At 40.5% G+C, this 57671-nt stretch carries 52 protein-coding genes, 1 other RNA gene and 1 pseudogene (1 of these 54 running past the window's edge); 46 read left to right on the top strand and 8 right to left on the bottom strand.

From position 1 onward, the window contains the following. From HMPREF3108_RS07465 to HMPREF3108_RS07430, 8 genes are all read left to right on the top strand, one after another. On the top strand, positions 1-1861 hold the 3' portion of the coding sequence (locus tag HMPREF3108_RS07465; RefSeq protein ID WP_070494134.1) for an AAA family ATPase. It extends 5 nt beyond the left edge of the window; only the last 1861 of its 1866 coding nucleotides appear in the window; the start codon falls outside the window, past its left edge; its stop codon occupies positions 1859-1861. A gap of 233 nt (positions 1862-2094) precedes the next feature. Next, positions 2095-2460 carry a type II toxin-antitoxin system RelE/ParE family toxin gene (locus HMPREF3108_RS07460; protein WP_070494132.1) on the top strand — a complete coding sequence of 122 codons (366 nt, stop codon included), beginning with the start codon at positions 2095-2097 and terminating at the stop codon, positions 2458-2460. After that, positions 2450-2743, top strand: a complete 294-nt coding sequence (locus HMPREF3108_RS07455) for a helix-turn-helix domain-containing protein (RefSeq protein ID WP_048778802.1) — start codon at positions 2450-2452, stop codon at positions 2741-2743. Before HMPREF3108_RS07460 ends, HMPREF3108_RS07455 begins: the two co-directional genes overlap by 11 nt. A gap of 21 nt (positions 2744-2764) precedes the next feature. Then, positions 2765-4366 (top strand): type I restriction-modification system subunit M, encoded by a 1602-nt coding sequence (locus HMPREF3108_RS07450; RefSeq protein ID WP_070494131.1) that lies wholly within the window; start codon positions 2765-2767, stop codon positions 4364-4366. Between the two features lie 130 nt (positions 4367-4496). Continuing rightward, a complete protein-coding gene (locus tag HMPREF3108_RS07445) occupies positions 4497-4835 on the top strand; it encodes a type II toxin-antitoxin system RelE/ParE family toxin (protein ID WP_070494130.1) in 339 nt (112 codons plus the stop codon). Then, entirely contained in the window at positions 4828-5913 is a 1086-nt protein-coding gene (locus HMPREF3108_RS07440) for a HigA family addiction module antitoxin (protein WP_070494129.1), read from the top strand. The genes HMPREF3108_RS07445 and HMPREF3108_RS07440 overlap by 8 nt, the downstream gene beginning before the upstream one ends. 49 nt (positions 5914-5962) lie before the next feature. Beyond that, positions 5963-6178: a hypothetical protein gene (locus HMPREF3108_RS07435; RefSeq protein WP_070494127.1), complete on the top strand. Its 216-nt coding sequence runs from the start codon at positions 5963-5965 to the stop codon at positions 6176-6178. Beyond that, entirely contained in the window at positions 6162-6527 is a 366-nt protein-coding gene (locus tag HMPREF3108_RS07430; RefSeq protein ID WP_061594850.1) for a TIGR02328 family protein, read from the top strand. The genes HMPREF3108_RS07435 and HMPREF3108_RS07430 overlap by 17 nt, the downstream gene beginning before the upstream one ends. A gap of 292 nt (positions 6528-6819) precedes the next feature. Here the strand turns inward: HMPREF3108_RS07430 and adhP are convergent, their stop codons facing one another. Continuing rightward, positions 6820-7842: an alcohol dehydrogenase AdhP gene (gene adhP / locus HMPREF3108_RS07425; RefSeq protein WP_048778796.1), complete on the bottom strand. Its 1023-nt coding sequence runs from the start codon at positions 7840-7842 to the stop codon at positions 6820-6822. A 322-nt stretch (positions 7843-8164) separates the two neighbouring features. On the opposite strand from adhP, the gene HMPREF3108_RS07420 reads away from it, so the two are divergent. The 4 genes from HMPREF3108_RS07420 (at position 8165) to HMPREF3108_RS07405 (ending at position 16305) form a co-directional block, all read left to right on the top strand. Beyond that, the gene (locus HMPREF3108_RS07420) at positions 8165-12706 is read left to right on the top strand and encodes a S8 family serine peptidase challisin (RefSeq protein ID WP_070494125.1); all 4542 of its coding nucleotides are present in this window, start codon (positions 8165-8167) and stop codon (positions 12704-12706) included. Positions 12707-13065: 359 nt separating this feature from the next. Next, complete coding sequence (gene glyQ / locus HMPREF3108_RS07415; protein WP_002911276.1) at positions 13066-13983, top strand: glycine--tRNA ligase subunit alpha; 918 nt, start codon at positions 13066-13068, stop codon at positions 13981-13983. Between the two features lie 2 nt (positions 13984-13985). Beyond that, positions 13986-16025, top strand: coding sequence for a glycine--tRNA ligase subunit beta (gene glyS, locus HMPREF3108_RS07410; RefSeq protein ID WP_070494122.1), 2040 nt, complete (start codon positions 13986-13988; stop codon positions 16023-16025). Between the two features lie 22 nt (positions 16026-16047). Further along, positions 16048-16305, top strand: coding sequence for a DUF896 family protein (locus tag HMPREF3108_RS07405; protein WP_008808564.1), 258 nt, complete (start codon positions 16048-16050; stop codon positions 16303-16305). Positions 16306-16520: 215 nt separating this feature from the next. On the opposite strand, the gene HMPREF3108_RS07400 is transcribed toward HMPREF3108_RS07405, so the two are convergent. Continuing rightward, the gene (locus HMPREF3108_RS07400; protein ID WP_048778778.1) at positions 16521-17060 is read right to left on the bottom strand and encodes a DUF3278 domain-containing protein; all 540 of its coding nucleotides are present in this window, start codon (positions 17058-17060) and stop codon (positions 16521-16523) included. Positions 17061-17107: 47 nt separating this feature from the next. Further along, positions 17108-17323: a helix-turn-helix transcriptional regulator gene (locus tag HMPREF3108_RS07395; RefSeq protein WP_048778776.1), complete on the bottom strand. Its 216-nt coding sequence runs from the start codon at positions 17321-17323 to the stop codon at positions 17108-17110. 184 nt (positions 17324-17507) lie between these two features. Here HMPREF3108_RS07395 and rsmH point away from each other — a divergent pair, with 184 nt between their 5' ends. The 13 genes from rsmH (at position 17508) to pepC (ending at position 31017) form a co-directional block, all read left to right on the top strand. Continuing rightward, a complete protein-coding gene (gene rsmH, locus HMPREF3108_RS07390) occupies positions 17508-18458 on the top strand; it encodes a 16S rRNA (cytosine(1402)-N(4))-methyltransferase RsmH (protein ID WP_048778775.1) in 951 nt (316 codons plus the stop codon). 8 nt (positions 18459-18466) lie between these two features. Continuing rightward, complete coding sequence (gene ftsL, locus HMPREF3108_RS07385) at positions 18467-18787, top strand: cell division protein FtsL (protein ID WP_012000070.1); 321 nt, start codon at positions 18467-18469, stop codon at positions 18785-18787. 3 nt (positions 18788-18790) lie between these two features. Then, a complete protein-coding gene (gene pbp2X, locus HMPREF3108_RS07380; RefSeq protein ID WP_048778774.1) occupies positions 18791-21046 on the top strand; it encodes a penicillin-binding protein PBP2X in 2256 nt (751 codons plus the stop codon). 1 nt (position 21047) lies between these two features. After that, the gene (gene mraY / locus HMPREF3108_RS07375; RefSeq protein WP_045634202.1) at positions 21048-22031 is read left to right on the top strand and encodes a phospho-N-acetylmuramoyl-pentapeptide-transferase; all 984 of its coding nucleotides are present in this window, start codon (positions 21048-21050) and stop codon (positions 22029-22031) included. A 99-nt stretch (positions 22032-22130) separates the two neighbouring features. After that, positions 22131-23474: a DEAD/DEAH box helicase gene (locus HMPREF3108_RS07370; RefSeq protein WP_070494120.1), complete on the top strand. Its 1344-nt coding sequence runs from the start codon at positions 22131-22133 to the stop codon at positions 23472-23474. Positions 23475-23643: 169 nt separating this feature from the next. Continuing rightward, a complete protein-coding gene (locus tag HMPREF3108_RS07365) occupies positions 23644-24453 on the top strand; it encodes an amino acid ABC transporter permease (RefSeq protein ID WP_048778768.1) in 810 nt (269 codons plus the stop codon). After that, positions 24453-25196 carry an amino acid ABC transporter ATP-binding protein gene (locus tag HMPREF3108_RS07360; protein ID WP_048778765.1) on the top strand — a complete coding sequence of 248 codons (744 nt, stop codon included), beginning with the start codon at positions 24453-24455 and terminating at the stop codon, positions 25194-25196. Before HMPREF3108_RS07365 ends, HMPREF3108_RS07360 begins: the two co-directional genes overlap by 1 nt. 105 nt (positions 25197-25301) lie before the next feature. Beyond that, positions 25302-25526 carry a DUF4059 family protein gene (locus HMPREF3108_RS07355; RefSeq protein WP_045772959.1) on the top strand — a complete coding sequence of 75 codons (225 nt, stop codon included), beginning with the start codon at positions 25302-25304 and terminating at the stop codon, positions 25524-25526. 63 nt (positions 25527-25589) lie between these two features. Continuing rightward, positions 25590-26504: a thioredoxin-disulfide reductase gene (gene trxB / locus HMPREF3108_RS07350; protein ID WP_048778762.1), complete on the top strand. Its 915-nt coding sequence runs from the start codon at positions 25590-25592 to the stop codon at positions 26502-26504. A gap of 210 nt (positions 26505-26714) precedes the next feature. Continuing rightward, positions 26715-28175 carry a nicotinate phosphoribosyltransferase gene (locus HMPREF3108_RS07345; RefSeq protein ID WP_070494118.1) on the top strand — a complete coding sequence of 487 codons (1461 nt, stop codon included), beginning with the start codon at positions 26715-26717 and terminating at the stop codon, positions 28173-28175. After that, positions 28172-28996 carry an ammonia-dependent NAD(+) synthetase gene (gene nadE, locus HMPREF3108_RS07340; RefSeq protein ID WP_045772961.1) on the top strand — a complete coding sequence of 275 codons (825 nt, stop codon included), beginning with the start codon at positions 28172-28174 and terminating at the stop codon, positions 28994-28996. Before HMPREF3108_RS07345 ends, nadE begins: the two co-directional genes overlap by 4 nt. A gap of 47 nt (positions 28997-29043) precedes the next feature. Further along, complete coding sequence (locus tag HMPREF3108_RS07335) at positions 29044-29604, top strand: GNAT family N-acetyltransferase (protein WP_070494116.1); 561 nt, start codon at positions 29044-29046, stop codon at positions 29602-29604. Between the two features lie 78 nt (positions 29605-29682). Beyond that, positions 29683-31017 carry an aminopeptidase C gene (gene pepC / locus HMPREF3108_RS07330; protein ID WP_070494114.1) on the top strand — a complete coding sequence of 445 codons (1335 nt, stop codon included), beginning with the start codon at positions 29683-29685 and terminating at the stop codon, positions 31015-31017. Positions 31018-31128: 111 nt separating this feature from the next. Here pepC and pbp1a read toward each other — a convergent pair whose 3' ends face one another. Continuing rightward, positions 31129-33267: a penicillin-binding protein PBP1A gene (pbp1a, locus tag HMPREF3108_RS07325; protein ID WP_070494111.1), complete on the bottom strand. Its 2139-nt coding sequence runs from the start codon at positions 33265-33267 to the stop codon at positions 31129-31131. Then, a complete protein-coding gene (gene recU, locus HMPREF3108_RS07320; RefSeq protein WP_045505953.1) occupies positions 33260-33862 on the bottom strand; it encodes a Holliday junction resolvase RecU in 603 nt (200 codons plus the stop codon). Before recU ends, pbp1a begins: the two co-directional genes overlap by 8 nt. A gap of 65 nt (positions 33863-33927) precedes the next feature. On the opposite strand from recU, the gene HMPREF3108_RS07315 reads away from it, so the two are divergent. From HMPREF3108_RS07315 to HMPREF3108_RS07295, 5 genes are all read left to right on the top strand, one after another. After that, positions 33928-34455, top strand: coding sequence for an SLOG family protein (locus HMPREF3108_RS07315; RefSeq protein ID WP_070494109.1), 528 nt, complete (start codon positions 33928-33930; stop codon positions 34453-34455). 69 nt (positions 34456-34524) lie between these two features. Further along, positions 34525-34875, top strand: a complete 351-nt coding sequence (gpsB, locus tag HMPREF3108_RS07310; RefSeq protein ID WP_012000085.1) for a cell division regulator GpsB — start codon at positions 34525-34527, stop codon at positions 34873-34875. Positions 34876-34889: 14 nt separating this feature from the next. After that, an RNA gene (gene rnpB, locus HMPREF3108_RS07305) (RNase P RNA component class B) lies at positions 34890-35255 on the top strand. A gap of 160 nt (positions 35256-35415) precedes the next feature. Beyond that, positions 35416-36573 (top strand): THUMP domain-containing class I SAM-dependent RNA methyltransferase, encoded by a 1158-nt coding sequence (locus HMPREF3108_RS07300; RefSeq protein WP_060970917.1) that lies wholly within the window; start codon positions 35416-35418, stop codon positions 36571-36573. Positions 36574-36584: 11 nt separating this feature from the next. After that, the gene (locus tag HMPREF3108_RS07295) at positions 36585-37991 is read left to right on the top strand and encodes a cell division site-positioning protein MapZ family protein (RefSeq protein WP_138109262.1); all 1407 of its coding nucleotides are present in this window, start codon (positions 36585-36587) and stop codon (positions 37989-37991) included. A gap of 56 nt (positions 37992-38047) precedes the next feature. Here the strand turns inward: HMPREF3108_RS07295 and HMPREF3108_RS07290 are convergent, their stop codons facing one another. Beyond that, complete coding sequence (locus tag HMPREF3108_RS07290) at positions 38048-38530, bottom strand: S-ribosylhomocysteine lyase (RefSeq protein WP_008808586.1); 483 nt, start codon at positions 38528-38530, stop codon at positions 38048-38050. 230 nt (positions 38531-38760) lie between these two features. Here HMPREF3108_RS07290 and HMPREF3108_RS07285 point away from each other — a divergent pair, with 230 nt between their 5' ends. The 13 genes from HMPREF3108_RS07285 (at position 38761) to HMPREF3108_RS07225 (ending at position 53182) form a co-directional block, all read left to right on the top strand. After that, complete coding sequence (locus HMPREF3108_RS07285; RefSeq protein ID WP_045772969.1) at positions 38761-40368, top strand: ribonuclease Y; 1608 nt, start codon at positions 38761-38763, stop codon at positions 40366-40368. Between the two features lie 113 nt (positions 40369-40481). Beyond that, positions 40482-41108, top strand: a complete 627-nt coding sequence (gmk, locus tag HMPREF3108_RS07280; protein ID WP_008808588.1) for a guanylate kinase — start codon at positions 40482-40484, stop codon at positions 41106-41108. 24 nt (positions 41109-41132) lie between these two features. Next, a complete protein-coding gene (gene rpoZ / locus HMPREF3108_RS07275; protein WP_008808589.1) occupies positions 41133-41447 on the top strand; it encodes a DNA-directed RNA polymerase subunit omega in 315 nt (104 codons plus the stop codon). Positions 41448-41567: 120 nt separating this feature from the next. Beyond that, the gene (locus HMPREF3108_RS07270) at positions 41568-43949 is read left to right on the top strand and encodes a primosomal protein N' (protein WP_048778741.1); all 2382 of its coding nucleotides are present in this window, start codon (positions 41568-41570) and stop codon (positions 43947-43949) included. A gap of 12 nt (positions 43950-43961) precedes the next feature. After that, positions 43962-44897, top strand: a complete 936-nt coding sequence (fmt, locus tag HMPREF3108_RS07265; RefSeq protein ID WP_070494107.1) for a methionyl-tRNA formyltransferase — start codon at positions 43962-43964, stop codon at positions 44895-44897. Beyond that, a complete protein-coding gene (rsmB, locus tag HMPREF3108_RS07260; RefSeq protein ID WP_048778738.1) occupies positions 44887-46200 on the top strand; it encodes a 16S rRNA (cytosine(967)-C(5))-methyltransferase RsmB in 1314 nt (437 codons plus the stop codon). Before fmt ends, rsmB begins: the two co-directional genes overlap by 11 nt. 20 nt (positions 46201-46220) lie before the next feature. Beyond that, positions 46221-46961, top strand: coding sequence for a Stp1/IreP family PP2C-type Ser/Thr phosphatase (locus HMPREF3108_RS07255; protein WP_070494441.1), 741 nt, complete (start codon positions 46221-46223; stop codon positions 46959-46961). Beyond that, complete coding sequence (pknB, locus tag HMPREF3108_RS07250; protein WP_070494104.1) at positions 46958-48811, top strand: Stk1 family PASTA domain-containing Ser/Thr kinase; 1854 nt, start codon at positions 46958-46960, stop codon at positions 48809-48811. Before HMPREF3108_RS07255 ends, pknB begins: the two co-directional genes overlap by 4 nt. Before the next feature lie 166 nt (positions 48812-48977). Next, positions 48978-49676: a cell wall-active antibiotics response protein LiaF gene (liaF, locus tag HMPREF3108_RS07245; protein ID WP_045506061.1), complete on the top strand. Its 699-nt coding sequence runs from the start codon at positions 48978-48980 to the stop codon at positions 49674-49676. Then, entirely contained in the window at positions 49673-50674 is a 1002-nt protein-coding gene (locus HMPREF3108_RS07240) for an envelope stress sensor histidine kinase LiaS (RefSeq protein ID WP_070494102.1), read from the top strand. Before liaF ends, HMPREF3108_RS07240 begins: the two co-directional genes overlap by 4 nt. 1 nt (position 50675) lies before the next feature. Beyond that, on the top strand, positions 50676-51308 hold the full coding sequence (locus HMPREF3108_RS07235; protein WP_070494100.1) for a response regulator transcription factor: 633 nt from the start codon (positions 50676-50678) through the stop codon (positions 51306-51308). An 87-nt stretch (positions 51309-51395) separates the two neighbouring features. Continuing rightward, positions 51396-52799: a bifunctional Cof-type HAD-IIB family hydrolase/peptidylprolyl isomerase gene (locus tag HMPREF3108_RS07230; protein WP_070494098.1), complete on the top strand. Its 1404-nt coding sequence runs from the start codon at positions 51396-51398 to the stop codon at positions 52797-52799. Continuing rightward, a complete protein-coding gene (locus HMPREF3108_RS07225; RefSeq protein ID WP_012000099.1) occupies positions 52796-53182 on the top strand; it encodes a S1 RNA-binding domain-containing protein in 387 nt (128 codons plus the stop codon). The genes HMPREF3108_RS07230 and HMPREF3108_RS07225 overlap by 4 nt, the downstream gene beginning before the upstream one ends. Positions 53183-53215: 33 nt before the next feature. Here HMPREF3108_RS07225 and cysK read toward each other — a convergent pair whose 3' ends face one another. After that, complete coding sequence (cysK, locus tag HMPREF3108_RS07220; RefSeq protein WP_048778723.1) at positions 53216-54145, bottom strand: cysteine synthase A; 930 nt, start codon at positions 54143-54145, stop codon at positions 53216-53218. A gap of 97 nt (positions 54146-54242) precedes the next feature. Further along, positions 54243-54875: a YigZ family protein gene (locus HMPREF3108_RS07215; RefSeq protein WP_045772978.1), complete on the bottom strand. Its 633-nt coding sequence runs from the start codon at positions 54873-54875 to the stop codon at positions 54243-54245. A gap of 55 nt (positions 54876-54930) precedes the next feature. Between HMPREF3108_RS07215 and HMPREF3108_RS07210 the strand changes: the two are divergent. The 3 genes and pseudogenes from HMPREF3108_RS07210 (at position 54931) to hpf (ending at position 57522) form a co-directional block, all read left to right on the top strand. Then, positions 54931-56233: pseudogene (locus HMPREF3108_RS07210) on the top strand (DEAD/DEAH box helicase). Beyond that, positions 56230-56895, top strand: coding sequence for a ComF family protein (locus HMPREF3108_RS07205; RefSeq protein WP_048778718.1), 666 nt, complete (start codon positions 56230-56232; stop codon positions 56893-56895). Before HMPREF3108_RS07210 ends, HMPREF3108_RS07205 begins: the two are co-directional and overlap by 4 nt. A gap of 84 nt (positions 56896-56979) precedes the next feature. Beyond that, complete coding sequence (gene hpf, locus HMPREF3108_RS07200) at positions 56980-57522, top strand: ribosome hibernation-promoting factor, HPF/YfiA family (protein WP_012000104.1); 543 nt, start codon at positions 56980-56982, stop codon at positions 57520-57522. The last annotated feature ends 149 nt before the right edge of the window (positions 57523-57671 follow it).

The following is a 57671-nucleotide window of genomic DNA, read 5'->3' as shown; positions in this document are numbered from 1 at the left end:
TTGCTCTGTTAAAGAATTAATTGAAAAGTTAGAATCAGAAAAGAAAAGACTTCAAGATAACTTTAGTCAATTGGCTGATTATGAAAAAGAAATGTATGAGTCTCAATATCATCAAGTAGATGATTATTTTTCAACCCTTATTGATTTGATTAATAACGAACTAAATGATGATTTTTTATCTGATGGTGTAACAGAAAAGTATAAAAATCTACGTAATACTTGGTTAGAAAGCCTATCGAGTTGTTATGGTAGTGATGTTTATATGTATGGAACAACCTTTCCACAAATTTTAGAGAATTTTAAAGTAACTAAACTATTCTCTTTTATTTCGAAACTGGATTCTACAACAGTTATTATAGGAGCTAATGGAGCAGGGAAATCGAGCCTTATTAATGAATTACGGAAGAATAGTATAGATACGATGTATGTTTTACCTGCGCAGAAACTACTGTATTTTGTGTCTAATATTTTTAGTCGTGATAGTATCAATAAAGACAAATATATAGCAAATTTGAAAAACGTAGAAATTAAATATGACACGATTGAAATACAGACTCACCAGATTAAAGATGATTTTTCGGGCGCGTTTACTAAACTGATAACACTGTGGGTAAAAGATTTTGCAAAGGTAGCGACTGATAATTCTAGGGGAGTAGGAGGGGTGTCCATTGCTTTATTGGACAGAGTGGAACAAATATGGACTCAAATTTTCCCAGAAATAACATTTTATCCTGAACCTAATGACAGAGTTTTAGAGGTTATAAGAAATGGGGATAAATATAGTATAAATGGCCTTAGTGATGGAGAACGCTGTGTATTATTTTATATTGGTAACGTTCTTCTTGCTCCAGAAAATAGCTATATTGTCGTTGATGAACCTGAAACATTTCTAAACGCAGCTGTCTATAATGAATTATGGGATTTGCTAATATCAGAGCGACATGATTGTCAATTTATTTTTGCTTCGCATAATATGGATTTTGTCCAATCAAGAACAAATGCTACTTATATATGGTGTAAGAAATTTGAAGCACCTTATGATTTGGATTATGAGATATTAGAAGAATCACAAGAAATGCCTTTACCATTATTAACAGAAGTATGTGGTACAAAGAAGCCAATCTTATTTTGTGAGGGAACCAAAACAAGTATAGACTATAAAATCTATTCCAAATTATTCAGTGAATTTTGTTTTGTAAAATCTGTAGAGGGACATAAACAGGTCATCCAGCATACAAAAGCTTATAATAATTTAAACAAAATGCATAGAAATAAAGCATATGGCATTATTGATTATGATTGGATGGAGAAGACACGAATTGAAAAATTAAAAAAGAATAATATTTTTGTTCTCCCTTTCAATGAGATAGAGATGCTTCTAGTAGATGAAGCAATAGTGAAGTCGGTTTTGGCGTCTGATGATCAGGATAAAGAGCAAAAATTTAATAAATTCCAAGAAGCTATTATGAGTTCGTGTCTAAAAAATAAAGATAAGATAATAAGTATCGCCTTGAAAAAGAAACTTGATGAATTTATGGAAGGTCATTTTATAGAGAACAATAAACCAACTGAAGATGATGCCCAAGAATTTTTAGAAGGTTTAGTAACTAGATTCAATGCAACTTCAAAAGTTGAAACTATAACTTCTATTGTTGAGAAAGCTATAGTTTCATCAGATTTCTCATCAATTTTAAAGATTTGTAACCTAAAAAAAGAAATAATCAATCAACTAGGAGATACTGTAATCGCTCGCGATTTTAAAAATAAGGCATTAAGTAGGATTGCAACAGATTCTGAGTTACAAAATATATTGAGAACTAAATATTTTAGTGAACTTGTAACTCTACTCAGTCATAAATAAATAGGATTTATTTGTATTATTCTCCAGCTTTAATACTAAAGAAATTCTTGCAGGATATGTTTATCTAACCTTCAATAATGATCCTCAACAGCACCCATAAATGCAGCATTTTTCGAATGGTATAAGTGAGCCCCTTTGATTCTTTCAAAGGGTGCTCCTTAGTATTTAATAACTTAAAAGTATTTACTTTTAATAACTTTAGAGTTATAATAAATTCGAAAAGGGGTTGCTTTGTGCACGCTATTTATTTTTATAAGGACAAACATGGAAATCAGCCCGTCTTGGACTACATGAGAGAGCTAGTTCGTCGCGATAGCAAGGACAGCCGAATCAAACTCAACAAGCTCAATGACTATATCGAGCTTTTAAGCCAGCATGGAACGCGTGCTGGTGAACCCTATATCAAGCATCTGGATGCGGAGATTTGGGAGTTGAGACCTTTGCGGGATCGGATTTTATTCGTGGCTTGGCTGGATGGAAGCTTCGTCTTACTGCATCATTTTGTCAAAAAGACGCAAAAGACACCTAGACGAGAGATCGAGAAAGCCAAGCGAGCGTTGCAAGATTTGAAGGAAAGTGGGCTAAGAGATGAAGAATAGTGCCATCGGTAGCAATTGGAAAGATGTGAGAGCAGAGCTCTTCACCAAGGAAGAAATCCTGGAAAGTGATTTGCGGGTCGCAATCATGACAGAGTTGATCGAAGCCCGGCATGAAAAGGGCATTAGCCAAAAGAAACTAGAAGAACTCAGTGGTGTCAGTCAACCGGTCATTGCTCGGATGGAGACAGGAAAGACCAGCCCTCAATTGGACACGGTCTTGAAAGTCTTAGCCAGTCTGGGCAAGACTCTCGCTGTCGTCCCACTGGAACAAGAAAACATCTAAAAGAAATCAGAAAGAATTATTATGGAAACAACACAAACATCCCAGTCGCTCTACCAAGCCTTGTGGAACTCGGCGGATGTGCTCCGCTCTAAGATGGATGCCAATGACTATAAGTCTTACCTTTTAGGGATGATCTTTTATAAATACCTCTCAGATAAGTTGCTTTTCTTTGTGGCAGAGACCATGGAGGAGGAGACAGAGAGTTTGGATGAAGCCCTGGCTCTTTACCGATCTTACTATGAGGATCCAGACTCTCAAGAGGACTTGATCTCAGTCATCAAGGATGAGCTCAACTATGTTATCAAGCCAGACTTGACCTTTACGGCCTTGGTGGATCGGGTCAATGAAGGCACCTTCCAGCTGGAAGATCTAGCTCAGGGCTTCCGAGATATTGAGCAATGTGATGAACTCTATGAAAACCTCTTTGAGGACATTGATCTCTATTCCAAGAAACTAGGGGCAACTCCTCAAAAAGCAAATTCTGTAGTCGGTGCAGTTATGAAAGAGCTAGCAGTACTGGATGTGGCAGGTCATGCAGGTGATATGCTGGGCGATGCCTATGAGTATCTGATCGGTCAGTTTGCGACCGACTCTGGAAAGAAGGCAGGAGAGTTCTATACTCCGCAACCTGTGGCCAAGCTCATGACCCAGATTGCCTTTTTAGGGCGTGAAGACGAGCAGGGCTTTACCATCTACGATGCCACCATGGGATCAGGATCGCTCTTGCTTAATGCTAAGAAGTTTTCTCATCAACCTCAAACCGTCCAGTACTTTGGTCAGGAGCTCAATACCTCGACCTACAACCTGGCTCGGATGAACATGATCCTCCATGGGGTCCCTGTTGAAAACCAGTTCTTGCACAATGCCGATACGCTGGATGAAGACTGGCCGACACAAGAGCCGACCAACTTTGACGGTGTTCTCATGAATCCTCCATACTCTGCCAAGTGGTCTGCAAGCTCTGGATTCCTGAATGATCCTCGTTTCTCTCCTTTTGGGAAACTGGCACCCCAGTCCAAGGCTGACTTTGCCTTTCTCTTGCATGGTTACTACCACCTCAAGCAGGATAATGGGGTTATGGCTATCGTCCTTCCCCACGGGGTCCTTTTCCGTGGTAATGCCGAAGGAACCATTCGTAAGGCCTTGCTGGAAGAAGGGGCCATTGACACGGTTATCGGTCTACCTGCTAATATCTTCTTTAATACCAGCATTCCGACCACGGTTATCATTCTTAAAAAGAACCGCATCAATCGGGACGTTTACTTTATCGATGCTTCTAAGGAGTTTGATAAGGGTAAAAACCAGAATATCATGACGGATGCTCATATTGAAAAGATTCTGAAAGCCTATAAGTCTCGTGAGGAGATTGACAAGTTTGCCCATCTAGCAAGCTATGAAGAAATTGTCGAAAATGACTACAACCTCAATATTCCTCGCTATGTAGATACCTTTGAGGAGGAAGAAGTAGAGCCACTGACAGATATCGTCAGCAAGATTAATGATACAAATAAAGCAATCGAAAGCCAAACAGCTTCGCTACTCGAAATGCTTAATCAACTCCACGGAACCACACCAGAAGCAGATGATGAGCTCAAACAGTTTTTGAAGGAGTTTAAAGGGTGATGGGGAAGTAGTTTGATACGTCAACCCGATTTAAAATCCCAGCCAAATTAACTTTTGGTTGGTTTTTATTGTCTAAAGATGATATAATTAAATTACCTAAAAGGTAATTTAATTTAACGAAAAGGAACATATGAAGCTCATCTATACAAACAAAACTGTTGAAAAGCAGTGCACAGAGCTGAGGCAAGCGAAAAAGGATTTTTCGGATAAGGTTGCGGTAAAGTTGCATCAGTTGATCAACTTTTTAGAAGCAGCGGATTCTTTGGTTAGTGTGACGGCTTTTCCTAAATATCACTTTCACCAACTCAAGGGAAAGAGACAGGGGCAGTTTGCTTTGGATATAGATGGTCGAAAGAGTTCCTATCGGTTGATTGTAGAATTTCGTGAGGAGGATCTTGAAAAGGTGTTTCCAAGTCCCGTTGAAATCGAAATTCTAAAAATAGAGGAGGTCGGCGATCACTATGTCTAACAAAGTCGTTGAATATAAAGGCTTGATTGCTTTTCATCCAGGTCAGTATGTTGAGGAGTTGATTGAAGAGTATAATGTAACGCAAAAGGAATTTGCGGAGCGTTTAGGAGTTTCAGCAAAGACTGTCAGTAAGCTGGTCAATGCTGAGGAGTCTATTAGTAAGGATACGGCTCATAAGTTAGCCAAGCTAAGCGGAGTTTCCATGCAAACCTGGCTCAATCTTCAAAATACTTACGATGTAAAAGTGGCAGAGATTGCAGAACAAAGAGAGCTAGAAGAAGGCAGCGAGAAAAAAATCTGCGAGATGATTGACTTCAAGTATTTTAAGGAAGAAGGCTACGTTCCAGACAAACGCTATACTTTGAAAGAAAAGATTGTCGAGCTTCGCAAGGTTCTAGGTGTGGCGAATTTAAAAAAACTCACGACTTTCAACCATCTAGTGAGCTATCGGAATACACGTGAGTTTACGCCTAAAAGCATAGTGAACTCCAATATCATGCTGGAGTTAGCATCTAAAAAAGCGCGTGATAAAACGACTACCAAGCTCAATCGCAGAAAGTTAGAGAGAAGTCTACCTGCTTTGAGAAAGTTGACCAGACAAAGTCCAGAAGTTTTTCCTCAACGCTTGTCTGATATCTTGCTAGACTGTGGTGTTGTCCTAGTCGGTCTACCAGCTTTGCCAAATGCCAATCTAAATGGTGCTACGAAAAAATTTGGAAATGGCAGTGCCATGCTATTACTCACAGATCGAAACAAAGCATCAGATATTTTCTGGTTCTCCCTTTTCCATGAGGTTGGGCATATTTTGGAGAATGATTTTTCATCAGATGATGGAAATAGTGAATCCTACCAACGTTCTGAGGAAGAGGCAGATCAGTTTGCAAAAGATTTCTTGATTAGCCCTGAAGACTATCAAGCTTTTGTAGAGAAAGGAAACTTTGATAAGTCGGATATCCTACACTTTGCTGAGGAGATAGATATTCATCCTAGTGTCGTCTTAGGAAGATTACAAAATGAGGGCATTCTCAGTTTTGACCGATTCCGAGAATTAAAAGAAAACTATTACTTTGTTTCTTGAAACATTGGGAACACGTAGAAGATGAAAAAAGCTTCATACGGTCAGTAAATTGAGTCATTCTAGCAATATTTACAATGAAATTCGCCAGTATCTCAAGCAAGAAGTGGTGGAGCTGAGTCAGGTTCAACTCATGATTGACCGTGCCTGCCCAATTCCTGAACATAAGGGGGAGGTCTGTAAAGAAGATTTGCTTGCCCTTTATCTAAATGCTTACTTACAAAAATTAACTTTACTGAAAGGAGACTTCTATGAGACTTTGGCATGAGGCATTGATTCCTCAACTTCCCCGACCTCAGCTTTTGGGACAACATCGGGAATGCTGCGCCCTGCGCGGCAATGGCTGGGGCAGAAAGCATGCGACGGTGGACTATGTCTTTACCCACTCGCCCTATCGTCTCTATGCCTATCATCGTTTGATCATGGAGGAGATGGCTAGTCGTGGCTATCGGGTCAGCCCAGAGTGGCTGGACAAGAACTACCGTGGTAAGACCTGCCCTTCTTATGAAGACTTGCCTGAGGAGAAGCTAGGCAATCCTATCTATAGTGAGCATAATGACGCCTACTATGAGGAGTGCTTAGATAATCTCCGTGAGAAGGGGATAGAGCTGGAGTAACGGCGTGAAAGGCTTGCGATGCAAAATTCTTCTTTGTATTTTTGAGTCATAAAGATGAGACCTAAGGATTATTCCCTAGGTTTTATGTTTTAGTATTATGATGTATTTTCAGTTATAAAGTGATGAAAAAGAGCTTGTTGCACACTATTTTATAAACAGGGTGATAGATCTTTCTTCTTAAATGGTGAGATCTTTTTTGCAACAAGCCTTAAGAACCCTATACCGTAAAAGCATCAATAAAAAAACGAACTATTCTAGGGATAGTTCGTTTTTTGTTTAATAGAAAGAGGCATTAGTGAGTGAAGTCAAGTACCATACGTCCTTGGATAGTACCAGCTTCCATTTCATCAAAGACATCTACGGCATCTTCAACAGGGCGTTTTTCAACGACTGGAACAACTAAGCCTTCAGCACCAAATTGGAAGGCTTCTTCCAAGTCTTTACGAGTACCTACAAGAGAACCTATGACTTGGATACCGTCTAGAACAGTCTTGACAATGCTGAGGTCCATCATTTCAGATGGCAAACCAACAGCTACTACACGACCACCTGCACGTACAGAATCAACAGCTTGGTTGAAGGCCACTTTAGAAACGGCTGTTACGACTGCAGAATGAGCACCGCCGTTTGTCTTTTCTTTGATGAGGCCAGGAACATCATCAACTTCACGTCCATTGATGACAATATCAGCACCAACTTCTTTGGCTAAGGCAAGTTTGTCATTGTTGATGTCGACTGCGATAACATGGGCATTGAAAACTTTCTTAGCATATTGAACAGCTAGGTTACCCAAACCACCTGCACCATAAAGGACGATCCATTGGCCTGGTTGGAGTTGAGCTTCTTTGATGGCTTTGTAAGTAGTTACACCGGCACAAGTGATAGAAGAAGCTTGTGCAGGATCAAGACCTTCAGGAACTTTGACAGCATAGTCAGCTGTTACGATACATTGTTCAGCCATACCACCGTCAACAGAATAACCAGCATTTTTTACTGTACGGCAAAGAGTTTCACGTCCTGTAGTACAGTATTCACATGTGCCACAACCTTCAAAGAACCAAGCGACACTGACACGGTCACCGACTTTCAAGTTCTTCACATCAGGAGCCAATTCTTTGACGATACCGATCCCTTCGTGACCAAGGATACGGCCTGGGACCTTGCCGAAGTCACCATGTGCAACGTGCAAGTCAGTGTGGCAGACACCACAGTATTCAATTTCTACAAGAGCTTCACCTGTTTCAAGCGGACGGAGTTCTTTGTTTTGGATAATTTCCACACCAGTGCTTTCTGGATTAACAACAACTGCTTTCATAAGTAGTTCCTCCTGTTTAGTTATTATTATTAATATGTTAATTATATCACAAAGTTTTTAGGTAGGCAAGCGTTTTCAGCAAAGAGTAATTCCCTGCTAGATTGCTAGGAGGACTATTTTTCACGACAAAGGTGGTAAAAACCGTATATTATTCTAATTTTGTTCTATATTTCAAACAAATTGACTCATCAAACTTTATAAAATAGGTATTAAGTAGAAAAACATTCGGGAATATTACATTTTCGTTACATTTTATAACAAAGTATGAATTTTCAGACAATTTTTATTATAATATGATTTAAAAAATATTGAGGAGTTTTGTATGAAAAGACAACAACGTTTTTCACTTCGGAAGTTCAAATTTGGTTTGGCTTCGGCTTTGTTGGGAACTGTTTTGATTTTTGGTTCAGGCCAAGTCAATGCGGACGAACAGACAGCCGTTAGCATAGCAGAAGCGAGTCAGCAGCCGAGTTTAGTTGCAACAGCTGATTCGTCAGAGCAGGGGTCTCTTTCTGCGGATAAGGCGACAGTAAAAGAGGACAAGTCGCAAACTTCTGAAGAAGTAGACAAATCCTCAAGTTCAGAGCCAGCAAATGCTCAAGCTCCATCAGCAGGAGAAACTAAGGAAGAAAAGCAAGTAGCTAGCGAAACAACTGTAGCTATAGAGCCAAAACAGACTGTTTCGACAGCAGAGGGAACAAGCCCTTCATCTGAGAAGAAAGATGATAAGCAGGAGGTTAGGACTGAAAATCCTGAAAGAAAGCCAGCGACTACAGAAGCTGTAGCGTCAGAAAATACAGGTCAGCCAGTTGCTACTGCGACTTCTGCAGAAGAAGATAAAGTCAGCAAGGACGAGCAACCAACTAGCATCAGTAGTAATGAAATCATCAAGGTTCCTCAAACTTGGTCTCAAGGTTATAAAGGGGAAGGTCGCTTGGTTGCTGTTATCGACTCTGGTTTAGACGTCCACCATGAAGTCTTGCGTATTTCAGATCCTTCAAAGGCCAAATACCAAACGGAAGCTGCTCTTGAAGAGGCAAAGAAGAAGGCCGGAATTGATTATGGTAAATGGTATAACAGCAAGGTTGTTTATGCTTATAACTATATTGATGGCGATGATAGCATCAAGGAAAAAGATAGCTATTCTCACGGGATGCACGTTACTGGTATCACGGCTGGAAATCCAGACAAGAAGGATAGCAATGGAGAATACATCTATGGGGTTGCTCCTGAAGCTCAAGTGATGTTCATGCGGGTCTTCTCAGACCGTCAAAAAACTACGAGTGACGCCATTTATATCAAGGCCATTGAAGATGCAGTAGCCTTGGGGGCAGATTCCATCAATATGAGTTTGGGTTCAGCAACAGGATCAGTCGTAAACATGAGTCCTAGTCTCTCTGCAGCGATTGAACGAGCTCGAGCTAAAGGAGTCAGTGTCGTAATTGCGGCTGGTAACGAAAATACTTTCGGAAGTGGCCATTCCAAACCTCTAGCTGAAAATCCAGACTATGGTTTAGTCGGAAATCCTTCAACTGCAGAAGGAGCTATTTCTGTTGCCTCTGTTGATAATACGGTAGTGACTGAAGAAGTCATGGAAGTTCGTGGTCTAGAAAACAATGCTGAATTAAGCAACGGGAAATTCACATTTGCTAAAGCAGATAGCAAGGCTGACTTTGAAAAGGGCAAGGAATATGAGTATGTCAATGCTGGTCAAGGTCGTGAGGAAGATTTTAATGGCCTAGACTTGACAGGGAAGTTGGCCCTTATTCAGCGTGGTTCGATTACATTCTCTGAGAAGATTAAAAATGCGATCCAACATGGTGCAGCTGGTGCCCTCATCTACAACAATGTTGAAGGTGCTAATATCCAAATGGCCTTGGATAAGGATTCAGAATCAGCTCCATCAGCCTTTATCAGCAAACAGTATGGTGAAGCCTTAGCTGCTGGTAATTATAAGATTGCCTTCAACGGATTGAAAGATAATCGTCCAAATCCAACAGCTAAAGAACTATCTGACTTCTCTAGCTGGGGTGTTACTACTGATGGTCAGCTGAAGCCGGATGTATCAGCTCCAGGTGGATCTATCTATTCTTCACTCAATGACAATACCTATGGTAGCATGAACGGAACCAGTATGGCGTCTCCTCATGTGGCTGGTGTTGCAGCCTTGGTGAAAGAATACCTACTCAAACATTATCCAAACCTGACTCCAGCTCAGAATTCTGAATTGGTCAAGGCTTTGATCATGTCAACTGCGAAGTTGCATATTGATAAAGAAACAGGCGCTTATACCTCTCCGCGTCAGCAAGGTGCAGGAATCGTTGATACAGCTGCCGCAGTGTCTACTGGACTTTATGTTACTGGGGAAAACCAATACCCAAGCGTATCCTTAGGCAATGTCGAAGATAGCTTTACGTTTGACGTGACGGTTCATAATATTACTGATACTGACCGAACCCTGAAAATGATTGTCAATACCAATACAGATACGGTTAAGGATGGTCAATTCGATCTGACACCTCGTAAATTGACTGAGACAGTCTGGCCAGAAGTTACGGTCAAGGCTCATAGCAGTCAGACTGTAACTGTAAAGGTTAATGTGGCTAAATTTGCAGAAGAGCTGACCAAGTTAATGCCAAATGGCTACTTCTTGGAAGGTTTTGTTCGCTTTGTTGATCCAGCAGATGATGGAGACGTAGTGAGTCTGCCATTTATGGGCTTCCGTGGTCAATTCCAAAATCTGCCAGCTGCCGAAAAACCAATTTATAAATTAGTTCGCGATGGCAAATCAGGTTTCTATTATCAGGTACCAGAGGATAAAAGTATTGATTCTAAAAGCAATGTGACGAGCCTCGTAACAACGTCTAAAGATACCCTTTATTCGACTGGTAAAACTGTAGACCGCAGTTCAGTTGTATTAGGAACAGCAGAAAATGCCGATGGGAAACATATCTTGCAGCTGGATGCTGATGGCAATATTCGTTTAGCCTTCTCACCAAATGGCGATGGAAATAAAGATGTAATCCAGTACCGCTCTGTCTTCTACCGGAACGTGAACAATCTGACAGCTAGTGTGTATACAACAGATGATACTGACTACCGCTTCCCAATCTGGCAAAGTAGCAATGCTTGGGATGGCCGTAAGAATTTCTATAGCGGTGATGCGAGAAAACCGAAGTCTTATCTTTTGACAAATACTGTTTGGGATGGTCGCGATAGCAAGGGCAACCCGTTAGAAGATGGCCGCTATACCTATGTCGTTCGCTACACACCTGATGTGCCTGGTGCAGAAGAGCAAACTGTAAGCTTCGATCTTCAAATTGATACCCAAAAACCTCAGATTACTTCAGGTTATATCACGAATAAAGACGGTGTTGAGACTTTAACAGTCCGTAAGCCAAAGGATGTAGGAAACGGTGGTATCCTGCGCGAACAAGTCTTCTACTTGAAGGCAGACGAAGAAGGTTCAATCACTTATAAGGACGTGGATTCCTATGGGAAAGAACGGGAATACGAGCATAGAGTTTATCTTTCAGCCAATGAAGATGGTACTTACACTTTGCCAGAAGGAGTGGACAAGTCCCAGATTTTCTATGCGGTAGAAGATTATGCAGGCAACAAAGATGTTCTTGCCTTGTCTGAATTTGTCAGCTCTGAAAATTCAGGCCGGATTCGAGTTTCCATGGTGGATGCAACTACACATAAAGATGTCGACACGACCTTTGTCTATCGAATCAAGGACGACAAAGGAAAATACGTTGATTTGGACAAAGGAAAAGATATCAACTTCTTGCCGTTCGGTCGTTATACAGTAGAAGTCTTCACCTATGATAGGGATGAAATCAAGTTTTACGGTTCCAAGACACAGGAATTTGAATTGACAGCACAAGATAGCTTCAAGACAATCGAGTTCCTTGTTAAGGAAGTTGTCTTTGCGCCAGTCAGTGTTGCTTTTGATCAGCCTGTACCAAAGAATACTCAAGTACTTCTCAAGAACAACAATGGCGATGTATATACTTTGCCTGCTACTAAATTTGGCAAGAATTCCTTTGGACGATCAGTAGGGGCAGGATTCTACTCTGTCTTTGTCAATCTCCCAACTGGTTATGAGCTTGTGGAAACAGATCCAACTGTTGAGGTTCTTGAAGGTAAGAACAATCTTCTTAAACTAGGAGTTGTTGTTAAAACCCTTCTTATGGCTGCGGTTAATCAGCAATCAAATCTAGTAACGACAGTTCAATATTACAATGCCTCTACCGCAAAACGTCTGGCTTATGATCAAGCTTATCAATCTGCTAAAGATGCTTTAGCTGGTAAATTGACGCAGGCAGAAGTGGATGCTGTTGTTGCTAAATTGCAAGCTGCAACAACTGATCTTGACGGTAAAGAATCTGATGTGGCAGCTGTTAAAGCGGCAGTAGAAGCTTATGCTGCAACAACGAAGACAGGTGCTTATGCTAATGCTAAGGATAGAAACCGCCGTGCCTATGACCAAGCCTTCCAAGAAGTTACTCTTCTTTTACTCCAAGAGAAGGTGACCCAGGAGCAAATCGATACGGCACTGGCTAAACTGGCGGCAGCTGAGAAAAAATTAGATGGTAAGCCAACGAACTTTACTGATTTACAAAAATTAGTAGAATACGACATGCACTATCAAGCAATCAGCAATAAGTTTATCTATGCTAGCGAGAATGTTAAAGCAGCATATTTAGAAGCGTACGCTCAAGCTAAGGCAGTTCTGGACGATCCGGGAGCTGGCCAAGCAGAAGTTAAGGAAGCTATTGCGAATTTGAAGGTGGCTAGGAGAAAACTTGATGGTAGAAAACCAAGAGTTGTGAAGCCAAGAAAACCAAGACAAGCTTAAATATTTCAAGCTTACTTTAGAATTAGAATCCCTGAGGTTTATACCTGAGGGATTTCTTTTATTAAGGGTGTATAAGTGTTTTACAATAGTTAGGATTTCTGCTATAATCTTTTTTAGAAAGAAATCTCTTTGTCTACTTTTTAGCGAGTCTGGGATAGTGTGAGCCAGATAGGGAAGCAGAGCAGATGGCGCTTTTGGTTAACATTTTTAAACGTAATGAAGTAATAAATTAGGGTGGAACCGCGTTTTTGACGCCCCTAGGTCGCAATAGCCTAGGACTGTCGGATGTGGTTCTTTTGTTTGTTCAAACGGAGCGAAAGATGGTCCCTGAGCTAAAATAAAAACAAAAGGAGTAACTAATGTCCAAGAAACTTACCTTTCAGGAAATAATTTTGACTTTACAGCAATTCTGGAATGATCAGGGTTGTATGCTTATGCAGGCTTATGATAATGAGAAGGGGGCGGGAACCATGAGTCCTTATACCTTCCTGCGAGCTATTGGGCCAGAGCCTTGGAACGCGGCCTATGTCGAGCCGTCTCGTCGCCCAGCAGATGGACGATATGGGGAAAACCCTAACCGTCTTTATCAGCACCACCAATTTCAGGTGGTTATGAAGCCTTCTCCGAGCAATATCCAAGAACTTTATTTGCAGTCTTTGGAGCTCTTGGGTATCAATCCGCTGGAGCATGACATCCGTTTTGTTGAGGATAACTGGGAAAACCCGTCAACTGGGTCAGCTGGTCTAGGCTGGGAAGTCTGGCTGGATGGTATGGAAATCACTCAGTTTACCTACTTCCAGCAGGTCGGAGGTCTGCCAACTCAACCGGTGACAGCTGAGGTGACTTATGGTCTGGAGCGTCTGGCTTCTTATATCCAAGAAGTGGACTCAGTCTATGATATTGAGTGGGCTGATGGTGTTAAGTACGGCGAAATTTTCACTCATCCTGAGTATGAGCATTCCAAGTACAGCTTTGAGGTTAGTGACCAAGACTTGCTCTTGGGGAATTTTGAGAGGTTTGAAGCAGAAGCTAAGCGCTGTCTGGACGAGCATCTGGTGCACCCAGCTTATGACTATGTTCTCAAATGCTCGCATACCTTTAACCTCTTGGATGCGCGTGGAGCTGTATCCGTGACAGAGCGAGCAGGCTATATCGCTCGCATTCGTAATCTGGCGCGTGTCGTGGCCAAGACCTTTGTGGCTGAGCGCAAGCGTCTGGGCTATCCGCTTTTGGATGCTGAGACTCGCGAGAAACTCTTGGCAGAGGAGGGAGAATAATCATGGTAAAAAACTTATTAGTTGAATTAGGCTTGGAGGAAATGCCAGCCTATGTCGTGACACCGAGCATGAAGCAGCTGCGCGACAAGATGGGAGACTTCCTGACAGACCATCGTCTGACCTTTGAGAAAATTGAAATGTTCTCTACGCCTCGCCGTTTGGCGGTGCGCGTGGTTGGCTTGGCGGACAAGCAGTCTGATCTGACAGAAGATTTCAAAGGCCCTTCTAAGAAAATTGCTCTGGACGCAGATGGGAACTTCACCAAGGCTGCCGAAGGCTTTGTCCGTGGCAAGGGTTTGACGGTTGAGGACATTACTTTCCGTGAAATCAAGGGGGAAGAATACGTCTATGTGACCAAGGAAGAAATCGGTCGCCCTGTAGAGGAGATCATCCCAGCAGTGACGGAAGTTCTGCAAGCTTTGACCTTTCCTGTCAGCATGCACTGGGCCAACAACACCTTTGAATATATCCGTCCGGTCCACACCTTAACTGTACTCTTAGATGAGCAGGCCTTTGATTTGGATTTCTTGGACATCAAGAGCGGTCGTACTAGCCGTGGACACCGTTTCTTAGGTCAAGAAACGGAGATTGCTTCAGCAGATTCCTATGAAGATGACCTACGGGCTCAGTTTGTCATTGCCAGTCCTCTTGAGCGGGGAGATATGATTGTCGAGCAGATTCGAGCACTGGAAGAGGAGCACGGGGTTTCTATCGAAATTGACGAAGACCTGCTCAATGAAGTGTTGAATCTGGTAGAATATCCAACTGCTTTCCTAGGTAATTTTGATGCCAAATACTTAGAAGTGCCTGAGGAAGTCTTGGTCACTTCCATGAAAGAGCACCAGCGTTACTTTGTTGTGCGTGATAGTGAAGGCAAGCTTTTGCCACACTTCATTTCTGTCCGCAACGGAAATGCAGAGCATTTGGAAAATGTCATCAAGGGAAATGAAAAAGTCTTGGTGGCTCGTCTGGAAGATGGAGAATTCTTCTGGCGGGAAGACCAAAAGCTGGCTATTGCCGACTTGGTTGAAAAGCTGAACAATGTGACCTTCCACGAAAAGATTGGCTCTCTAGCAGAGCACATGGAGCGGACTGGCAAGATTGCTGCTCTCTTGGCGCAAGAAGCAGGATTGGATGCTGATGAGACAGCCGACTTGGCTCGTGCAGCAGCTATTTATAAGTTTGACCTGCTGACTGGCATGGTTGGGGAATTTGATGAGCTGCAAGGTATCATGGGTGAGAAGTATGCTCTTCTGGCTGGTGAGAATGCTGCGGTAGCAGCTGCTATTCGGGAGCATTATATGCCGACTTCAGCCGATGGCGAATTGCCTGACACCAAGGTCGGTGCGGTCTTGGCTCTGGCTGATAAGCTGGATACCATTCTGTCCTTCTTCTCTGTTGGACTGATTCCAAGCGGATCTAATGACCCTTATGCACTACGCCGTGCGACTCAGGGTGTTGTGCGTATCTTGGACAAGTTTGGCTGGAACATTGACTTGGCTCAGCTGGTTAGCCGACTTTACGAACTCAAGTTTGACAGTCTAAGTTATGACAATCAAGAGGCCGTGCTGGACTTCTTCCGTGCCCGAGTTGAGAAAATGATGGATCGCAGCATTCCAAAAGACATCGTGACAGCTGTTCTTCAAAGCACTCACTTCGTTGTACGCGATTTAGTAGAAACTGCTGCGCTTTTAGCAGAAAAAGCTCAGGAAGACAACTTTAAGTCAGCAGTCGAAAGCCTGTCTCGGGTCTTTAATCTAGCTGAGAAAGCCCAAGGGCAAACCGCTGTCAATCCAGCACTCTTTGAAAATCAAGAGGAAAAAGACTTGGCAGTGGCCATTGAAAAAGTCGAGCTGACATCTGACTTAGCTGCCAATTTGGACCAACTCTTTGCTCTCAGTCCAGTTATCGATGCTTTCTTTGACCATATCATGGTCATGGCTGAAGATGAGGCTGTGCGTAACAATCGCCTAGCTCTCCTGTCTTCTTTGACAGCCAAGGCGGGACAAATGGCGCAGTTTAATCAGATTAATACCAAATAAAAGGTAAGAGAGAGGTAGAATCATGGATCCTAAAAAAATTGCCCGTATTAATGAACTGGCTAAAAAGAAAAAAACAGAAGGCTTAACTGCTGAGGAAAAAGTGGAACAAGCCAAGCTTCGTGAAGAGTATATCGAGGGCTACCGTCGCTCTGTTCGTCATCACATTGAAGGCATCAAGATTGTCGATGAAGATGGCAATGATGTGACACCTGAGAAGTTGCGTCAAGTTCAACGCGAGAAAGGTCTTCATGGCCGCAGTCTGGATGATCCAAATTCATAAAAAAATAGTTGTCATTTCAGTGCATAAGCTGAAATGACAACTATTTTATTTTTTCTTCCTTTTTAAGAGTTTATAGCTGATGTAGAGAATGGCGACGCAAGTGAAGGTTAGAATCCAAAAAAGAACGGGATCTGTTGTGGTCCTCAGAAAGAAGAAGCAGACTAGAAAAATAGCAAATAATAGAATTAAGATAGTATTTCTATAAGATTGAAGGTTCATTCTTCTTCCTCCCTTTTTTGTGCTTGACGAATCTTTCCTTTGGAAATAAAATGCATAATCAGTCCAAATCCAAGACCAGCAGCTAATCCAGCTATAATAAGTTTTGGCTGAAGCAAAACTTGTAGGATATCTTTCTTTTCCATGACAGCTATCATGATGCTGAAGAGAGGGTAAAAGAGCAGCCAATAAGAGAAGCCTGCTTTGAGACCAGCATGTTTCATAGCTTTTTCTTCTTTTTCATCCTGAAGTCCTAGCTCTAGATTATCAATTCCTTTGCGCCGTGCTTGAATGACTATATAGACACAGAATCCGAGGATAAGGATTTCCAGCAGGATAGGATAGGTAACAGCAATAATTTTAGGCCATCGAAAAGCCAGTGGAAAGACGATGGCATTGCCAAAAATCAGAATAAAGAAAAGCCAGATAAAGCCTTTATTTCCTAGATGCTCAGCCTGTTGTCGCTTTTGCTCGTCCAAGGGTCCAGTAATGCCATAAAATCGTTTGATCATCTTGTCTGAGAATGTTTCTTTTTTCATGTTTGCTTCCTTTCTTTAGGTATGAATGTTGCTGCAAGGAAAAATTCTTAGTCCTCAGAATCTTCATCAGTCAGCTGGGAATCCCAAAAGAGGGCGTTGAGGTCAGTATCCAGTGTTTTTGCTAGATTGATGCAGAGCTCGAGGGTGGGGTTGTATTTGTTGTTTTCAATCATATTGATAGTTTGCCGCGATACCCCGATGGACTTGGCCAACTCTAGCTGAGACATCTTTTTTTCTTTTCGAAATTCTTTGACACGATTCATTACACCCTTCCTTTCTATTTTTTATCACCAATCAAATATCGTGTATATTTGACTTTTAAAATAGTATAATCTTTTTTGGAGATTATGTCAAGTATATACGACAAAAACTTAGGATTATTTTTCCTGGTCCTACTTTTTCTTTAAAATTTTTTTTTGCTTTTGATTATGGTATAATAGATAAGATATGACAAATGAATTTCATCATGTAACCGTTCTTCTTCATGAAACTATTGATTATTTAGATGTTAAACCTGATGGGGTGTATGTTGATGCGACCTTAGGTGGGGCAGGCCATAGTGAATATTTACTAAGTAAGTTAAGTCCCAAGGGCCATCTCTATGCTTTTGATCAGGATGCGACAGCTATTGAACATGCCAAAAAACGTTTAGCACCATACATCGAAAAAGGCATGGTTACTTTTGTGCAGGATAATTTCCGCCATCTCAAACTACAGTTAGAAAAACTTGGTGTAGATGAGATTGATGGTATTTGTTATGATTTAGGGGTCTCAAGTCCCCAATTAGATGAGCGAGAACGTGGTTTTTCTTATAAACAAGATGCACCATTGGATATGCGTATGAATCGTCATGCGGATTTTAACGCTTATCAAGTAGTCAATGACTACGATTATCATGATTTAGTGCGTATTTTCTTTAAATACGGTGAAGATAAATTTTCAAAGCAAATTGCTCGTAAAATTGAGCAAGCTAGGCAGATCAAGCCGATTGAGACGACAACGGAGCTTGCAGAGATTATCAAATCTGCCAAGCCCGCCAAGGAATTAAAGAAAAAAGGGCATCCAGCCAAGCAGATTTTTCAAGCCATTCGGATTGAGGTCAATGATGAGCTGGGCGCAGCTGATGAGTCTATTCAGCAAGCAATTGATTTATTGGCGGTAGATGGTCGGATTTCAGTCATCACCTTCCATTCTTTGGAAGATCGCTTGACCAAGCAACTTTTTAAAGAGGCTTCGACAGTAGACGTGCCAAAGGGCTTGCCTTTTATTCCAGATGACTTGAAACCTAAACTGGAATTAATCAGTCGCAAGCCAATTTTGCCGAGTGCAGAAGAGCTTGAGCTGAATAATCGAGCACATTCAGCCAAATTGCGCGTGGCGAAAAAAGTACACAAGTGAGGGAATAAATGCCAAATAACAGCCAAGAAACGAGAGGACAGCAGCTCCAATCACGGATTAAAAAGTTCACTCGTATCGAGAAAGCATTTTATGCTTCGATTATCTTGACAGCGATTATTATTGCCGTTAGTGTTGTCTTTATGCAGACAAAACTCTTGCAAGTTCAGCATGATTTGACGGACTTGAATGTCCAAGTCAGCACTAAGCAGGTTGAAATTAATAACGCCAAGCAAGAGATTAATGATTTAACGCGTAAGGAAAGACTGTCTGGACTAGCTAGTTCTCAGGAAATGACCTTACAGAATGCAATCGTAAAAACGGCGGAATAAAGCATGAAGAATAAGATTTTAAGGTATGCTTTAAAAAATCGAAAAACAGCTAATATGAATCGAAAACAAGTGGGGAAAAATCTGAGTATCCTGACTGTTTTTCTTTTCTTTGTTTTTTTGATTAACTTTGCTATCTTGATTGGGTCTGGTCGAAAATTTGGAGTGGACCTGGTGGCAGAGGCTAAAAAAGTTTACCAGATTCAAAAAACAGTACAGGCTAAGCGGGGAACGATTTATGATCGGAACGGCAATGCCATTGCAGAAGATTCAACGACTTATAATCTCTATGCCATTATTGATAAAAAGTATAAGTCAGCTACAGGAGAGATTCTCTATGTAGAGCCCTCTCAGTATGAGACGGTTGCTCAAATTCTACACGATAAGTTAGACATTGAGACTGATTATGCCAAGAGCCAGCTATCACAGGAAAAATTGACTCAGGTCTATTTTGGTGCTAAAGGAAATAATATTCCTTACGCAACGATGACAGATATTAAGAAGTCCATGGAAGATGCTGGCGTTAAAGGAATCAGTTTTGATACCAGTCCTAGTCGAAGCTATCCAAATGAAACCTTTGCCTCTCAGTTTGTCGGTATTGCCCAATTGGTAGAAAATGAGGATGGATCTAAGAGCCTACGTGGTTCAACAGGCTTGGAATATTCCTTGGATAAAATCTTGGCTGGACGGGATGGTTTGGTGACCTATGAGCGCGATAAAAACGGAAATATTGTGCCTGGTTCAGACCAAGTTTCTGTGGCAACAGAAAATGGTAAAGATGTCTATACGACTATTTCTAGCCATCTGCAAAGCTATCTAGAGACAAGAATGGACATCTTCCAAGAAAAGGTCAAAGGGAAATTTGTATCTGCAACACTGGTTAGTGCTAAGACAGGTGAAGTTTTGGCAACAACTCAGCGCCCAAGTTTTAATGCAGATACCAAGGAAGGTCTGTCTAAAGACTTCAATTGGTCAACCTTGCTTTATCAAAGCCCTTATGAGCCTGGATCAACTATGAAAGTATTTACCTTGGCTAGTGCTATCGATAATCATACTTTCCCTGCCAATGAAACCTACTTTAATGACGAGTTTCAAATCGAGGATACAATCATCAAAGACTGGGGAGTCAATATGGGGCTCTCAACTGGTCAGACCCTGACTTATGCTCAAGGATTTGCCTATTCAAGTAATATCGGTATGGCCCGTCTGGAGAAAAAGATGGGAGATGATAAGTGGCGTGATTATTTAGATAAATTCAAGTTTGGTGTTCGTACACGATTTGGTATGATGGGTGAAGACGTCGGTAATCTTCCGGATAAAAATGTCGTTACAACCGCAATGAGTTCCTTTGGTCAAGGGATTAACGTAACACAAGTTCAAATGCTACGTGGATTTACAGCAATTGCTAACGACGGTGTTATGTTGGAACCTAAATTTATCAGTGCTATTTATGATTCAGCGACTAACAGTGCCCGCAAGGGAACAAATGAGATCATAGGAAATCCGGTTTCTAAAACAGCGGCTCAAGAGACCCGGAAGTATATGGTGACAGTCGGAACTGATCCTAACTTTGGAACCTTGCAGACAGATGGAGTACCAATCATTCAAGTTCCGGGACAAGATGTGGCTGTTAAATCAGGTACGGCCCAAATTGCGGCAGAAGCTAAAGATGGGGGCGGGTACTTGGAAGGTGAGTACATCTATTCGGTAGTTGCTATGACGCCGGCTGAAGATCCTGATTTCATCATGTATGTGGCAGTGAAGCAGCCTGAAGAGAAGTTCTATCCAGATTTATGGAAAGAAGTCGTTAATCCTCTTTTGGAAGAAGCAGTTGCCATGAAAGATACCCTTGGTTTAACGACTCCAACGCATGTTTTGGATAATGTGATTACTGAAACCAAGTACACTATGCCTAAAACAAAAGAAAAGGGCAAAGATAAATCACCGGGTTCTTATGCTGAAGAGCTACGTCGTAATTTGGTTCAGCCGATTATCCTTGGTACAGGAAGTGGCATCACTAAATTATCTGTTGAAGCAGGTAAGAATGTTGCTTCTAACCAGCAAGTCCTTCTTCTAACAGATGAGCTGGATGACATGCCAGACATGTATGGTTGGACCAAAGAGAACGCGTCAACCTTTGCCAAATGGTTAGATATAAAGATTACCTACAAAGGTGAAGGTTCGAAGGTTGTTGGACAGAGCGTAAAAGCCAATACCTCTATCAAGAACCTCAAAGAAATAACAATAACACTAGGAGAGTAAGATGCTTACAGCTATAATTGCAGGAATTACTACTTTGATTTTAACAATTATTGGGATACCTGCCTTTATTCGTTTTTATCAAAAAGCCCGCATTTCCGGGCAACAAATGCACGAAGATGTCAAACAGCACCAGGCCAAAGCTGGAACACCCACTATGGGAGGGACTGTTTTCCTCTTGGCTTCGATTGTGGCGAGTTTTGTCATTGCATTATTTTCAGGAAATCTTTCTAGTAGCGTTACAACTATTTTGTTTATTCTGTTCTTGTACGGTTTAGTTGGTTTTTTAGATGATTTCTTAAAAGTTTTCCGCCGAATCAACGAGGGACTGAATCCTAAGCAAAAACTATTCTTGCAGCTGGTTGGCGGTGTGGTTTTTTATCTCTTTTTTGAACGCCACGGCGGTGGGGATATGCTGAACGTTTTCGGTTTTCCACTAGAATTAGGTTTTCTTTATATTTTCTTTGTTCTCTTTTGGTTGGTTGGCTTTTCCAATGCAGTCAACCTAACTGATGGAATTGACGGTCTTGCAAGTATTTCCGTCGTGATCAGCTTGGGAGCTTATGCGGTTATTGCTTTAGAACAAAAACGTTTTGATCTTCTAATCGTGATCTTTAGTATGATTGGTGGCCTACTTGGTTTCTTCGGATTTAACCATAAGCCGGCTAAGATCTTTATGGGAGATGTGGGAAGTCTGGCTCTAGGAGGTATGCTGGCAGCTCTCTCTATTGCCCTCCACCAAGAATGGACCCTTCTTTTGATTGGGATTGTCTACGTATTTGAAACGGCTTCAGTCATGCTCCAAGTTACTTACTTTAAGATGACAGGAGGCAAACGAATCTTCCGTATGACTCCAGTTCACCATCATTTTGAACTTGGTGGTTTTTCTGGCCGTGGTAAAGCTTGGAGTGAATGGAAGGTAGATTTTCTCTTCTGGGGAATAGGCCTTGTTGCAAGTTTGATTACTCTAGCAATTTTGTATTTGTAAGAAAAAGGAGAACGATTGTTCTCCTTCTTTTCATATAAATGGCTATAAATCCATAATTTCTGTTATAATAGATAGGACTACTAAGGATAAGAGGAAAAAATGAAATTTACAGAATTTACTTTTAAAAATTATATCCAGGAGGCTTTAGAGGACCTGAAGTTTGTTGAAGCAACAGAGGTACAGGAAAAGTTGATTCCAGTTGTTTTGTCTGGGCGCGACCTTGTCGGTGAATCAAAGACAGGTTCTGGGAAGACCCATACTTTTCTGCTACCGATTTTTCAAAAGTTGAATGAAGATGAGGATCATGTACAAGTTGTGATTACGGCACCAAGCCGTGAGTTAGCCACTCAGATCTATCAAGCGACTAGACAGATTGCTTCTTTTTCTGATCAGGAAATTCGTGTTGCTAATTATGTGGGTGGGACTGACAAGGCCCGTCAAATTGATAAGCTAGAATTTAGCCAACCTCATATTGTTATCGGGACACCAGGCCGAATCTATGATTTGGTCAAGTCAGGAGATTTAGCTATTCATAAGGCCAAGACCTTTGTCGTGGACGAGGCGGATATGACACTAGATATGGGCTTCTTGGAAACAGTGGATAAAATCGCCTCAAGCTTGCCAAAAGATTTGCAGTTTTTGGTATTCTCAGCGACTATTCCGCAGAAGCTACAGCCTTTCTTGAAGAAATATCTGTCTAATCCGGTCATGGAGCAAATCAAGACCAAAACGGTGATTTCAGATACAATTGAAAATTGGCTGGTTTCAACAAAGGGGCGCGATAAAAATGCGCAGATTTATGAAATTAGCCGCATCTTACAGCCTTATTTGGCTATGATTTTTGTGAATACTAAGACAAGAGCAGATGAGCTACATAGTTATTTACTTGCTCAAGGCTTGAAAGTGGCTAAGATTCACGGTGATATTGCACCTCGTGAGCGTAAGCGGATTATGAATCAAGTAAAAAATCTTGATTTTGAATATATTGTTGCGACTGATCTAGCAGCAAGGGGAATTGATATTGAGGGGGTCAGTCATGTCATCAATGATGCTATTCCGCAGGACCTGTCTTTCTTTGTCCATCGAGTGGGAAGAACAGGACGCAATGGACTTCCTGGTACGGCCATTACGCTATATCAGCCAAGTGATGACTCTGATATTCGTGAATTAGAGAAACTGGGCATTAAGTTCATTCCTAAGATGATAAAGAACGGTGAATTTCAGGACACTTATGATCGAGATCGACGAGCCAACCGTGAAAAGTCTTATGAGAAGCTCGATACAGAAATGATTGGTTTGGTTAAAAAGAAAAAGAAGAAAATCAAACCTGGCTATAAGAAAAAAATTCAGTGGGCTGTCAATGAAAAACGTCGTAAGACCACGAGGGCTGAAAATCGTGCTCGAGGTCGTGCAGAACGCAAGGCCAAGCGCCAAAGCTTCTAGTCATAAAATTTTCTTATACCCTTGATAAATAATTTATACTGTTCGATATAAAAATGGTGTGATAGACTAGAGTATACTGGTCTATCTTTTTTCTTGTGTTATTCAGATACAGTAAACCGAGTAAAAGAGCATAGACCTTCTTAAATGAGAATGATGAAAGGATTGAATGATGAACGCAAGTTTAGTTATATTAGCTTCTAACTGGTATCAGGAATTAATGAAGTCCATTCCAGATGGCCAAAATTTTAGTTTAAGATCTGTTTTTGATGCCCTGCCAAGAATTATTGAAAAATTACCAACAACTTTATTTTTAACACTGGGCGGCGCCCTTTTTGGTTTGGTTTTGGCTCTTCTGTTTGCTATTGTCAAAATCAACCGTGTCAAAGTTCTGTACCCTATTCAGGCTTTGTTTGTCAGCTTTTTAAGGGGAACACCTATCTTAGTCCAACTGATGCTTACCTATTATGGGATTCCTATAGCTCTAAAGGTTTTTAATCAACGTTTTGGAACTGCTTTTAATATCAATGCAATCCCAGCCTCAGTCTTTGCTGTTGTTGCTTTCGCCTTTAATGAGGCAGCATATGCTAGCGAAACTATCCGGGCAGCAATCCTCTCTGTTAGTGAAGGAGAAATTGAAGCAGCTAGAAGTCTGGGAATGACCAATACCCAAGTATACCGTCGTGTGATTATTCCTAATGCAGCAGTTGTAGCTACACCAACCCTGATCAACTCCTTGATTGGTTTGACCAAAGGAACTTCACTTGCCTTTAGTGCCGGAGTGGTAGAAGTATTTGCCCAAGCCCAGATTTTAGGTGGTTCGGATTACCGTTATTTTGAGCGCTTCATCTCTGTCGCTCTAGTCTATTGGGTTGTCAATATTATGATTGAGCAATTTGGTCGCTTTATCGAAAGAAAAATGGCCATTCAAACGCCGGCTGCAATTGATTCAGCAATTCAAGCGAAAGGAGATCTCCTTTAATGATTCACATTTTTAACCTCAGTAAATCTTTCTCCGGTCAGGCAGTACTAGACAATCTTAGTTTGGATATCCAAAAAGGAGAGGTTATTGCCTTGATTGGTTCCTCAGGAGCTGGTAAATCAACCTTTCTTCGTAGTCTGAATTACTTGGAAACTCCAGACAGCGGTATCATTGAGATTGATGACTTTAGGGTTGATTTTTCCCAAATTACTCAGGAGGAAGTCTTAACACTTCGTAGAAAATTGGCCATGGTTTTCCAGCAGTTTAATCTATTTGAAAGACGGACTGCTCTGGAAAACGTAAAAGAAGGCCTGCTCGTTGTCAAGAAACTATCGGATGAAGAAGCTACTAAAATAGCTAAAGAAGAATTGGCCAAGGTAGGTTTATCAGATCGAGAAAATCATTATCCCCGTCATTTATCAGGTGGACAAAAACAGCGGGTAGCTTTGGCAAGAGCTCTGGCCATGAAACCTGATGTTCTCCTGCTAGATGAGCCTACATCTGCTCTGGATCCTGAACTTGTCGGCGAAGTAGAAAAATCCATTGCTGATGCTGCAAGATCTGGTCAAACAATGATTTTGGTTAGTCATGATATGTCCTTTGTTTCACAGGTTGCTGACAAGGTTCTCTTTTTAGATAAGGGGCATATTATTGAAGGTGGTAAGCCTGATGAGATTATGAATAGTCCGAAAGAAGAACGGACGAAAGAGTTTTTTGCTAGTTACAAACGAACCTATATTTGATATAATAGATGAAAGATAACTCGGTTGGTTCTGCCAGCTGAGTTTGTTTTGAGCAAAATAAGCATGACTTATTGGACATAAATAGACCAAAACATAGGAGATTAAATGTTAAAGCAAATTTTTTCTCTCTATATAGAGAGTCTTCTTTTGACAACAGCACTTATTGGAGGTTTGTCAGGGATTTTAATTTTAGCCAGAATGGCTAGTCGCAAGGATAAGACAGCAAAGGCACGACAGGCGCATTTGTTTGATGTACTTTTGATTGATATTATGACTATCCCTATTTTATCTTTTGCGGTTATGGGCATTCTCTTAGTGCTGAAAGCATAATGCTTGCAAAAGTTTTTTATTGGCGTTAGAATAATTATTATTACAACAAAAGAAGGTGGAGTCATGTACGATACAATTATTATTGGAGCAGGTCCTGCAGGAATGACAGCGGCGCTTTATACTGCAAGAAGCAACCTAAAAGTTGCCTTACTGGAAGCTGGTATTCCAGGCGGACAAATGAACAATACAGCGGATGTTGAAAACTATCCTGGCTACGCCCTGATTAGCGGTCCAGAATTGGCTGAAAAGATGTTTGAGCCATTGGAAAATCTCGGAGTAGAGCATGTCTTTGGTCATGTTCAAAGAATTGAAGATCAGGGTGATTTTAAAAAAGTTATCACAGAAGACGAAGTTTATGAAAGTAAGACTGTTATTATTGCAACAGGAGCCTTTCACCGTCAGCTCAATGTACCGGGTGAGGCTGAATTTAATAGTCGGGGTGTTTCTTATTGTGCAGTTTGTGATGGAGCTTTTTTCCGTGATGAAGACTTACTAGTTGTTGGTGGAGGCGATTCAGCGGTTGAGGAAGCCATTTTCTTGACCCAGTTTGCTAAAAGTGTGACCATTGTTCACCGTCGTGATCAATTACGCGCACAAAAAGTTTTGCAAGATCGTGCCTTTGCTAATGAAAAAATTAGTTTTGTCTGGGATTCAGTCGTAGAAGCTATTCATGGTGACGAGCGTAAGGTGACTGGAGTAACCTTTAAAAATATCAAGACTGGTGAAACTAGCCAAGCAGATTTTGGTGGTATCTTCATTTATGTTGGTTTGGATCCAGTTAGTGAGTTTGTAGCTGATTTGGGTATAAGAGATGAATCAGGTTGGATTGTGACAGATGACCATATGAAGACCTCAGTAGCTGGTATCTACGCAATCGGAGATGTCCGTCAAAAAGACTTACGCCAGATTACGACAGCAGTAGGTGATGGAGCGATTGCGGGTCAAGAAGCTTATAAATATATCACTGAACATGAATAAAACCGAAAACCTTGTTAGTTATGGCTAACAAGGTTTTTTGATCTATTGAATCTTTTTGAGGAGTGGTTTCTTAGAAACTAAATAGCTACCAGCTAAATTGGTGGAGGAAAGATTTCAATTTTCTAATTGCCGGACTATTTCCCTATAACCTCTTAATTGTAAATTTATGATATAATAAGTAAAATCCATGCAGTTTATAAAGGAGAAAATATGTTTCCAGATGATAGTTTAACCTTACATACAGACTTGTATCAAATCAATATGATGCAGGTTTATTTCAATCAGAATATCCATAACAAACGTGCAGTCTTTGAAGTTTTTTTCCGTAAGAATCCTTTTAATAACGGCTACGCTGTCTTTGCGGGCTTAGAAAGAATTATTTCTTACCTTAACAATCTAACATTCAGCCAGAGTGATTTAGACTATCTTGAGTCTTTGGGTTATCATGGAGACTTCTTAGATTACTTGCGGAATTTAAAGATGAGCCTGAGTGTTCGGTCGGCTCAGGAAGGTGACTTGGTTTTTGCCAATGAGCCAATCGTGCAGGTGGAAGGCCCTCTAGCTCAGTGTCAACTTGTTGAGACTGCCTTGCTCAATATCGTTAATTTTCAGACGCTGATTGCTACCAAGGCAGCCCGTATTCGCTCTGTTATCGAAGATGAACCTCTGATGGAGTTCGGTACGCGTCGAGCCCAAGAAATGGATGCTGCTATCTGGGGAACTCGTGCTGCTGTGATTGGCGGAGCCAACGGTACCAGTAATGTTCGAGCAGGTAAGCTCTTTGATATTTCTGTTTTAGGAACGCATGCACATGCCCTTGTTCAAGTTTACGGCAATGATTATGATGCCTTTAAAGCTTATGCCGAAACTCACCATGATTGTGTATTTTTGGTAGATACTTATGATACATTGCGTCTGGGTGTTCCGGCAGCTATTCGAGTTGCGCGTGAGCTGGGTGATAAGATTAAATTCTTAGGTGTTCGTATTGACTCAGGTGACCTTGCCTATATTTCTAAGAAAGTTCGACAACAGTTAGATGAAGCTGGCTTCCCTGATGCTAAGATTTATGCGTCCAATGATCTGGATGAAAATACCATTCTCAATTTGAAAATGCAAAAAGCTAAAATTGATGTCTGGGGTGTGGGTACCAAGTTGATTACGGCCTACGACCAGCCGGCTTTAGGAGCAGTTTATAAGATTGTTGCTATTGAAGATGAGAATGGAGAATTGCGCAATACCATCAAGCTGTCCAATAATGCTGAAAAAGTTTCTACCCCAGGTAAGAAACAAGTTTGGCGCATTACCAGTCGCGAAAAAGGGAAGTCTGAGGGAGACTACATTACCTATGACGGCATTGATGTCAATGGCTTGGAAAAGTTAGAAATGTTCCATCCTACCTACACATACATTAATAAGACGGTTAAGGATTTTGATGCTGTACCGCTATTAGTAGATATTTTCCAAGAGGGAAATCTCGTTTACAAAAAGCGGAGCCTGACTGAGATTCAAGCATATGCCCGTAAGGAATTTGATAAACTTTGGGATGAGTACAAACGAGTTCTCAATCCACAGGATTATCCAGTTGACCTGGCTCGAGACATTTGGCAAGATAAGATGGATTTGATTGACCAGATGCGCAAGAAAGCCTACCAGACAGGAGCAGAAAAATGAGTCTACAAGAAGAAATTATCGCTCAACTGGGTGTCAAACCAATCATTGATCCGGAGGAAGAAATCCGCAAGTCGGTGGACTTTCTCAAGGCCTATCTGAAAAAGCACCCTTTTTTGAAAAGTTATGTTTTGGGAATTTCTGGTGGTCAGGATTCAACCTTGGCTGGCCGCTTAGCTCAGCTGGCTGTAGAGGAAATGCGGGCTGAGACTGGAGATGATAGCTATCGTTTTATCGCTGTCCGCCTGCCTTATGGTGTTCAGGCAGATGAAGATGATGCGCAAAAGGCTCTGGCTTTTATCCAGCCTGATATCAGTCTGACAGTCAATATCAAGGAATCTGCTGATGCCATGACAAAGGCTGTGGAGGCAACGGGGGCCAAAGTCTCTGATTTTAACAAGGGTAATATCAAGGCTCGCAGCCGTATGATTGCCCAGTATGCTTTGGCTGGTTCGTACAGCGGGGCTGTCATTGGGACCGATCACGCAGCAGAAAATGTCACGGCCTTTTTCACCAAGTTTGGGGATGGCGGAGCAGATATCTTACCGCTTTACCGTCTCAATAAACGACAAGGTAAGCAGCTTTTGGCCACTTTAGGAGCTGATCCGGCTCTCTATGAAAAGGTACCGACGGCTGATTTGGAAGAGGAAAAACCTGGGATTGCGGATGAAGTCGCTCTGGGAGTGACCTACAATGAAATTGACGATTATCTCGAAGGTAAGTCTGTTTCAGCTCAAGCCCAAGAAACTATCGAATCTTGGTGGCATAAAGGACAGCACAAACGCCATTTGCCGATTACGATTTTTGATGAATTTTGGAAGTGAAAATCTCTATTGAAACTTTTTAGTTTGCGCTAAGAAACGAGGAAGTTATGAAAAAGATTGGTACACGGTCCATTGAAACCAAACGTCTTTTGCTAAGACCTTTTCTGGAATCGGATGCTCAAGCTATGTATGACAGCTGGGCTTCTCGTCCAGATAATTTACTGCATGTGACCTGGGATGCTCACGAGAGTCCTGAAGTCACCCAACAGTCTATTGCTCGCTGGGTTGAGAATTATCAAAACATGGATTTTTACAAGTGGGCCATCTGCCTGAAGGAAAATCCTGAACAAGTGCTTGGTGATATCAGTGTGGTTGATAGAGATGATACGGTCAATGATTGCGAGATCGGTTACATTTTAAGTAAAGACTATTGGGGGCAGGGGCTGATGACAGAAGCTTTGAAAGCTGTTTTGAACTATCTCTTGCAAGACGCAGGATTCAATCGTGTCACAGCAAGATTTGTAACAGCCAATCCAGCTTCGGGGCGTGTTATGGCTAAGGCTGGCATGAGCTACGAAGGTACTTTCCGTCAGGCTGTATTGCATAAAGGACAAGTCAAAGATTTTTCCGTCTATGGCATCCTAAAATCTGATTTAGAAAAAGGCTAGGACTCTTTTGTCTAGCCTTTTTACTTGCACTCCTTTTTTAAAGTTCTATAATAGATGTATAATGACAAGGAGGATTCTATGAAGTCGTTAGAACAAGATTTTACAGATAAGTTGTATGCTGCTTATGAAGCTAATCCTAAGTTTGCAGCAATGGAAAATGCCATCAGCCACAATGGTCTCTTGACATCCTTGGAGAAGCGAAGCAGTGCTGTGGAAAACACGCCAGTCTTTTCACTGGATCTCACTAAGGATAAGGTTAGCGACCAGAAAGCGTCTGGGCGCTGTTGGATGTTTGCAGCTCTTAATACCTTCCGCCACAAGATGATTGCTGGTTTCCAATTGGAAGATTTTGAACTATCTCAGGCCCACACTTTCTTTTGGGATAAATATGAAAAATCCAACTGGTTCTTAGACCAGATGCTGGCGACCGCTGACCAAGAATTGACCAGCCGCAAGGTTAAGTTTCTCTTAGACACGCCTCAACAGGATGGCGGCCAATGGGATATGGTTGTTTCTCTTTTTGAGAAATACGGCGTCGTGCCTAAGTCAGTTTATCCAGAGTCAATTTCTTCTGGCAACAGCCGTGAGCTCAATCAGATTCTTAATAAACTCCTGCGTCAGGATGCACAGATTTTGCGAGAATTAGTGGCAGCAGGTGCAAACTTGGCTGAACTTCAGGCTAAGAAAGAAGAACTTCTCCAGGAAGTCTTTAACTTCCTAGCTATGAATTTAGGTTTACCGCCTCGCCAATTCGACTTCTCTTATCGCGATAAAGATAACAATTTTCATAGCGAGAGCGGATTGACACCACAAGCTTTCTTCAAAAAATATGTTGATCTCAAATTAGACGATTATGTCTCTATCATCAATGCGCCAACTTCAGACAAGCCTTATGGTCAGTCTTATACAGTTGAGATGCTGGGTAATGTCGTTGGTAGCAAGCCAGTTCGTTATTTGAATGTTGAAATGGACAGGCTAAAAGAGCTGGCTATCGCCCAAATGCAAGCTGGCGAGACCGTGTGGTTTGGTTCTGATGTTGGACAGTCTAGCAATCGTAAAGCGGGTATTATGGCTGACGGCATGTATGACTTCACTTCTAGTATGGATATCCAGTTGACTCAAGACAAGGCAGGACGTTTGGACTATAGCGAAAGTCTGATGACCCATGCAATGGTTTTGACAGGGGTGGACTTGGATGAAAATGGAAAAGCCAAGAAATGGAAGGTCGAAAACTCTTGGGGCGAAAAGGTTGGTAACAAGGGTTACTTTGTAGCCTCTGACTCTTGGATGGATGAATATACCTACCAGATCGTAGTGCGCAAAGAATTTTTGACTGAAGCGGAATTAGCTGCTTATGAAGCAGAGCCTATTGTCTTGGCTCCGTGGGATCCAATGGGAGCCTTAGCCCTATAAAAGAATATTTATGAAGAAGGTCCTTATAGCTATATAAGGCCTTTTCTAAATAAAAAAACTCTATCTTCTCATATGAGAGAAGATAGAGTTTTTATGTTGATCTTCCAAACATTAGCGCTGACCGTTATTAGTTTGCGGTTTGCTTTCTTGAGGATTAGAAGTAGAGGATGAACTTGATTCGGAAGTAGTAGAAGATTCCGAACTACTTGAAGAAGACTCTTCCTCAGAAGAAGATGATTCTTCTGAAGTTGAGGAAGGTTGGATATAGTATCGATATGGATTAGATCCGTTTAGGTATAGATAGTAACCAACTCGATAAAGCCCATTTGGTTGCTCCCAGTCTTCGTTTCCATTGGTATTCAAGAAAGTCATCATAGACCGATAGACATCAGTTGCAACCTTGACCCCATCATCAAGAACTGGTGTAAAGCGGTTTGAATAACCAGTCCATACAGCCATTGAATACTGAGGGGTGTAACCGACGAAGAGCTCATCTGGAGTTACAATACTAGAGCCGTAATAAGGTTTTGTAAGTTTGGTTAATTCATCGTCTGCATAGTTAGAAGTACCAGTTTTCCCAGCCTGATAGACACCAGAAATTGCTGCATTTGTACCTGTTCCGGATGTCAAAACAGTCTTCATCATATCTGTCATCATGTAGGCGGTTGTTTCTTTCATGGCTCTTGAACCTTCATTAGAGAAGACTTTTTCAGTACCATCGCTAAAGACAATTCTATTGACATATTGAGGTTTGTAGTAGGTTCCTCCATTAGCAAAAGCTGCATAGGCCGCAGCCATCTTCTCACTGCTTGCGCCATATTCGTTTCCAGATTTGTTGGTATTACTTGAAATGGCATTTGAATAGTGCATTTCTGGATAGTTGATACCAATCTTATTCAAGAACTTAAGGGATTGTTTGAGGCCAACAGCTTCCAAAGTTTTAACTGCTGGGACGTTCCGTGATTCTTGGATGGCATATTGCATGGTTATATTACCATAGTAGCGCATATCCCAGTTGTAGACAGGAGTGCTAGAGCCAGGGAAATTATAAGGAGCATCTGCAATAGTTGCAGATGTTGCACTATAGACCCCATCTTCGATAGCTGGTGCATAATCTGTGATAGGTTTCATAGTTGAACCCCAGTCCCGATTGGTTTCAACGGCTTGGTTCGTACCAAATGAAACATTAGTGGACTGTTTACGAGCTCCAAGTTGGGCAATGACTTTACCGTTTGTTACATCCATAACCGTGGAAGCAACTTGAAGTTCATCGTCTGGGTAGTTAACATAGGTATCGGAGTTATAGATCTCCCACAGTTGCTTTTGAGCGTCAGTATTGACATTGGTGTAGACTTCCATACCAGTAGTCAGCAAGTTATAGCCTGTTTCTTTTTCGACCTGCTCGATAACTTGTTTTAAATAGTTATCCATATAAGCTGGATAAGACGCAGAGTTCTTCAAGCTTTGCAAACCGTCAGTAACAGGAGTATTGATAGCTTGTTCATACTGTTCAGCAGTGATGTATTTCAGTTGGTACATCTCAGATAAAACCAAGTTACGACGTTGAAGTGCTGCTTCTGGTTGAGAGTATGGATCATATTGGTTTGGAGCTTGGGGCATTCCGGCAAGCAAGGCTAATTGAGGCAAGCTTAGGTCTTTTAAGTCCTTACCATAAAAACTTTGTGCTGCGGTCTGCATCCCATAGTTCCCATTAGACATGTAAACCTTATTGACATAATAGGTCAGAATTTGTTGCTTTGTAGCTGTTCTTTCTAGTTGGAAAGCCAACCAAGCTTCCTGAGCTTTACGTGAGACTGTCTGGTCTGCTTTAGAGGTAGAGAAATATGTTAGTTTAATCAACTGTTGGGTCAAGGTAGAACCACCCTGAAGCCCATTCGACCTCTTAAGAATATTATTAAAGATAGAGCCGATGATCCGAATGGAGTCAACTCCACGGTGATTGAAGAAACGATGGTCTTCAATAGCAACAATAGCATTGACCAAATCAGTTGGAATTTGATCAGTGGTAACATTTACGCGCTTTTCAGATCCCAAATCTGCGATAAGGTTATTTTGGCTATCATAAATTTTGCTGGAAGTAGTAGCAACGAGCTTGCTTTCTGATAATTCAGGGGCCTTGCTCACATAGTAGAAGAAGAGACAACTTCCTAGCAGAAGTCCCAAAAGAAAGAGTGAGATAAGGCCGCTTGCAACCCATTTTAGGGCTGTCATTAAGGTTTGTTTATTCATTAGAGTGACCACCTAGTAAATTTTTTGAGATAATATCAAGATAAGGTATGCTGGGAAGGATGTTTTGTTCAATGAGATAACCATGTTTCTGAATATAATCCAGGGGCATGGATTTCCCACCCTTATCAATCTTATAAAACTCAATTAAGTAGGGAGCAGGAAGGAGGTAGGTTTCCTTCAGACTAGAAAAGTGAAGTAAGACAAAGCAAATCCCGCCTTGATTGAGCACTTGATCCATATGTTCAATCTGGTGTGCATGAAAATTTTTCATAGGCATAGATTGCTTTTGCCGCGTTTCCTTGGCTTCAAAATCAATGTAATGCCCACGGTAAACTCCCGAGTAGTCCGTAGTAGATGCTTGGCGAAAGTAGGCCTCGACAATCTTGGCACGGCTTCGCTTAGGATAATCAACTTTGACAATTTGCACGGGTGTAGGCTTTTTATGAATAACAGCTAATCCACGACTAAGGTAATAATCATTGGTGTCGTTAATCATTTTTTCAAAAGTCATTCCCCGATTAGCGAAATCGACAGTCTCTTTTTTCACTTTTTTTATGTTATTTTTAGATGTAAGCTTATGCGGATAGTTGACCATAAAACTCCTTATTGGTACAATAACATCACTCTATTATACCATAAATCATTGTAAAAGGATAAAAAATGGTCAGTGTACTTGTTGTAGGCTATAAAGCCTTTGATTTAGGAATCTTTGGAGACAAGGATCAACGCTTGAAAATTATCAAAGCAGCTATTCGTAGGGATTTAATTTATCTCTTAGAAAATGGCATGAAATGGCTGGTTTTCACAGGAAATTTGGGCTTTGAGGTCTGGGTTCTGGAAGTTGCTAAGGAATTACAGGAAGAATATAATTTCCAATTGGCGACGATTTTTATTTTTGAAAACCAAGGTGAAAATTGGAATGAGGTTAACCAAGAAAAATTGGCTAACTTTAAAAATGTTGATTTTATCAAATATGCTTATCCAAGCTATGAAAATCCAAGTCAGTTTCGGACTTATAATCAATTTTTGTTAGAGAGCACAGACGGAGCTTATCTATTTTACGATGAAGAAAATGAGACAAAGCTCAAGTATCTTTACCGAATGATGGAGGAAAATGAACAATATCATATCAAAAAATTAACATTTGATGACTTAAATGAGCTGGCGGAAAATTTTTCTGAAATTTAAAGTTTATACCTTGATTTTTCTCTTCCTTTTCGTATATAATGATAATAATAAACCAGATTGGAGAGAGAAATGGCTAGTATTATTTTTACACCTAAAGATATTTTTGATCAAGATTTTAAAACAGCAGTACGTGGATATAGTAAGCAAGAAGTGGATGAGTTTTTAGATGATGTGATCAAAGACTACGAAACTTACTCAGCTTTAGTGAAAGAATTGCGTGAAGAAAATAGCCGTTTAAAACAAGAACTTTCTAAGCGTATGCAGGAAGCTCCAAATTCAACTGCTTCTCAGGTTCATCAGTCATTTGGAGACACAACTCAAACGACAATTACCAATTTTGATATCTTGAAACGACTAAGCCGTTTGGAAAAAGAAGTGTTCGGTAAACAAATCCAAGCGAGCGAATTAAATCAATTATAATTATAAGACGTGCAATTTTTGGATAATCGCATGAGAAGTTATTTTTCATGAGGAAAGTCCATGCTAGCACTGGCTGTGATGCCGGTAGTGTTTGTGCTAGGCGAAACAATAAGCCTAGGGACGGATTTTTCCGTTACGGCGGGTGAAACAGCTAAGTCTCTTGATATGCTGGAGTAGGCCTGAAAGTGCCACAGTGACGTAGTTTTTGTGGAAACACAAGAAGTGGAACGCGGTAAACCCCTCAAGCTAGCAACCCAAACTTTGGTCGGGGCATGGAATGCGTGGAAACGAACATTGCATTCTGACTGGAAACAGTAGACAGATGATTATCGAAGGAAATGGTGCCTAGTCATTTCTGGAACAAAACATGGCTTATAGAAAATTGCATATAGGTGGAGGCTAGGGCTTGGTTCTTAGCCTCTAATTATAGTGAAATTTACTTTAAAAAGTTAGGGATAGTAACTTTTCCTGATCTAAGTAAATCTCAAGTCGGCTATCTCAGTATATGGATAGACGCTTCCCCTTTGTTTTGAGGAAATAATGAAAAAAACATTTGACTTAATAGCGACAGCTGCAGCAGGTCTAGAAGCAGTAGTTGGTCGTGAAATTAGAAATCTTGGAATCGATTGTCAGGTTGAAAATGGTCGAGTTCGTTTCGAAGGAGATGTCCAAACTATTATTCAAACCAATCTTTGGTTACGGTCGGCAGATCGGATCAAAATCATTGTTGGGACTTTTCCTGCCAAGACTTTTGAAGAGCTTTTTCAAGGTGTCTTTGCACTTGATTGGGAAAACTACCTACCTTTAGGCGCAAAATTTCCTATTTCGAAAGCGAAATGTGTCAAGTCCAAACTTCACAATGAACCCAGCGTTCAGGCAATTTCTAAGAAAGCCGTTGTGAAGAAGTTGCAGAAACACTATGCGCGTCCTGAAGGGGTTCCCCTTATGGAAAATGGACCTGAATTTAAGATTGAAGTTTCTATCTTAAAAGATTTGGCGACAGTTATGATTGATACGACGGGGACCAGCTTGTTTAAGCGTGGTTATAGGACCGATAAGGGTGGAGCACCAATTAAGGAAAATATGGCAGCTGCCATTCTTCTCTTATCCAATTGGTATCCTGATAAACCTTTAGTTGATCCGACATGTGGCTCTGGAACTTTTTGTATAGAAGCTGCTTTGATTGGTAAAAATATTGCTCCTGGTCTTTATCGTTCTTTTGCTTTTGAAGAATGGAATTGGATAGATCAAGCACAAATTCAGAAAGCAAAAGCTGATGCTCGTATGCAAATTAAGCAGGATATTCAATTGGATATTGCTGGATCAGATTTGGATGCACGTATGATTGACATTGCTAAGAAGAATGCTGAGGAAGCTGGGGTGGCAGACTGTATTTGCTTTAAGCAAATGAGGTTGCAAGACTTGCACACTAATAAAATCAATGGTGTGATTATCTCAAATCCTCCCTATGGAGAACGGCTTTTGGATGATACGGCTGTTACAAAGCTCTACCAGGAAATGGGGCAAACTTTTGCACCATTGGAAACATGGAGTAAATTTATTCTGACCAGTGATGAGGCTTTTGAAAGTAAATATGGAAGTCCGGCAGATAAAAAGAGAAAACTCTATAATGGAACCTTGAAGGTTGATTTATATCAATATTTTGGACAAAGAGTCAAACGAAAACTTGAAGAGTAGAAAGGATGACTATGAGTAAGGAAAATAAAAAGCCTGAAAGCCAAGAGCAAGAATCTATTTTAGATTTTGAAGAAGCTAAGGAAATGACTATTGGTCAGGCTGCCAGAAAAAGTGAAGAATTAGAAGCTGGCGTCAAAGAAGATGATAGTGTTTTAGACAAATATATCAAGCAGCATCGTCAAGAAATTGAAGCTGGAAAGTATACAGCGACCGTCCAAGCTCAAAAGAAACAAGACGAACAGGCTGAAGAAGCGAAAAAAGAAACAGTTTCAACCGATGAGATGAAAGAAGAAGTTATAGCTTCTCCTAAGAGTCCTGGGTTAGAAGCTGAGGTCAGCCAGGCCTTTTCTGACGAGCCCGAAGATAAGACTCAGGTGGACTTAGAGCCTGTTGCTCCAGTATCTACAGCAGTTACAGAGGATTCTTATGAAGAAGATGATGAAAAGACAGGCTCTGGTAGTAAAAAGGTCATCTATGCCCTAGTAGCTCTTCTGGCTGTAGCTGGAATTGCGGCAACTGCGTATTTTGCGATGAATCGTAATCAGGCAGGCAAAACAGTAACGAGCTCCAGCAGTCAAGCAAGTAAAAAGACTAGTTCAAGTAGTTCAAGTTCTGAAAACAGTGCTTTGAAAAAATTTAATGATTTGTATGATTCTTTCTTTACTGATAAGAATAAATTGGCTATTAAAAACAGTAGCTTTGCCAACTTGGATCAATTAAAAACGGCACTTGAAGCCCTGAAAAATGATAAGGAATATACGGTTGCTAAGGCTAAATATGATAATCTAGTAAAACAAATCTCAGCAATTCAAGCAGTCAATTCTCAGTTTGAAACGGCTGCGATCAAAGATGGTGTTTTAGATACCAATGCAAAAGTTAAGGGAGACGCGACTTTTACTGAAACTAAAACGGGTAATGATAATTTAGATAAGTTAATCAGCTCTGCCATTAGTCAAGGAAAGGGTCAGCAAACAGTCACTCAAGCAGCTGGAGGTCAAGGAACTCCTTCCAACACAGCTCCAGCACCTGCTGAAACCACTCCAACAGCACCGACCACTAATAATGCGGATCAAGGCGTAATCACGGGTGGTTCTACTGGATATGGAGGACTGTCCAGCACTGGTGTTCCTTTGCAGAGAAATCTAAGCCGTGTTCCTTATAATCAGGCTGTGATTGATGATGTCAATAATTCCGCTTGGGTCTTTAATCCAGGTATTTTGGAAAAAATCTTAAAAATTTCACGGGAACGTGGCTATATTACTGGCGATCAATATATCATCGAACGTGTTAATATTATAAAAGGAAATGGCTACTATAATCTCTTTAAGCCAGACGGAACCTATCTCTTTAGTATTAACTGTAAAACAGGTTATTTTGTAGGAAATGGTCCGGGTTATGCGGATTCTTTAGACTTTTAGAAATAAAAAATCTCAAGCTAAAAAATTAGTCTTGAGATTTTTTTGTTATTAAAGGATCAAATGACATGGCGTTCGAAAGCGTTATCTGAGATCCCTTGTTTGAGGATTAATTTAGCCCACTCCTTGGCAGAAAAAAGGCTGTGATCTTTATAGTTTCCGCAAGACTCAATCGTAGTTCCAGGGACGTCCTCCCAAGTAGTGGTTTCAGCGATTTCTTCAAGGCATGATTTGATCACTTGGGCGATTTCGGATGGGGTATGACGTCCCCACATGATCATATGGAAACCAGTTCGACAACCAAAAGGAGAGCAATCAATCATTCCATCAATGCGTTTACGGATAAGCATGGCCAGCAGGTGTTCAATGGTATGGAGACCTGCAGTTGGAATGGAATCTTCATTGGGCTGGACAAGTCGGATATCAAAATTGGAAATGACATCTCCTTTTGGTCCGCTTTCTTCTCCAATGAGTCGTACATAAGGGGCCTTAACGATTGTGTGATCAAGCTCGAAACTTTCAACAATAACTTCTTTAGACATAAAAGTCTCCTTTGTAATCAATTTCTATAGTTCGATTATATCAAATATTTTTGCAAAAAAATAATTTTTGACAAGAATAAGGTGGCACAAGGCTTTGCCAAAAACTTAATAAAATAATATAAGAAATCGCTCTCTTTTTTACCAAAATCAGTTTGTTAATTTATCAAATTTATGATAAAATAATTAAGAATTTTCGAATTCAATTTAAAATAAATTAATGAGGTAAAAACATGGAAATGATTTTCGCTCTTGTTTTTGCCGTCATCATTGGTTTAGTCATTGGATATGTAAGCATCTCGGCTCGAATGAAATCTTCAAAAGAAGCCGCGGAACTTACTCTTTTGAATGCTGAACAAGAAGCAACGAATTTACGCGGTCAGGCCGAGCGTGAAGCAGATATCATTTTGAAAGATGCAAAACGCGAGACTAATTCGCTTAAAAAAGAAGCACTTTTGGAGGCAAAAGAAGAAGCCAGAAAATATCGAGAAGAAGTTGAGGCAGAGTTTAAGTCTGAGCGTCAAGAGCTGAAACAAACAGAAAGTCGTTTGACAGAACGTGCAGCTAGCCTTGATCGAAAAGATGATAACTTGACCAACAAAGAGAAGTTGCTCGAGCAGAAAGAACAAAGTCTTTCAGATAAAACTAAATACATTGATGAGCGGGAAGAACAACTAGCTGAGCTTGAAAAACAAAAAGAAGCTGAACTAGAAAGAGTTGCTTCACTATCGCAGAACGAAGCACGTGATCTGATTCTTGCTCAAACAGAGGAAAAGCTAACCAAAGAAATTGCGATGCGTATTCGTGAGGCTGAACAAGAGGTTAAAGAACGCTCTGACAAGATGGCCAAAGATATCTTGGTTCAAGCCATGCAGCGGATTGCTGGTGATTATGTGGCTGAGCAGACCAACTCAACGGTCCACTTGCCTGATGATACTATGAAGGGACGGATTATCGGTCGTGAAGGACGCAATATCCGCACTTTTGAAAGTCTTACAGGAATTGATGTCATTATCGATGACACTCCAGACGTTGTAACCCTATCTGGATTTGATCCTGTTCGCCGTGAAATTGCTCGTATGACGATGGAAGCCCTCCTCAAAGATGGACGGATTCATCCAGCTCGTATTGAAGAGCTAGTCGAGAAGAACCGTTTGGAAATTGATAATCGTATTCGTGAGTATGGGGAAGCAGCAGCCTATGAAATTGGAGCTCCAAACCTTCACCCTGATTTGATGAAGATCATGGGACGATTGCAATTCCGCACGTCTTATGGACAAAATGTCCTTCGTCATTCAATTGAAGTGGCGAAGTTAGCAGGAGTCATTGCTGGTGAACTTGGTGAAAATGCAACTCTGGCACGCCGGGCTGGTTTCCTTCACGATATCGGAAAAGCAATTGACCGAGAAGTGGAAGGAAGTCACGTTGAAATTGGTACCGAGCTCGCTCGTAAGTACAAGGAACATCCAGTTGTGGTCAACACCATTGCTAGCCACCATGGAGATGTAGAAGCTGAAAGCGTGATTGCAGTCATTGTTGCTGCAGCGGATGCGCTCAGCGCTGCTCGTCCGGGTGCTCGTAGCGAGTCACTAGAGAGCTATATTAAACGCTTGCATGACTTAGAAGAAATTGCGAATGAATTCGATGGTGTTAAGACAAGCTTTGCTTTGCAGGCGGGTCGTGAAATCCGCATCATGGTTCATCCTGAAAAGATCAAGGATGATAAGGTGACGATTTTAGCACATGATGTTCGTGAGAAGATTGAAAATAATCTGGAGTATCCAGGAAATATCAAGGTTACGGTCATTCGTGAATTGCGTGCCGTTGATTATGCTAAGTAGAGAAACAGCTTTCGAGCTGTTTTTTCTTTTAGTAGCTTATAATCATCATAAAAAGCAGTTGAAATATCTCTTGTTTTTTGTTACACTAGGTAAAAGACTGTGAAGGAGACCAAATGACGGAACGTGGCTTGTTAATCGTTTTTTCTGGACCATCTGGTGTAGGAAAAGGAACGGTTAGACGTGAAATTTTTGAAAGCTCAGAAAACCAATTTCAATATTCTGTATCCATGACGACACGTCCGCAACGTCCAGGTGAAGTGGACGGTGTGGATTATTTCTTTAGAACTCGCGAAGAGTTTGAAGAGTTGATCCGTCAGGGTCAGATGTTGGAGTATGCTGAGTATGTCGGTAACTACTACGGGACGCCATTAACCTATGTCAACGAGACCTTGGATAAAGGAATCGATGTCTTCCTGGAAATTGAGGTGCAAGGTGCCTTGCAGGTCAAGAAAAAAGTTCCAGATGCTGTCTTTATTTTTTTGACACCTCCGGATTTGGAAGAATTACAAGACCGTTTGGTTGGTCGCGGGACGGACAGTGCAGATGTCATTGCTAAGCGGATTGAGAAGGCGAAGGAAGAAATTGCCCTCATGCGTGAGTATGACTATGCTATCGTCAATGATGAGGTCAGTCTAGCGGCCGAACGAGTTAAGAGAGTGATTGAGGCGGAGCATTTCCGTGTGGATCGCGTGATTGGCCACTATCAAGACATGGTAAAAAATTCTGCAGCAGTAAGATAAAGATTAGAAATTAGGTAAAAAATTATGATGTTAAAACCGTCTATTGATACCTTGTTGGACAAGGTACCATCAAAATATTCATTAGTAATTTTGGAAGCAAAGCGTGCACACGAGCTTGAGGCTGGAGCTACACCGACTCAGGACTTTAAATCTGTCAAATCAACTCTTCGAGCTCTAGAAGAAATTGAGTCTGGTAATGTCACAATTCACCCAGATCCAGAAGGAAAACGTGAAGCTGTTCGTCGCCGTGCAGAAGAAGAACGCTTGCGTAAGGAAGAAGAAGAGCGTAAAATTAAAGAACAAATCGCTAAAGAAAAAGAAGAAGGCGAAAAGATTTAAGATTGGGGGAACTCAATCTTCTTTTTTCTATTCCAGCTATTTTTTCGGTATAATAGAGAGACGTATATTTTTGAGCAAATAATTAGCTAATACTTAAAAGTGAGAAAGGAAGGAGAGGAAATGCTAGTTGCTAAAGTTATCGTAGATGTGCCCTTGATGCAGACTGACAAACCTTTCAGTTACGCAGTTCCTCAAGAGTTTTCTCAAACCTTGCAAGTCGGGATGAGGGTTCATGTTCCTTTTGGAAAGGCCAATCGTTTGATTCAAGGGATTGTTCTTGCTATTGAGGAGGAAGAGGGCTTTGGCTTAAAAGAACTTGTGGAAGTTCTTGATTTTAGTCCGGTTTTAAACGAAGAGCAACTCTGGCTGGCAGATGAGCTACGTAAAACAGTCTTCTCTTACAAAATTTCCATTTTAAAAGCCATGTTACCTAATTTTCTTAACTCTTCCTACGACAAAATACTCTATCCGACGGAAGCGATGTCTTTAGAGGAGAGACAAGAGATTTTTGGTGAACAGGCTAGTCTTCGCTTTTCTGATTTAGATAAGGAACGGCAAGCAACCTTTATGCGCTTGAGCCAATTAGGACGGATTCGTATGGAGTATCAGGCAACAGATCAAAAACGAATCAAAGCAGAGAAATGGTATAGGGTGGATCACAATTCTTTAGAGACGATGGACATATCCAGTCGTGCCAAAAGAAAGCAAGAGTTAAAAGAGTATTTACTGCAGCAAAACGAAGCTCAGTTGCTGGCAGATTTGCGGGAAAAATTTTCTAGAGAAGTGATTCAATATTTTATAGACCAGAATGTGATTGTTGTCGAGGAAAAAGAAGTCAGTCGAACAGCAAGCTATTTTGAAAGAGAGAGACAGGACCAAGAATTACAGCTCAATAGTGAGCAAGAGCACGCTGTCGCTGCCATAACTGAAAAGATTGGCCAAGTTGCAAATCCGATCTTGCTAGAAGGAATCACAGGAAGTGGCAAGACAGAAGTCTATCTTCAAGTAATTGAACAAGTCTTACAAAAAGGGAAAACTGCTATCATGCTGGTTCCTGAAATCTCTCTGACTCCACAAGTGACGGATCGTTTTATTGCCCGCTTTGGCCAACAGGTGGCAATCCTTCATTCAGGTTTGTCTAATGGTGAAAAATATGACGAATGGCGTAAGGTAGAAAGAGGGGAAGCCCAGGTCGTTGTTGGCGCGCGCTCAGCTGTCTTTGCTCCTCTCAAAAATATTGGTGCGATTATCATTGATGAGGAGCACGAATCTTCATACAAGCAGGATTCTAATCCGCGTTACCATGCTCGAGAAGTTGCTATTCTCCGAGCTCGGTATAATCGGGCGGCTTTAGTTCTGGGATCAGCAACGCCAAGCTTGGAAAGCAGAGCAAGAGCGGGGAAGGGTCGGTATCAATTTTTAAGGCTGACTAAACGGGCCAATCCCCTAGCCAAGGTTCCGCAAGTTGAAGTCATTGATTTTAGGGATTATATTGGTCAAAATGATGCTAAGAACTTTACCCCTCCGCTTTTAGAGGCTATTCAAGAACGTTTGGATAGAAGGGAGCAAGTTGTTCTAATGTTGAACCGCAGGGGCTATTCAAGTTTTATTATGTGCCGAGAATGCGGGACAGTGGACACTTGTCCAAACTGTGATATCTCTTTAACGCTTCATATGGATACCAAGACCATGAACTGTCATTACTGCGGTTTTGTCAAAGATATCCCCTATGCCTGCCCTAACTGTTCCAGCAGGAGTATGCGCTACTATGGAACGGGGACGCAGAAAGCCTATGATGAGTTGAAAACAGCCTTTCCTGATGCGCGGGTCTTGAGAATGGATGTGGATACGACTCGGAAAAAAGGCAGTCATGAAAAGATTTTAGAAGCTTTTGGGCGAGGAGAAGCTGATATCTTGCTGGGAACCCAGATGATTGCTAAGGGCTTGGATTTTCCAAATGTAACCTTGGTTGGGGTATTAAATGCGGACACAGCTCTGAATTTACCAGATTTTCGTTCTTCTGAGCGTACTTTTCAGCTTTTGACTCAAGTAGCTGGTCGAGCAGGCCGCGCTGAAAAGGAAGGCCAAGTTTTGATTCAGTCCTACAACCCCCACCACTATGCTATATCGTATGCTAAAAAGCAAGATTACGAAGGCTTTTTTAACTATGAAATGAACATTCGCAGGCAGCTTGGCTATCCGCCTTATTATTTCACAGTTGGTTTGACCTTATCCCACAAAGATGAAGAATTTCTAGTAAAAAAATCCTACCAAGCTTTGGATATTTTGAAGCAGGGGCTGTCTGACCAGGTTAAAATACTGGGGCCTACACCCAAGCCAATTGCCCGAACACATAATCTTTTTCATTATCAGATTCTGGTGAAATATCGTTTTGAAGAGAATTTGCAAGGAACTTTAAATAAGATTTTGGAATGGACTCAGGAACGGGACAACAAGGACTTACGTTTCAGCATTGATAACGAACCACAAAACTTTATGTAAAAGGAAATAAGTATGACAAAACTAATATTTATGGGTACACCTGACTTTTCTGCTACGGTCTTAAAGGGATTGTTGGAAAGTGACCAATACGAAGTTTTGGCTGTTGTGACTCAGCCAGATCGAGCAGTAGGGCGGAAAAAAGAAATTCGAATAACGCCAGTGAAAGAAGTGGCTTTATCTTATGGATTGCCAATCTATCAGCCGGAGAAATTATCTGGAAGTCCAGAAATGGAAGCAATCATGAATCTAGGTGCTGACGGAATTGTAACAGCAGCATTTGGACAGTTCCTTCCTAGCAAACTTCTTGCAATCATGAATTTTGTTGTCAATGTTCATGCTTCTCTTCTGCCCAAACACCGTGGCGGGGCACCAATCCATTACGCCTTAATTCAAGGTGATAGGGAAACTGGTATTACAATCATGGAAACAGTCAAAGAGATGGATGCAGGAGATATGATTTCCCGCCGAAGTATTCCAATCACTGATGAGGATAATGTCGGCACTTTGTTTGAGAAACTGGCCATTGTTGGTCGCGATTTACTTTTGGACACATTGCCGGCTTATCTTGCTGGGGATATTCAGCCTGAAGCTCAGGATCCAAGTCAGGTTACGTTCTCACCAAATATCAGACCTGAAGAAGAAAGACTGGATTGGAACAAGACCAATCGTCAACTCTTTAATCAGATACGCGGGATGAATCCTTGGCCTGTAGCTCATACTCTATGGCAGGGCGGAAGATTTAAAATTTATGAAGCAGAATTAGCAGATGGAGATGGCCAGCCAGGAGAGATTTTAGAGATTGGGAAAAGGCAACTACTTGTTGCAACTGGAGAAGGGGCACTCGCCCTTAAGACAGTTCAGCCAGCTGGAAAACCCAAAATGACTATCTCAGATTTTTTGAATGGTGCTGGCCGAAACTTAGCAGTAGGAGATAAGTTTGGAAACTAGAAGAAAAAGTGCGCGACAGGTGGCTTTAGAGGTGTTAGAAGAAGTATTTGATCAAGGAGCTTTTTCGAATATTGCCCTCAATAAGGCTCTCAAGAAGGTTCAGCTTTCTCAACAAGATAAAAGTTTGGTGACAGAACTTGTCTACGGAACAGTTGCTCGTAAGCTGACTCTTGAGTGGTATCTGTCCCATCTAATTGAAGACCGGGATAAACTAGACTCCTGGCTATACATTCTTTTGCTCTTGAGTCTTTATCAAATGCTGTATTTGGATAAGATTCCAAATCACGCTCTTATTCATGAAGCTGTTGAACTAGCTAAAAAACGAAAGCTAGGAAGCGATAAGTTTGTTAATGCTATTTTGCGTCGGATAGAACGTGAAGGTGTAGCTGACGTTGAAACGATTAAACGGAAGAACAAGCGCTATTCTATCCAATATTCGACGCCAGTATGGCTAGTTAAGGCTTTAATAGAAGAGTATGGTGAAGAACGTGCCCTGGCCATTTTAGCGAGTCTTTTTGAGCGGAATAAAGCCAGTATTCGTGTGACAGACTTGGCTCGTAAAGAGGAACTAAAAGGACTTTTACAGGCAGAAGATTCTCTCTTAGCTCCGTCTGCTTTGGTTAAAAATCAAGGTCACTTTGCTGGTCACGAATTGTTTACGTCTGGCCTAATTACAATTCAGGATGAATCTAGTCAGCTGGTGGCACCAACTTTAGGTATTGAAGGAGATGAAAGAATCTTAGATGCTTGCAGTGCGCCTGGTGGCAAGACTTTACACATGGCTTCATATTTAAGTACTGGGGAAATCATAGCCCTAGACTTGTATGAGCATAAGCTTCAATTGATCGAAGAAGCAGCTACTCGGTTGGGTCTCGCTGATAAAGTTCAAACGAAAAAGCTTGATGCTAGAGAAGTCTATCAGAAATTTGGCAAGGATGCCTTTGATAAGATTTTGGTTGATGCACCATGTTCTGGAATTGGTCTGTTACGGCGAAAACCGGATATCAAATATAACAAAGAAAATGCAGATTTTCTCTCTTTACAAAAAATTCAGCTAGAGATACTAGATAGTGTTTGTAAAAGTTTGAGAAAAGGTGGTATAATAACTTATAGTACCTGCACTATTTTTTCACAAGAGAATAGTCAAGTAGTTTCTAAATTTTTAGAGAAACATCCTAACTTTGAGCAGGTAAACTTAAAACATGAAAGAAAAGATATTCTAAAAGATGGGTGTATTTTAATTACTCCCGAATTATATGGAAGCGATGGCTTTTTTATCAGCCAGTTTAGGAGAATATCTTGAAAGAGGAGGATACTAACAGAATGGAAATAGCATTATTAACAGATGTTGGTAAAAAACGTACAAATAATCAAGACTTCGTAAATCATTTTGTGAATCGCTCTGGGATGCCTTTGATTGTCCTAGCAGACGGCATGGGTGGTCACCGTGCTGGAAATATTGCAAGTGAAATGGCCGTGACAGATTTGGGTGCTGCTTGGGTCGATACGCAGATTGATTCTGTCAATGGTGTGAGAGATTGGTTTGCTGAGCACTTGGAAGCAGAAAATAAAAAGATTCATGAAGTTGGACAATCAGACGAGTACAAGGGAATGGGAACGACACTTGAGGCCATTGCGATTATTGGCAATCAAGCAATTTATGCTCATATAGGGGATTCCCGTATCGGATTGGTCCGTGGAGAAGAGTACAAACAACTAACAAGTGACCATTCTTTAGTCAATGCTCTTTTGAAAGCTGGTCAGATTACAGCTGAAGAAGCTGAACGTCATCCCCAACGAAATATCATTACCCAATCCATCGGACAAAAAGATGAAATTCAGCCCGATTTTGGAATAATCACTTTAGAAGAGGGCGACTATATCGTGGTTAACAGTGATGGTTTATCAAATATGGTAGCTGGAAGTGAAATCTATGATATTCTAAAAAGTGATCTTACTTTGCCAGAAAAAGCTCAAACTTTAATTCGCTTTGCCAATAATGCAGGAGGTCTGGACAATATTACAGTAGCTCTTGTGTACTTTGACAAGGAGGAAGAAGCATGATTCAAATCGGCAAAATTTTTGCCGGGCGATATAAAATCATCAAACAAATTGGCCGAGGCGGGATGGCAGATGTCTATCTTGCCAAGGATTTGATTTTAGATGGTGAAGAAGTGGCGGTTAAGGTTCTTAGAACCAATTACCAGACGGATCCTATCGCTGTTGCACGTTTCCAACGAGAAGCGCGTGCCATGGCGGATTTGGATCATCCACATATCGTTCGCATCACCGACATTGGTGAAGAAGATGGCCAGCAATATTTGGCTATGGAATATGTAGCTGGCTTGGATCTCAAACGATACATTAAAGAGCACGCTCCTTTGTCGAACGAGGAGGCCGTTCGAATTATGGGGCAAATTCTTTTAGCCATGCGTTTGGCACATGCTCGTGGGATTGTTCACCGAGATTTGAAACCGCAAAACGTTCTCCTGACACCTGATGGAAATGCCAAGGTAACGGACTTTGGGATTGCGGTTGCCTTTGCAGAAACAAGTTTGACCCAAACAAATTCCATGCTTGGCAGTGTCCATTATTTGTCTCCTGAGCAGGCGCGTGGTTCGAAAGCAACTTTCCAAAGCGATATTTATGCGATGGGGATCATCTTTTATGAGATGCTGACTGGTCATATTCCTTATGATGGGGATAGTGCAGTGACGATCGCTCTACAACATTTCCAAAAACCATTGCCGTCCATTATTGCTGAAAACGCCAATGTTCCGCAGTCTTTGGAAAATGTTATTATTAAGGCTACTGCTAAAAAGCTGACAGATCGATATCAGAGTGTTTCGGATATGTATGTAGATCTGTCTAGCTGCCTGTCACCTGAACGACGGAATGAAAAGAAACTGATGTTTGATGACGCGGTAAAAGCGGATACTAAAACACTTCCGAAGATTCCACAAGTCACACCTCCTGTAGCTTCTAGAGTAAATAATGATCCAGCTACAGATGTTGAACAGAAAGTCCCTCAAGTTGCACCGCCAACAAAACCTAAGAAAAAGCATCATTTGAGAGCGAGATACAAGGTTTTGTTAGCTGCAGTATTTCTGGTCATTGCTGCTTTTCTAGCTTTGCTCTATCTAACACCATCTAATAAGCAGGTTCCAGATGTTACTGGCAAGACAGTTGCTGAAGCTAGAGAAGCGATTGAAAAAGTCAATTTAAAAGTTGGCGAAGAAATAGAAGAGAATAGTGATGAAGTAGCTTCTGGAATGATTATTCGAACAGATCCAGTGGCAGGGACTCAGAGAAAAGAAGGCAGCACGGTTAATTTAGTTGTTTCTAAGGGAGCTAAAACGCTGATCATGGAAGACTATACTGGTCAAACTACTGCCCAAGCTGTTGAAAGGCTCACGGATGTTCTAAAAGTTCCAAAAAACAATATTAAAGTTGAAGAAGTTGAAACAAACGATGCAGAAGAAGGAACAATTTTTGAACAGACACCAGCTGCGGGAGCTACCTATGATCTCACTTCAAATACGAAGATTGTTTTAAAAGTAGCCAAAGCAGTATCAACGATTGAAATGCCAAACTTTGGTAGTCTTCAATATACTTATGCAAACGCTCGAAATTATCTGATTTCTCTAGGAATTCCATCTAGTAACATTGAAAGAGTCGTGGATCGTTCGGTTGTGTCGAGTCAATCTGATTTGGTGACATCACAATCTCCAGCAACTGGACCAGTTAATCCTAAGAAGGTAAAAGTAACCTTATATGTCACTGAAGCAACTACTCAAAGTTCAAGTTCTAGCTCAAGTTCGAATTCTAACTCCTCATCAAGTAGTAAGAATACGTCATCGTCAAGTTCTTCAGAGGATGAAACTTCAGCATCAAGTTCGACACATGGTGATTAAAAAAGCAACCTCCTTGGTTGCTTTTCTTATGGCCTTCCTCTGAAAGTTGAGATTTTCTGGAATGAATAAGAATTGAGCTGATGTCTGGAAATTTAGGATTCATGCTCAGGTCTGAGGAAAAAATAGTAAAATTTGATACAATAGAAAAGTAGAAAGGATAAGTATGATGAGAAAGATTCAGTTTTTTGTGTTAATTGAAGCAATTTTACTGACAATGGCTTTTATTACGGTTGTTGCAGGCGATTTTTCTCGACTTGTCCTTCTCTCAATTTTGTTTTTGCTCTTTCTCTATTATTATTTTGGCAGGCAAAGAGGTAACTTTTTCCTAGTTACAGCTTCCATTCTCTTTTTTCTTATTATTATGCTCAATCCATTTGTCATTGCAGCAGTTCTATTTGCTGTTGTTTATGGTCTGATTGTTGCTTCGCCCTATATATACAGAGAAAATGAAGCGACACATCTAGTTTTTGAGCAAGATACAGTTGTAAAAAAAGAGAAAAATCGTTGGCTTGGGGATATACATCATTTTTCCTCCCACGATAGTTGCCGATTTGACGATATTAACCTTTTTCGAATGGTAGGGAAAGATACTATTCATCTGGAAGAGGTAATTTTAACCAATCATGATAATGTTATTATCTTGCGAAAAGGGATTGGTGACACAAAAATTATTGTTCCAGTTGATGTGGCAGTCAGTTTAAAGGTCAATAGTTTATACGGGGAACTCTCCTTTTTAGGGCAGACTGTTCGAGAATTGAGAAATGAAAGTATTTCTCTGACTACGCCAGATTTTGACAGAGCCAATAAAAGCGTTAAAATTGTCATTGCCAGCCTTATTGGAAATGTTGAGGTCGTTCGCAAATGAGGAAATCTTATTATTTTATACTCTTCTTTTATTCCTTTCTTGTTTTGGCCGTTATCGTTCAATATGTCTTCAGCCTTTTCAGTTTTCAATGGCAAACAGTTCTGGAAGATTTTGAAACGCTACAAAAATTTATCTTCTTCATTTTCTTTTTAGCTCTTTCCTTGACTATATTACTCTTGCTGATTATGAAGTTTGTACAGATTGTAACCTTAACATCTATCAGAAGAAATATTCGAAATATTCTAGATGGCCAAGAAGTTGAGAAAAGTAATCAGGAAGATATTGATTACGGATTTGAAAAAATTGCTGCTAAAATGGCTTTGTTAACAGAAAATCTGCAGAAATCTGAAAATCAAGTTCTTCAAAATGAAGAGGTGATTATTGAGAAAGAACGTCGCCGTATCGCTAGAGATCTCCATGATACGGTTAGTCAGGAGCTTTTTGCAGCGAATATGATTCTATCTGGTGTCTCAGGTCAACTGGGAACTTTGGAAAAAGAAGCGGTAGAGCAGCAATTAAAAGGAGTGTCTTCCATTTTGGATACTGCCCAAAAAGATTTGCGAATCTTGCTACTACATCTTCGGCCTACAGAATTAGAAGGTCGAAGTTTGGTCGAAGGTTTGGAAGTGATCTTGAAAGAGTTAGTTGATAAGAGTGAGATCGAAGTCAACTTTGAACATAGAGTTGATTCCATCCCTAGACAGATTGAAGAACATATCTTTCGAATTGCGCAAGAGATTATTAGCAATACCCTTCGCCATGCTAAGGCTAGTCGTTTAGATGTCTACTTATATCAGAACAGACACGAAGTTCAGCTAAAAATGGCTGATAATGGTATTGGTTTTCACAGAGAAAAGCTAGATGAAATAAGTTATGGCCTGAAAAATATTGAAGAGAGAGTTCATGATATGGCAGGAGATATTCAAATTCTGACTGCTCCTAAACAAGGGGTTTCAATTGATATTCGAGTACCTTTACTAGATAGAAATGAGAATTAGTATGAAAATTTTATTAGTAGATGATCACGAAATGGTTCGTTTGGGCTTAAAAAGCTACCTAGACTTACAAGCAGATGTTGAAGTGGTGGCAGAAAGTTCTAATGGTCGTGAGGGAGTTGAGCAGGCTTTGGAGCTGAGACCAGATGTCATCATCATGGATATTGTTATGCCAGAGATGAATGGTATCGAGGCTACTATGGCTATTCTAGAAACTTGGCCTGAGGCAAAGATTTTGATTTTGACTTCCTACTTGGATAATGAAAAGATTTATCCTGTTCTGGATGCTGGAGCTAAAGGTTACATGCTGAAGACATCTAGTGCAGATGAGATCTTACATGCTATCCGAAAAGTAGCTAGAGGAGAAATTGCGATTGAAACAGAAGTCAGTAAAAAAGTTCAGTACCATCGCAATCACATTGAATTACATGATGATTTAACCGCTCGAGAACGAGATATTTTGGGGCTTCTAGCCAAGGGCTATGAAAATCAACGCATTGCTGATGAGCTTTATATTTCTCTAAAAACAGTAAAAACTCATGTTTCTAATATCTTATCAAAATTGGAAGTGAGCGACCGGACTCAAGCTGTTGTCTATGCCTTCCAGCATCACTTAGTTCCTCAGGAAGACTTTTGATAAGGGAGAAAAAGTCTTCCGATTTTGAGAGCAGTCCTCTGGCCGTATTTATGGTATAATGGGAACATCGCAAATAAAGAGGGATATATGGACGCAAAATTAAAATACAAGGCTAAGAAAATTAAAATTGTTTTCTTTGACATTGATGATACTTTGAGGGTAAAAGATACAGGTTTTATGCCGGCGAGTATCCAACAAGTATTTAAGTCTCTGAAAGAAAAAGGTATCTTGGTAGGGATCGCTTCAGGTCGTGGGATTTTTGGTGTGGTGCCCGAGATTCGTGAACTAGAACCTGACTTTTTTGTGACCCTAAACGGTGCTTATGTAGAAGATAAAAAAGGACAAGTTGTTAGTGAGCAACCAATTCCCCAGAATATAGTAGAGAAGTACATTGCTTGGACTAAGAAAGTTGGAATTGAATACGGGCTTGTTGGCAGTCATGGTGCCGCTCTTTCGGCTCGCAGCCCAATGATTAATCAAGCTATTGATGTTGTTTACCAGAATCTACCTGTTGATCCTGACTTTTACCAGTCAGAAAAGATTTATCAAATGTGGACTTTTGAGGATCAAGGAGATAGTTTACAGCTACCTGCGGATTTATCAGGAGATTTACGATTGGTTCGTTGGCACCCGAATTCCTCAGATGTTGTTTCGATTGCTGGCTCCAAGGCGACAGGAGTCCAAAAGGTTATTGAAAAACTTGGTTTAAAACCTGAAAATCTCTTGGTTTTCGGTGATGAGTTGAATGACCTAGAGCTATTTGACTATGCTGGTATGAGTATTGCTATGGGGAACTCACATCCAAAAATTTTTGAGAAAGCAGATTATATTACAAAAACAGTAGAAGAAGATGGCATCTTTGATGCTTTGGAGAAATTAGGTATGGTAGAAAAAGAATTGAACTTCCCTCAAGTGGAAATTGAAAATAATAAAGGACCTTTTGCAACAATCAAGACAAATCTAGGTGACATGAAATTGGTCTTGTTCCCAGAACAAGCTCCTAAAACGGTAGCTAACTTTATCGCTTTGTCAAAAGATGGCTATTACGATGGTGTCATTTTCCACCGTATTATTCAAGATTTCATGATTCAAGGTGGAGATCCTACAGGAACAGGAATGGGTGGCGAATCGATTTATGGCGAAAGATTTGAAGACGAATTTTCGCCAGAATTGTATAATATCCGTGGCGCTCTTTCTATGGCTAATGCTGGACCAAATACCAATGGCAGTCAATTCTTCATCGTGCAAAATTCTAATCTGCCGTACTCAGCAAAAGAATTGAGTCGTGGGGGCTGGCCGGAACCTATCGCAGAAATCTATGCAAATAAAGGTGGTACACCACACTTGGATCGTCGTCATACAGTGTTTGGTCAGTTACTAGACGAACAATCCTATCAAGTTTTGGATAAGATTGCTCAGGTAGAGACTGGAGCGATGGATAGACCAGTTGAAGATGTTGTTATCGAGACAATTGAGGTTGAAGACGAATGAAGATTGGTGATAAATTAAGGGGGACCATTACAGGAATCCAACCTTATGGTGCCTTTGTTGAACTTGAATCTGGTATTACCGGATTGATTCATATATCCGAAATTAAAACAGGATACATAGAAAATATTCATGATCTTCTAGCCATAGGAGACACTGTGCAGGTGCAAGTCCTTGATTTCGATGAATATACTAAGAAGGCTAGCCTATCAATGAGAACATTGGAAGAAGAAAAACATCGCCTCCCTAAGCGCCATCGCTTTTCGAATGACCGTCATAAGTTTGGCTTTGCCCCTCTTGCTAAGAGTATTCCGACATGGACTGAGGAAGCCCTTCAGTTTCTATCTAATCAAAAAGATGAAAAAGAAAATCATCCTGAATGTTAGGATGATTTTTTTATTTATCATTCGTTTGTAAAATTATTTGTCAAATTCATATAAAGCAGTTGACAAATAGCGTTCACCATTATCTGGAGCAAGGGCTAGAACTTTTTTACCTTTCCCTAGTTTTTTAGCAACTTCAATTGCTGCATAAATTGCTGCTGCAGATGAAATACCAACGAGGAAACCTTCTTTGCCACCAATATGACGGCCAAAGTCTAAAGCCTGTTCAGAAGTAACTCGCACAATTTTATCATAGCCATCAGTATCGAGGGTTTCAGGGATAAAGCCGGCAGAAAGTCCTTGGATTTTATGTGGTCCAGGTTTTTCACCAGATAGAACAGCAGATTCGTCTGCTTCAACCGCATAAATCTCAATTGCAGGATTTGCTTTTTTAAGGGTATGGGAAACTCCTGAAATAGTTCCTCCTGTTCCGACTCCACCAACAAAAGCATCCAATCCAGTATCACCAAAGGCCGCTAGAATTTCTACACCAGTAGTTCTTTCATGTACTTCAGGGTTAGCAGGATTATTAAATTGAAGTGGCAACCAAGCATTTCTTTCCTCAGCAATTTCCTCTGCTTTTGCAATAGCTCCCTTCATTCCTTCGCTTCCTGGAGTCAAGACTAACTCAGCTCCGTAAGCTTGGATGATTTTACGACGCTCAACACTCATCGTTTCAGGCATGACAATAACAACCTTATAGCCTTTTGCTGCTCCAACCCAAGACAAACCAATTCCAGTGTTTCCACTGGTTGCTTCAACAATAGTTGATCCAGGTTTAAGAAGTCCATCACGCTCTGCTGCCTCAATCATACTGAGAGCAATACGGTCTTTGACAGAAGAGCCAGGATTAAAGGCTTCTAACTTTACGTATACATCAGCAGCTCCCTCAGGAACTAAATGATTAAGTTTGACAATGGGAGTATTTCCGATTAGTTCGGTAATGTTATTATAGATTTTAGACATAAGTACACCTCATGAAATAGAATTAAGAAAAGTATAAAATGAAAATTGGAATTTGTAAAATATAAAAAAGCTATGGCTATCATAGCTTTTTTTTATATCAAGAAATAATAGGAACTTCTACTTGACGAATTCCTTGGTTACTCAACTGAACTTTACCATTGAAAAATTCGATCAGGCCTTCCTCAATTCTATTTTGATCTTCTTTATTCACAAAAATAGTGGTAGCTACAGAATCCGTAAACTCCGTATCAAATTCCATTAAGTTTTCAGATTTTAAAAAATTAGCATACTCTTGATATTGACTATAGGACAACTGAAGTCTCAATCCTACTTGCTCTTTAATTTCTACCAGTCCAATTTCTTTAACTGCTAGAGCGACGCTTCCTGCGTAAGCTCGAATCAATCCTCCCGCGCCTAATTTAATTCCGCCAAAATACCGAGTTACGACAACGCAAAGATTGGTTAACTGATGACTTTCCAAGACTCCCAGCATGGGAACACCAGCAGTACCACTTGGTTCACCGTCATCACTAGTTCTCTTGATTTCACTTTTTTCTCCCAAAATAAAGGCAGAGCAGTTATGAGTGGCCTTGTAGTGCTCTTTTTTTATGGTGTTTATAAAGTCTCTGGCTTCTTCTTCAGATTCTACCCGCTTTACATGACAGATAAAACGAGATTTTTTGATTTCCTCTTCAACTTGACCATTTTCTTTGATAGTTTTAAATTCCATGATTTCATTGTACAAAAAATCAAGGATTTTTCCAAGAAAATACGAATAAAAAGATATGTTAGAATTGCAAGATTGTTTAGGGCGAATTTTTACTAAAGAACAGTTACCTCCTGAACTACTTAAGAAAGCTAAAAGACTATCATCAATTTTTGAAAAAAAGGGAGAACTCTTTTGTTCTCGCTGCTACAGTCAGATTGATAAGGAAAGATATTTATTGCCAATTGGTGCATATTATTGTAGAGAATGCATTCTTCTAGGGAGAGTGCGTAGTGACGAAGATCTTTATTTTTTTCCACAAGAGTCTTTTCCTTTTATATCGAGTTTGAAATGGCTTTGGCCAATTGACAGAATATCAGGAAAGAGTTTCTAAAGGGTTACTTGAAGGAGTACAAAATAAGCAGGATACTTTAGTCCACGCTGTAACTGGAGCAGGAAAAACAGAGATGATATATCAAGTGGTTGCTCAGGTGTTAGATCAAGGAGGTGCTGTCTGTATAGCTAGTCCTCGGATAGATGTCTGTTTGGAACTTTACCGGCGTTTAAAAGAAGATTTTTCATGTGATATTTCCCTATTGCATGGGGAGTCCGACCCCTATTCACGGAGTCCCCTAGTGATTGCAACAACTCATCAATTATTAAAATTTTACCAAGCATTTGATCTACTCATTGTTGACGAGGTGGATGCCTTCCCTTATGTAGATAATCCTGTGCTTTATCATGCAGTCGAGCAAGCAGTTAAAAATGAAGGAACTACTATATTCTTGACCGCAACTTCAACAGATGAGCTTGATAAAAAAGTTCAAAAAGGAATTTTAAAAAGGTTAAGTTTGCCAAGACGCTTTCATGGAAATCCCTTGATTATCCCACAAAAAGTATGGCTTTCTGATCTAAATAAAGACCTTAAAAAAGCTAAGCTACCAGCTAAGTTAGTCAAGTATCTGAGAAAACAAAGAAAAACAAAATTTCCACTCTTAATTTTTGCTTCGGAGATTAAGAAAGGACAAGAGATAAAGCAAGTCTTACAAAAATATTTTCCAGAAGAAAATGTAGGTTTTGTAGCTTCTACAACGGAAAATAGATTAAAAATAGTGCAAGATTTTCGAGATAAAAAGATAAGTATATTAGTAACAACTACAATTTTAGAAAGAGGGGTTACTTTTCCATGTGTAGATGTAATTGTTTTAGAAGCTAACCATTGTCTCTTTACAAGGAGTGCTTTAGTACAAATTGGCGGGCGAGTAGGAAGAAGTATGGAACGACCGACAGGTGACTTGCTATTTTTCCATGATGGCACTAATATACAGATAGAAAAAGCAATCAATGAAATTAAAGCAATGAACAGAGAGGCCGGATTATGAGACAATGTCTACTCTGCTTATCCCTATTAGAAGAGCAGTTAAATTTTATAGATTTATTACAATTAAAAAGAAAAGAAAATAACGTTTGTCAAGAATGCTTAAATACCTTCGAAGAAATTCCAGAAGAAAATTGTCCAAGCTGTTATAAAGCTGGGGACAAAAACTTGTGCCAAGATTGTCAGTACTGGCAGGAAAGAGGGTTAGAAGTGGCTCATAAAAGTTTGTACACTTATAATAAGGCTATGAAAGACTATTTTAGTCGTTACAAATTTCAAGGAGATTACCTATTAAGAAATGTGTTTGCCTTAAGTATAAGAAGAGAATTAAAAAAATACCAAAGTTACACAATTTTAAACCTTCCTTTAAGTGAAAGTAAGATGAAAACAAGAGGGTTCAATCAAGTGTCTGGATTGCTTGAAGCTGCACAGATACCTTATCAAGAACTATTAAAGAAAAAAGAAAGCCAGACTCAGTCTAGTAAAAGCAGAAAAGAGAGATTAGAAAACACAGGTAACTTTTACATGATTGAAAATACGAAAATCCCCCCAAAAATTTTACTTGTAGATGACATCTATACAACAGGTGCAACCTTACAGGATGCAAAAGTGACATTATTTGAAAACGGAGCGAAAGAAATCATGACATTTTCACTAGCGAGATAAGAAAAAAATTTGCAAAAACATAATGAAAGCGTTATAATTAATATATAAAAAGAAAAATTTTATGTTTAGAAAGAAGGTACTTATATGATTAAATATAGTATCCGTGGTGAAAACCTTGAAGTAACAGAAGCAATCCGTGATTACGTAGTTTCTAAACTGGAAAAGATTGAAAAATACTTCCAAGCTGATCAAGAACTTGATGCACGTGTAAATCTTAAAGTCTACCGTGAAAAAACGGCTAAGGTTGAGGTGACAATTCCGCTTGGTTCAATAACTCTTCGCGCTGAAGATATCTCACAAGATATGTATGGCTCAATTGACCTAGTAGTTGATAAAATTGAACGCCAAATTCGCAAAAATAAAACTAAAATTGAAAGAAAAAATAGAACTAAAGTTTCAACAAGTCAAATCTTTACAGATGCAGTAGTAGAAGAAGTTGATGAAGCACCTGCAAAAGTTGTTCGTTCAAAACACATTGATTTGAAACCGATGGATTTAGAAGAAGCACTTCTTCAAATGGAGTTGCTGGGACATGATTTCTTCATTTATACGGATGTAGATGATAACACAACAAATGTCATCTACCGTCGAGAAGATGGAGATCTTGGTTTACTTGAGGTAAAATAATGAGTTTTAGAAAAGCTGGACCACTGTCCAGCTTTTTGATTATATAATATTAAACAAAGGCTTCAAAAAATAATTTTTTAAAAAAGCTAAAAAAAGTTCAAAAAAGTAGTTGACAGTTTAGCGAGTAGATGATATACTAAGATAGTTGT

Origin of the sequence: Streptococcus sp. HMSC10A01 (assembly GCF_001807785.1) — a bacterium.
GTDB classification, from domain to species: Bacteria; Bacillota; Bacilli; order Lactobacillales; family Streptococcaceae; genus Streptococcus; species Streptococcus gordonii.
Note: the sequence above shows the minus strand (reverse complement) of the source record. Positions and strands in the feature narration are given on the sequence as shown.

Bases quoted from the DNA above. Each gene is read 5' to 3' on its own strand.
- HMPREF3108_RS07455 (WP_048778802.1), top strand. From the start codon at position 2,450: ATGAAGAATAGTGCCATCGGTAGCAATTGGAAAGATGTGAGAGCAGAG.
- HMPREF3108_RS07450 (WP_070494131.1), top strand. From the start codon at position 2,765: ATGGAAACAACACAAACATCCCAGTCGCTCTACCAAGCCTTGTGGAAC.
- HMPREF3108_RS07445 (WP_070494130.1), top strand. From the start codon at position 4,497: ATGAAGCTCATCTATACAAACAAAACTGTTGAAAAGCAGTGCACAGAG.
- HMPREF3108_RS07440 (WP_070494129.1), top strand. From the start codon at position 4,828: ATGTCTAACAAAGTCGTTGAATATAAAGGCTTGATTGCTTTTCATCCA.
- HMPREF3108_RS07430 (WP_061594850.1), top strand. From the start codon at position 6,162: ATGAGACTTTGGCATGAGGCATTGATTCCTCAACTTCCCCGACCTCAG.
- adhP (WP_048778796.1), bottom strand. From the start codon at position 7,842: ATGAAAGCAGTTGTTGTTAATCCAGAAAGCACTGGTGTGGAAATTATC.
- HMPREF3108_RS07420 (WP_070494125.1), top strand. From the start codon at position 8,165: ATGAAAAGACAACAACGTTTTTCACTTCGGAAGTTCAAATTTGGTTTG.
- glyQ (WP_002911276.1), top strand. From the start codon at position 13,066: ATGTCCAAGAAACTTACCTTTCAGGAAATAATTTTGACTTTACAGCAA.
- glyS (WP_070494122.1), top strand. From the start codon at position 13,986: ATGGTAAAAAACTTATTAGTTGAATTAGGCTTGGAGGAAATGCCAGCC.
- HMPREF3108_RS07405 (WP_008808564.1), top strand. From the start codon at position 16,048: ATGGATCCTAAAAAAATTGCCCGTATTAATGAACTGGCTAAAAAGAAA.
- HMPREF3108_RS07400 (WP_048778778.1), bottom strand. From the start codon at position 17,060: ATGAAAAAAGAAACATTCTCAGACAAGATGATCAAACGATTTTATGGC.
- HMPREF3108_RS07395 (WP_048778776.1), bottom strand. From the start codon at position 17,323: ATGAATCGTGTCAAAGAATTTCGAAAAGAAAAAAAGATGTCTCAGCTA.
- rsmH (WP_048778775.1), top strand. From the start codon at position 17,508: ATGACAAATGAATTTCATCATGTAACCGTTCTTCTTCATGAAACTATT.
- ftsL (WP_012000070.1), top strand. From the start codon at position 18,467: ATGCCAAATAACAGCCAAGAAACGAGAGGACAGCAGCTCCAATCACGG.
- pbp2X (WP_048778774.1), top strand. From the start codon at position 18,791: ATGAAGAATAAGATTTTAAGGTATGCTTTAAAAAATCGAAAAACAGCT.
- mraY (WP_045634202.1), top strand. From the start codon at position 21,048: ATGCTTACAGCTATAATTGCAGGAATTACTACTTTGATTTTAACAATT.
- HMPREF3108_RS07370 (WP_070494120.1), top strand. From the start codon at position 22,131: ATGAAATTTACAGAATTTACTTTTAAAAATTATATCCAGGAGGCTTTA.
- HMPREF3108_RS07365 (WP_048778768.1), top strand. From the start codon at position 23,644: ATGAACGCAAGTTTAGTTATATTAGCTTCTAACTGGTATCAGGAATTA.
- HMPREF3108_RS07360 (WP_048778765.1), top strand. From the start codon at position 24,453: ATGATTCACATTTTTAACCTCAGTAAATCTTTCTCCGGTCAGGCAGTA.
- HMPREF3108_RS07355 (WP_045772959.1), top strand. From the start codon at position 25,302: ATGTTAAAGCAAATTTTTTCTCTCTATATAGAGAGTCTTCTTTTGACA.
- trxB (WP_048778762.1), top strand. From the start codon at position 25,590: ATGTACGATACAATTATTATTGGAGCAGGTCCTGCAGGAATGACAGCG.
- HMPREF3108_RS07345 (WP_070494118.1), top strand. From the start codon at position 26,715: ATGTTTCCAGATGATAGTTTAACCTTACATACAGACTTGTATCAAATC.
- nadE (WP_045772961.1), top strand. From the start codon at position 28,172: ATGAGTCTACAAGAAGAAATTATCGCTCAACTGGGTGTCAAACCAATC.
- HMPREF3108_RS07335 (WP_070494116.1), top strand. From the start codon at position 29,044: ATGAAAAAGATTGGTACACGGTCCATTGAAACCAAACGTCTTTTGCTA.
- pepC (WP_070494114.1), top strand. From the start codon at position 29,683: ATGAAGTCGTTAGAACAAGATTTTACAGATAAGTTGTATGCTGCTTAT.
- pbp1a (WP_070494111.1), bottom strand. From the start codon at position 33,267: ATGAATAAACAAACCTTAATGACAGCCCTAAAATGGGTTGCAAGCGGC.
- recU (WP_045505953.1), bottom strand. From the start codon at position 33,862: ATGGTCAACTATCCGCATAAGCTTACATCTAAAAATAACATAAAAAAA.
- HMPREF3108_RS07315 (WP_070494109.1), top strand. From the start codon at position 33,928: ATGGTCAGTGTACTTGTTGTAGGCTATAAAGCCTTTGATTTAGGAATC.
- gpsB (WP_012000085.1), top strand. From the start codon at position 34,525: ATGGCTAGTATTATTTTTACACCTAAAGATATTTTTGATCAAGATTTT.
- HMPREF3108_RS07300 (WP_060970917.1), top strand. From the start codon at position 35,416: ATGAAAAAAACATTTGACTTAATAGCGACAGCTGCAGCAGGTCTAGAA.
- HMPREF3108_RS07295 (WP_138109262.1), top strand. From the start codon at position 36,585: ATGAGTAAGGAAAATAAAAAGCCTGAAAGCCAAGAGCAAGAATCTATT.
- HMPREF3108_RS07290 (WP_008808586.1), bottom strand. From the start codon at position 38,530: ATGTCTAAAGAAGTTATTGTTGAAAGTTTCGAGCTTGATCACACAATC.
- HMPREF3108_RS07285 (WP_045772969.1), top strand. From the start codon at position 38,761: ATGGAAATGATTTTCGCTCTTGTTTTTGCCGTCATCATTGGTTTAGTC.
- gmk (WP_008808588.1), top strand. From the start codon at position 40,482: ATGACGGAACGTGGCTTGTTAATCGTTTTTTCTGGACCATCTGGTGTA.
- rpoZ (WP_008808589.1), top strand. From the start codon at position 41,133: ATGATGTTAAAACCGTCTATTGATACCTTGTTGGACAAGGTACCATCA.
- HMPREF3108_RS07270 (WP_048778741.1), top strand. From the start codon at position 41,568: ATGCTAGTTGCTAAAGTTATCGTAGATGTGCCCTTGATGCAGACTGAC.
- fmt (WP_070494107.1), top strand. From the start codon at position 43,962: ATGACAAAACTAATATTTATGGGTACACCTGACTTTTCTGCTACGGTC.
- HMPREF3108_RS07255 (WP_070494441.1), top strand. From the start codon at position 46,221: ATGGAAATAGCATTATTAACAGATGTTGGTAAAAAACGTACAAATAAT.
- pknB (WP_070494104.1), top strand. From the start codon at position 46,958: ATGATTCAAATCGGCAAAATTTTTGCCGGGCGATATAAAATCATCAAA.
- liaF (WP_045506061.1), top strand. From the start codon at position 48,978: ATGAGAAAGATTCAGTTTTTTGTGTTAATTGAAGCAATTTTACTGACA.
- HMPREF3108_RS07240 (WP_070494102.1), top strand. From the start codon at position 49,673: ATGAGGAAATCTTATTATTTTATACTCTTCTTTTATTCCTTTCTTGTT.
- HMPREF3108_RS07235 (WP_070494100.1), top strand. From the start codon at position 50,676: ATGAAAATTTTATTAGTAGATGATCACGAAATGGTTCGTTTGGGCTTA.
- HMPREF3108_RS07230 (WP_070494098.1), top strand. From the start codon at position 51,396: ATGGACGCAAAATTAAAATACAAGGCTAAGAAAATTAAAATTGTTTTC.
- HMPREF3108_RS07225 (WP_012000099.1), top strand. From the start codon at position 52,796: ATGAAGATTGGTGATAAATTAAGGGGGACCATTACAGGAATCCAACCT.
- cysK (WP_048778723.1), bottom strand. From the start codon at position 54,145: ATGTCTAAAATCTATAATAACATTACCGAACTAATCGGAAATACTCCC.
- HMPREF3108_RS07215 (WP_045772978.1), bottom strand. From the start codon at position 54,875: ATGGAATTTAAAACTATCAAAGAAAATGGTCAAGTTGAAGAGGAAATC.
- HMPREF3108_RS07205 (WP_048778718.1), top strand. From the start codon at position 56,230: ATGAGACAATGTCTACTCTGCTTATCCCTATTAGAAGAGCAGTTAAAT.
- hpf (WP_012000104.1), top strand. From the start codon at position 56,980: ATGATTAAATATAGTATCCGTGGTGAAAACCTTGAAGTAACAGAAGCA.